Here is a 57671-nt window from a genome sequence, read left to right on the forward strand (position 1 = left end):
CGGCTGAAGCTTCGTTCCCGAAAAAATCGCGTTTGGCGATTGTGGAACCATCGGTGGGCGTAGTCGAAATATAGGCATAGCCGAAATCGGTGTCCTGCTTGCTATAGCGCCCGTTCGCACTGAAACTCAAACCATTGCCGAAATCATGATCGAACATGGCACTGACGGTATTTCTGTCTGTGCCCCGATAGTTGAAATCAGGCTCGCCGAAAAAGCGGCTTCTGTTGAAATCCGTACCAACCGGATGACCGCCGCTTCCCGGAACGCCATTGCGGTGAAGATGATCGAAAATCACCGTCAGATTGGTCGCGTCGCTCGGACGCCATGTCAGCCCGCCCATGATGAACTTTTCATCGTCGCGCGAATAATCGTATTCGGCGTCGGCATCCTTGAACTTGCCGGTAAAGCGATAGGACAGCATGTCGTCGCCGGTGAGATTATCGCCAAAGTCGAAGCCGACTTCCTTGTGGTTGAAGGAGCCGCCGGTGACATAGGCTTCGCCAAAGCGCTCCCTCTTCGGTCGCTTGGTCACATAATTGACCAGACCGCCGGGATCGGAAACGCCGAAGGCCGTGGAGCTGGCGCCTTTCAGGACTTCGATACGTTCGAACGCATAGGGTTCTTCCCGTATGCCACCGAAGGGACGACCAAGGGAAAGCCCGTCGCGATAGGTGTTGGCGTCGAAACCGCGAATCTGGAAGAAATCGAACCGATCATCCGATCCATAGAAATTGGTGGAAACGCCAGCCGTATATTGCAGCGCCTGTTCGACGGTCTGCGCGTTGCGCTCCTGCATTTCCTTGGCGGTGATCACTGATACGGAAGCTGCCGTATCCATAATGTCCGTCGCCATCTTGCCGCCGCCAGTGGTTCTTGTTGCGACAATTGACTTTGAATCGTCATCGCTTCCACCTGTGCCGTCGACCGTAATGGTTTTCAGCACTGTGGGCGCTTCCATCGTCGTTGCCTGCTGCGCTGAAGCCAGGCTTGGCAAGGACACAACGAGCGCCGTGCATCCCAGAAGAATTGCTCTGCGATAGCGGACCCGGTTGGTTTTCTTCGTCTCGACGGTCTTTGAAATAGTCATGGTCAGGTCCGATATGCCGTTTGCGGTGGTCGCTTTTTTGCGACGGCGTTTCAAATCGTGGAGACACTGACCAGCGCTTCGATCAACGGCGGGATGAGCCCGGCGATCGATACGATGAAGAAACTGAAACTGTCCCCGCACCGCCACTAACTTGAGAACGTTTGTCCAGTATTGTAGAAAACTGCTTTTTTGTACGAAATCACGGTTAATTCGCACCAGCTTTATCGTGGTGCACGCTTCGGCCTTGACGCAATGGGTTTAACTTGAGAGTGAAAGGCCACTTTACATACAAGGAGAATGCGCCGGATGACGTGGTCCATTCGCTCTCTATTTTTCGTGGCTCTGTCCTGCATTGCAATCATCATGCCGCACGCTGCGCAGGCTGGTGAAAAGACTGCCTATCCGATTGTCATCAAACATGCTTTTGGGACAACCACGATAGAGAAAAAGCCCGAGCGGATTGTCACTGTTGCCTGGGCGAACCATGAAGTTCCTCTTGCGCTCGGCGTGGTGCCGGTCGGCTTTGCGCGCGCCAATTTCGGCGATGACGACAATGATGGTCTCCTGCCGTGGGTGGCGGCGAAGTTGAAGGAACTCGGCGCAGATGCGCCTGTCCTTTTCGATGAAGGCGACGGAATCGATTTCGAGGCAGTGGCCGAAACACGGCCCGATGTCATCCTTGCATCCTATTCCGGCTTGAGCCGGTCCGATTATGATACGCTGAGCCAGATTGCCCCGGTGGTTGCTTATCCCGAAGCGGCCTGGTCCACGGATTGGCGGGATATGATCCGCCTCAACAGCGCTGGCATGGGCATGGCGGCGGAAGGCGAAGCGCTGATCGCCAAGATTGAAGCCGAAATCGCCCAGACGGTCAGCCAATATCCGCACTTGAAGGACAAGTCGGCCATGTTCGTCACGCATCTCGACGCGACGGACCTCAGTACAGTCAATTTCTACACCACCAACGACACACGGGTGAAGTTCTTCAAAGACCTCGGCCTGAACTCGCCCAAGAGCGTCGTCGACGCCTCCAGACCGGGCCAGTTCTCCGGTTCCATCAGCGCCGAACGCGTAGACATGTTCGACGACGTCGACATCGTCGTGACCTATGGCAGTCAGGAATTGCTGGATGCCATGAAGGGCAACCCTCTTCTCGCCAGAATGCCGGTCGTCGAAAACAACGCGGTGGTTATGCTGGGCAGAAATCCGCTTGGAACAGCCGCCAATCCGACACCGCTTTCGATTTCTTGGGTGCTGAAGGACTATGTAGCCCTTCTTGCCGGTGCGGCCGATAAAACGAAATGACCGTCACCCGCCATACCCGGCATTCGAGCCCGCCGATCAGCACATATCGGTCCAGCAGAACCAAAACAGGCTGGCTTGGCACTGCTGTTTTTATTCTCCTGATCCTCTGCGTTCTGTCTGTATCGCTCGGCACGCGCGAAGTTCCCTGGTCGGATATTGTCGCAGCATTGCGCGGCCATCTAGACACGGTCGGACAAGCCGCTGTCGCCATGCGTATTCCACGCACCTTGCTGGCGCTTCTCGCCGGGGCAGCACTTGGACTGGCGGGTGCCATCATGCAGGGCATTACACGTAATCCGCTGGCGGACCCCGGCATTCTGGGTGTCAACATGGGCGCATCGCTCGCCGTCGTCATCGGCGTCGCCTGGTTCGGTATCGTCTCGGCACCCGCCTATATCTGGACAGCCATATTCGGCGCAGGTTGTGCCGCCGTTTTCGTCTATACGATCGGATCGCTTGGTCGCGGCGGCGCGACACCGCTCAAGCTTGCTCTTGCAGGTGCAGCCACATCCGTCGCATTTTCCTCACTGGTCATTGCCGTAGTCCTGCCGCGCAACGATATTGCCGGTGGCATCCGTGCATGGCAGATCGGCGGCGTCGGGGGAGCGACTTTCGATCGCCTCAACTATGTGCTGCCGTTTCTCGTTGTCGGCTTCGTCATCAGTCTCTTGTCAGCCCGCAAACTGAACTCGCTTGCGCTTGGCGACGAACTTGCCGCCGGTCTGGGTGAACGGGTTGCCATCGCGCGCGCCGTCGCGGCGCTCGGCGCAATTCTCCTTTGTGGTGCAACCACCGCCATCTGCGGCCCCATCGGATTTGTCGGGCTGGTCGTGCCGCATCTCTGTCGCCTGCTGGTCGGGGTCGACCATCGCTGGCTGTTACCATTCTCGGCGCTCAGCGGAGCTTGTCTCCTGCTTGCCGCCGATATTGTCGGACGGCTCATTGCGCGCCCGGCCGAACTTGACGTCGGGATCGTGACGGCCCTGATCGGAGCGCCGTTTTTCATCTGGATCGTCAGACACCAACGGATTGGCGAGTTGTGACAATGCTGCTTCCCGCCGCCGATCTCATCGCCCGAAACCGCCACAGTCGCACCCGCAAGCGCAATCTTGTCATCGGCCTACTTCTGGTCATTCTTGCCGCATTCTTCCTCCTCACTTTGATGCTCGGGCAATCCTTTACTCCGCCGAAAGATGTCATCCGGGTGCTTCTGGGTGAAGAGGTTCACGGAGCAAGCTTCACGGTCGGCAAACTGCGCCTGCCGCGTGCCGTTCTGTCCGTACTGGCAGGGCTGAGCTTTGGCCTCGGCGGTGTTGCATTCCAGCTTATGCTTCGCAATGCGCTGGCAAGCCCTGACATTATCGGCATCAGTTCGGGCGCAAGCGCTGCCGCCGTTTTTGCAATCGTCGTGCTCTCAATGAGTGGGCCGGTTGTTTCCGTCTTCGCTGTTGTCGCCGGACTTGCCGTGGCGCTCGCTGTCTATGGCCTTTCCTTCAGGAACGGGATTGCCGGAACCCGACTTATTCTGGTCGGCATCGGTGTTTCGGCAATGCTCGAAAGCTTCATCGCCTATATTCTTTCTATCGCGCCCGCCTGGAGCTTGCAGGAAGCCATGCGGTGGCTGACCGGCAGCGTCAACGGTGCTCGGCTGGACCAGATGCTTCCGCTTCTGGTCGCTCTGATCGTCTTTGGCGGGCTGCTGCTGAGCCGGTCGCGCGATCTCGAAGCATTGCGACTTGGTGACGACAGTGCTGCAGCGCTGGGAACCCAGGTCGGGCGAACCCGGATCGTCATCATTATCGCTGCCGTCGGCATGATTGCCTTTGCCACATCCGTCGCCGGACCTATTGCTTTCGTCGCCTTCCTGTCCGGGCCTATTGCCGCGCGCATCATCGGCAATAACGGTTCCCTTCTCATCCCGTCTGCGCTGGTCGGAGCCATACTCGTTCTCGTCGGCGATTATTGCGGACAGTTCCTGCTGCCGGGTCGCTACCCGGTCGGCGTCATTACCGGGGCTCTCGGCGCTCCCTATCTCATCTATCTCATCATACGCGCCAACCGCAGCGGGGCATCCCTATGACCGACCACACGCTTATCGTTCGCCAATTGACCACCGGCTATGGCGACAGGCTTGTGCTGGACGGTCTCGATCTTGAGATACCGTCCGGCAAGGTGACCGCAATAGTCGGAGCAAATGCGTGCGGAAAGTCCACACTTCTGCGAACAATATCGCGACTTCTGACGCCGCGCCGCGGACAGGTACTGCTTGACGGCAAGTCGATCCACACGCTTCCATCCCGGCAACTGGCACAGAAACTCGGCCTGCTGCCACAGTCGCCAATAGCACCGGAAGGCATATTGGTTGCCGATCTCGTCAGCCGGGGACGGAACCCCTATCATGGCGTTTTCTCGCGTTGGACGCGGGCAGACGACGAAGCAATCGCATCAGCTCTTGAGGCCACCCGGACAACCGAACTGGCCGATAGACCAGTAGATGAACTTTCAGGCGGTCAGCGCCAGCGTGTATGGATCGCCATGGCGCTGGCGCAGCAGACCGATATTCTCCTGCTGGACGAACCCACGACTTTTCTGGATATCAGCCATCAGGTCGAAGTGCTGGATCTGCTCACCGATCTCAACCAGGAACGGGGAACCACAATCGTCATGGTCTTGCACGATCTCAATCTTGCCGCCCGCTATGCAGATTTTCTGGTCGCAATGGCCGACGGGCGGCTGCATGTGACCGGGGCGCCCGACGGGGTGCTGACGGAACAGAATATCCGCGACGTCTTTCACCTGGAAAGCCGCATCATGACCGACCCGACCTCCGGTCGCCCCATCATGCTGCCCTTGGGACGGCATCGCCTCAAGGAAGAACCTTACAAAGATCAGGACGTGATTTCGACCGTGTAAGTTTAGACTTCCTCGCAGGCAGGCTGGCATCAACCTACCAGATTAGCCCGCATTTCAGGCAGTGCGCTCGATCACCCCTCATGCCGCGATCCGCAGATCGCGGCTTTTTCCGTGCTGACCGCACTTCACATGCAGAACTGGAGCTCAGGCCAGTTAGCCTTTTGCGCAGCGCCCCCAAATTATCTATAATAATTTCACTTGCGTCACGTTCTCGCTCCGCAATAATCTATATTTCATAGATTCTTTCCAATTTTATAGATAAAATGGAGCGCGCATGTTGAATACGGTGAAAGCGGCGTCGAAAAACAACGAAGAACCAGCGTTCAAATCGGAAGAAAGCGAATGGACGCTCGCTAGAGCCCGCATCCTCTATGATCTTCCGTTCAACGATCTTCTGTTCGATGCACAGAGCATTCACCGCGCGAACTTCAACCCCAACCGCGTCCAGCTCAGCAAATTGCTCAACATCAAAACGGGTGGCTGCCCGGAAGATTGCGGCTATTGCAGCCAGTCGGCGCATCATGCATCGGGCCTGAAAGCCTCTAAACTGATGAGCCTGGACACAGTTCTCGAAGAAGCACAGAAGGCAAAGGATAGCGGCGCGACCCGCTATTGCATGGGCGCGGCCTGGCGCAGCCCGAAGCCGCGTGATGAACCGGCCATCGTGGAAATGGTCAAGCAGGTGAAGGCGCTCGGTCTGGAAACCTGCATGACGCTCGGCATGTTGAATCCGGATCAGGCACAGACCTTTGCGGAAGCCGGCCTTGACTACTACAACCACAATATCGATACGTCGGAACGATTTTACCCACAGATCATCACGACGCGCAGTTTCGATGATCGTCTGGAAACGCTCGCCCATGTCCGGGAAGCCGGGATCAAGGTTTGCAGCGGCGGCATCCTCGGCCTTGGAGAAACCGAAGACGACCGCATCGACATGCTGGTGACACTGGCAAATCTGCCGACACCTCCAGAAAGCGTGCCGATCAACATGCTGATCCCGATGCCCGGATCACGACTGGAAAAAGCCTCTCCCGTTGATCCCATCGCCTTTATTCGGATCATCGCACTTGCGCGTCTGATGATGCCGCAATCGCATGTGCGCCTGACAGCCGGACGCAATTCGATGAGCGACGAAATGCAGGCTCTTTGCTTCTTCGCCGGCGCAAACTCGATCTTTATCGGTGACACGCTGTTGACCGCCGCCAATCCGGGCGAAGACCGCGACACAAGCCTCATGCGGCGGCTCGGCCTGACTGCCGATTCACTGGACACCCATGCATGAATGCCGATCCATTGGCCCGCTATGCCGCGAAGTTGAAAAACTTGCAGCGGCGCGGACGTCTGCGCACCCTTTCAGATAAGGGCGGGGCGGATTTCAGTTCGAACGACTATCTGGGCCTTGCCGCCGCGCCTGCTATCCGCGAGGCATTGATTGCCCAACTGGAAAACGGCCTTGTCAACGGGGCTGGCGGCTCACGATTATTGCGCGGCAATCACCGGGAACACGAACTTCTGGAAGCCGAAGCCGCCGCCTATTTCCGTTCGCCGTCGATGCTTTATTTCAGCAATGGCTATGCGGCAAATCTCGCGGTTCTCGCTACATTGCCGCAGCGCGGCGACCTGATCGCCTATGATGCGCTCATCCATGCCAGCGCACATGAAGGCATGAGAGCCGGAAAGGCCGAAGCCGTTTCGATCCCGCACAACGATGCGAACGCATTCGACAGGGCAATCCACGCCTGGCGCGCGAAGGGCGGAAACGGCACTCCCTGGATTGTGGTGGAAAGCCTCTATTCGATGGATGGCGACTGTGCACCGCTAACCGACCTCGTTGAAATTGCTGACCGGCACGATGCCTTTATCTTCATCGACGAAGCTCATGCCACGGGCGTGCACGGCCCAGATGGGCGGGGCTTTACTGCCGGGTTGGAAGGCCGACGAAATGTGATTGTGCTTCACACCTGCGGCAAGGCCATGGGCAATGCCGGTGGGCTGGTTGGAGCCGATCCAGTTCTTCGTGATTTTCTCGTCAACCGTGCACGACCTTTCATCTATTCGACTGCCCCCTCGCCCTTGCAAGTATCCGCAACGCGGCTTGCACTGAAGACCATGGCCGCCGAAGGCCATCGTCGGCACGAATTGCACCGGCTTATCAAGTTCGCCAATGAACAGTTCGCCAACCGTTTCGGAAAACGCGGCAGCGGAACGCAGATATTACCGCACATCATCGGCGATGCCGACCGCACATCGCGCATTGCGCATCGCATGCAGGCCGAGGGCTTCGACATACGTGCCATCCGCCCGCCGACAGTGCCTGCGGGCACGGCGCGGCTGCGTATCACCATCACGCTCAATGTCGATGAACCCACGATAGAACGCATGTTCGAGCATCTTGCAGCCGTCATGGCAGAGGAAATGATATGAGCCACATTTTCGTCATTACCGGCACTGATACGAACATTGGCAAGACCATCTTTTCCGCAGCCCTCGTGGATGCGCTCAACGCTTATTACTGGAAGCCGGTGCAGTCAGGACTGGAGGAGGCAACCGACAGCGAAACCGTGATCCAGCTTGCCGGACTTCCATCCCGGAAAATCATCCCGGAAACATGGCGCCTGAAAACACCGGCCTCGCCGCATCTCTCGGCACAGATCGACGGGGTGGAGATCGATACGGATGCGCTCGAAGTGCCGTCGGTCGATGCTCCTCTGGTGATCGAAGGCGCAGGTGGATTGCATGTACCGCTGACGCGCCGCACGACATTCATCGACGTTTTTGCGCGGTGGCAAAAGCCGGTCATTCTTTGTGCCAGAACCGGTCTAGGCACGATCAATCACACATTGCTTTCGCTTGAGGTATTGAACCGGCGCAATATTCCCGTGCACGGCATTGCCTTCATCGGCGATCCACAACCGGACACCGAACAGATCATCCCGGAACTGAGCGGCGTGCGTAAACTGGGCCGACTGCCGCGCCTTGCAACGCTCGATCCGGAAACGCTCCGCAGCGCTTTTCAGGCGCACTTCGACCTGAATATTTTTAGTGAGGCTTCCAAATGACCGGGCATTTGTCTCCTGTCTGGCATCCCTTCACGCAGCACGCTACGGAACCGGCTTTTCGCAAAATCGTCAGAACTGACGGCGCCTATCTGCAGGATGAAACCGGCCGTTCCGTGCTGGACGCCATATCGTCCTGGTGGGTGATCACCCACGGGCATCGCCATCCGACAATCATGACGGCAGTCCGGGACGCACTGGAACGCTTCGACCAGATTATTTTTGCCGAGTTCACCCACGAACCGGCAGAAAAGCTGGCGGAAGAACTGGTCAAGCTCGCTCCGCAGGGCCTCGCCCATGTGTTTTATTCCGACAGCGGTTCCACCTCGGTCGAAGTCGCGCTCAAAATGGCGCTTGGCTTCTATCACAATAGAAACGAACGGCGCTCGCGCATCGTGGTGATGGAGCATAGCTATCATGGCGATACGATCGGCACTATGTCCACCGGCGCGCGCGGCGTGTTCAATGCGGCTTATGAAGCCCTGCTGTTTCAGGTCAATACGATCCCGTTTCCCACAGCGGAGCGGGAGCAGGAAACACTCGATGCACTGGAGCAGTTCTGCCGCAGTGGCGAGATTGCCGCCCTATTAATTGAGCCGCTGGTTCTGGGTGCAGGCGGAATGAAAACCTACTCCGCACATCTTTTGGCTGCATTTCGACAGATTACGCAGCGTTACGGAACCCTCCTGATCGCCGACGAAGTGATGACGGGGTGGGGACGCACTGGCACCATGTTCGCCTGCGAACAGGCAGGCATCGCGCCAGACATTCTGTGCCTTTCCAAAGGCATTACCGGAGGGGCTCTTCCGCTGGCTGCAACTCTCAGCACGGCGGAAATCTTCGAGGCACATTTCTCGAAGGACCGCAGCCGCACATTCTTTCATTCAAGCTCCTATACGGCCAATCCGATAGCCTGTGCGGCTGCATGCGCCAATATCGAAGTCTGGCAAACGGAGCCCGTTTTGGACCGTATCGAAACACTGGGACGCTGGCATTCGGAAAGACTGGCGCAATTCCGGAACGACCCTCGTTTCACCAATATCCGCCAGCAAGGAACCATTGCGGCTCTCGATCTTGCAGCAGAACAAACCGGTTATCTTTCCGATGCAGGACCGAGAATAAAAGCCTTCTTCCGTGACAGAGGTGTGCTTTTGCGTCCGCTTGGCAATGTGATCTATCTGATGCCGCCCTATTGCGTAACACCCGCCGATCTCGACCTCGCCTATGAAGCGATTGATGCGGCAGCAGACATGATAAAGGTCGCTGCGCGATGAGCATTTCGAGCCGAATGGCAGGCTTCGGCCATTATGTGCCCGACCGCCGAATCGAAAATGCCGAACTGGAACAGCGTTTCGGGCTTGATGCAGGCTGGATCGAAAAGCGCACCGGCATTCGGGAAAGGCGCTGGGCAGAACCGGATGAAACGCTGACCGATATGGCGATGAAGGCCGGAGCAATGGCGCTCGACGATTCCGGTCTGCCGCACAACTCCGTGGCACTCGTCATTCTTGCCACATCGACACCCGATCATCTTCTGCCACCCTCCGCCCCGCTTCTCGCCCTCAAGCTCGGCCTGAAAAATTGCGGTGGCGTCGATCTGGCGGGTGCCTGTTCGGGGTTCCTTTATGCGCTTGTGCTGGCCGACAGCTTTGTCAAAAACTTCCGAAAACCGGTTCTTGTCGTGGCGGCCAATATATTGAGCCGCCGCATCAATATGGCGGAACTCAACACGGCAATTCTCTTTGCCGATGCTGCCGGGGCCATCCTGCTGGCACCGTCCAGCGACCCGCGCGAAGGACTTGCTGGAGCAGCACTGACGTCTGATGGCGACAGTTATGGCCTGATAACCATTCCGGCTGGCGATACAAGAATGACCATGCCGGACGGAAAAGCCGTCTTCGCACAAGCCGTTCGCATGATGACAAGTTGCGCAACAAATGCCCTTGAACAAGCGAGCCTTACCGCCGCCGATGTGGGCCGGTTTTTTCCTCATCAGGCAAATGCGCGGATCATCGACACAGTCTGCGACCAGTTGCAGCTGCCTGCTTCCATCGCCGCCAGAACGATTGAAACATTCGGTAATTCGTCGGCAGCCACGATTCCGCTGTCGCTGTCGCTGGCATCGCGTTCGCGCCCCTTCCAACCCGGCGAACCGCTGCTTTTAACGGCAGCTGGCGCTGGAATGCTTGCAGGCGCTGCCGTCTGGAGAATTGGCAGCGGCTGAAACTCGATCACGCCTCGTGCTGGTTACGATATAGCTCGTAGGCAAAACGTGCGCGAACGCCGATATCGAGAAACGGCCTTGGCGGAACAGCCGACGGCGTTCCAAGGCTCAACATATCGGATATCAGCCCGTTATCCTCACCCAGTGCCATTTCGGCAGCGAGCCTTCCGCTGATCGTGCCCTTGGCGACGCCAACAGCGTTCTGGCAAACGGCACTCCAGACATTCGCTGCAACCTTCCCGAAACCCGGCGCACCATTGCGAGACAGACAGATATAGCCAGTCCATGTGTGTTCGACATCGACGCCGTGGAGCATCGGGAACCGCTCGTCGAAAAGGCGCTGATGATCCTGACGGATCGAAGCGCGGCGCATATCCGACTGACGCATACCAGGACAGAAATGGATATTCTGCCGGATGAGAATGCGACGATCGTTGGTATAGCGCATCGTGATGCCTGCAAAGGCGTTGGCAGGTGTGGATCCCCAAGACCCTATATTGCCAAGAACGGCTTGTTCCTTTTCGGTCAGGGGCCTGGTGAAGCTGGCATGAGCCGCAAAGTTCAAGAGTCGACCCTTCCAAAAGCCGAAACGCATCGCGAAGCCGTTAACCGCCACAATCGCCTTTGGGGCCGTTACGGTTCCGTCAGCGGTCCGCAGAACGACTTTTGCACCGAAATCCGCCTCCAGCACCGGCGACGATTCATAAAGCGTCACATTCTCCGGCAAAGTGTCACCCAATCCGCGATTGAGCGCAGCCGGATTAATCAGAACCGTACCTGGCGTATAGATGGAGGCGGCGAAATGCGGTGTGCCGAGACGCTTCGCCGTTTCCTTGCCGTCCAGCCATTCATAAGGCTCGTTCAGCGTCTTCAGCATCTCCAGCGTCGGCTGTAAAATCTCTTCCGCACCGCGCTCCGATGAAGCTGTGTGATATTTTCCGTCTTCACTCCAGTCGCAATCAATACCATGCGTTTTAACGCTATCGCGCAAGGAACCTATACCTGCACGAGCCAACCGCAGATAGGCGTGGCCTTTTGCCAGCTCCTCCAGAGACGACCCTACATTGTGCGGGAGATCGATGGCAAAACCGGAGTTGCGCCCCGACGATCCTTCACCAAGCTGCTGCCCATCCAGCACGACGATCTTAGCATCCGGCCGCAGCTCTGCGAGACGACGGGCAGCACCAAGTCCGGCAAAACCGGCACCGATCACAACGAAATCCGCAACGACATCACCACGCAAGGTCGGCTTTGGTGCACGCGCTGGCAGAAGTGCACTCCAGCCATTTGTCTTGTCATCCTGCGGGAGTAGTCCGATCTTCTTCATGGTCTGCTCTCAAGCTGCTGCGCCCAGTTGGACGGATAAAGGCTGTAAAATACCAGTGCATTTTCAGCGAAATAGGTGAGTTCTGTTCCAGAAGGCAGCCAGATCGTGTCAAACTGGCCAGCTTGCAGCGTCTCCCGCTCGGTTTCAATCGAGAGCTGTCCGTCAAGCACAAGGACGAGCTCGTCGTACTTTACCTGCCAGGGAATACGAGCATTGTTGAAACGAGCGAAGCCACCCGCAAGCTTGCTTCCGTCCTCGACGCCTGCCACTTCAACGACATTCGCCATTTCAGGAAAAGCAAAACGAGGCTGAAATTCCAAGGATGAAAACTGCATCACCCGGGGTGGTGTTTTAAGATTGTCCGCCAATGTCTTCTCACATGTCAGGCTAACGATTTTGCCTGAACCGCTCGCATAAAGTACATAAGTGTCCACAATATGCAATCTTTATGATCAAAGATTCTGCGCTCTGATCTTCAATCCGATAAATTCAACTGTGCCACGCCATCGGCAACTACCAATTTTCTTTTATTATCAATTAATTAGAACAGCGAAGCTTTCTACGACGACTTTTCGTCAACGAAGAAAGAGCTGGCTCGGGAAATTTGAACAGGGGGGATAAGTGGAATTTCTGCCTGACTTCGGCTTAGATGCCGTGAACAGGAGATACCATGACGAGACGACCGCGCCGGAACCATAGCCCGGCTTTCAAGGCAAAAGTGGCGCTCGCCGCCATTCGAGGCGAGCAGACGCTGGTGGAACTGTCCCAACAGTTTGACGTGCACGCCAACCAGATCAAGCAATGGAAAGACCAGCTCCTTGAGGGGGCGACAGGCGTTTTCGGCGATGAAGCGAAGGCGGAACCGACGGGTCCAACCGTCGATGTCAAAACGCTGCACGCCAAGATCGGGGAGCTGACGCTGGAGAATGATTTTTTAGCCGGAGCGCTCGGCAAGGCGGGATTGCTGAGCGGAAAGAAATGATCGACCGCGAGCACAAGCTGTCCGTCGTGCGTCAGGCGAAGCTTCTCGGCTTCAGCCGTGGCAGTGTCTATTATTCGCCGCGTCCGGTGTCTGACGGCGATCTGGCTCTGATGCGCCGGATCGACGAGTTGCATCTCGAATACCCGTTTGCCGGAAGCCGGATGTTGCAAGGGCTCTTGAGGGGAGAAGGGTTACAAACCGGTCGACTGCACGTCGCCACGCTGATGAAGAAGATGGGCATCGAGGCGATCTACCGTCGCCCGAACACGTCGAAACCGGCACCTGGGCACAAAATCTATCCCTACCTCCTGCGCAAGCTGGCGGTTACCAGACCCAATCAGGTTTGGGCGATGGACCTGACCTATGTTCCGATGGCTCGCGGATTTGTCTATCTCTGCGCCGTTGTGGACTGGTTCAGCCGGAAGGTTCTGTCGTGGCGACTGTCGATCACGATGGAGGCAGCCTTCTGCATCGAAGCAGTCGAGGAAGCGCTGGCCCGTTATGGCAGACCCGACATATTCAATACCGATCAGGGCTCGCAGTTCACCTCGATGGACTTCACGACGGTGCTGAAGAAGGCGGAAATCGCCATCTCGATGGATGGCAAGGGTGCGTGGCGAGACAACGTCTTCGTCGAGCGGCTCTGGCGTTCGATCAAATACGAGGAAGTCTACCTCCACGCCTATAAAACAGTGTCCGAGGCCCGCGCTGGCATCGGCCGCTATCTGACCTTTTACAATAGCCGACGCCCACATTCATCCCTTGACCGGCAGACACCGGATCAGGCCTACTTCAACGCGCTGGCACCAATGATGGTGGCGGCATAATCGAGGCGGAAATCCACTTAGCGAAACGCCCGAAACTGTTCAGACAAACCGAGCCACCTCTGAAAGCGTATTCATTTCTGTCTATAAATGGGATATCAAGACACGACGTCGGGATGATCATCCTGACGCTTTGCCGCCGCCTTCTCAAGAACAGCCATGTCATCCGGCGTTGGCTCAATCCCGGAAAAGGTTTTGAGATAGTCTTTTACCCTGCCCATTCGCATGGGAAGCGTCTCCTTCATCTGCAGCGTAAAGTGGCCGATCTGCGTGAAGTAAAGCACCCTGGCGCGCGTGCTCGCCTCATCTTCCGGATAGCCGAAACGCGCAAACATGCGTGTGAGAGCCTCCATGCGCTGGCGGTCTGACTCTTCAACGACCGAACGAATACGTGGCTCGTGACGCCCCCAGAAACGCACGGCAACATCAAGATCGGGCTCGAAGAGATTGTCATCAATCCAGCATTCGAACACATTGCAGACCGCCTTGTTGATCGTTGGCGCGGGCCGCATGGCGCGCTCGATAATTGGCCCGGTATTCTTGCTCAACCAGTGATCCAGCAACTGATCCTGCAAGTCCTGAATGCTTTCGAAAAACCAATAGAAGCTTGAGCGAGAAACACGTAGTTTTTTCGCCATCACCTGGATTTTGACTTGATCGATGCCTTCGCCGATCAACGTTTCCTTGGCCAGATTAAGCCAATCTTCCTTGGTGGAGCGACCACCGCCAGCTACCTCCAAGGAATTATCCACGTGGTTCATCGTTTCAACTCTCCACTGCTGGCTGCAACTGTTCGTTTTAACGCGCACCCTGTTCCGAACAACCATACTTTTCGGGATGCGCTCCCAAATATCGTACGCACATTTCTTGCACTATACGAGAAACAGTAAATGGTTTCACACGCCTGTCTTATATTTTTCATTTCCATATTTCCGAAGCAAGCCGCATGTAGTTTTCACCCATAACGTCTCTTACAATGCCTTCGGGATGGCCGCGTCGCAAAAGTATTTCAGCGATTTGGATCATACTGGACGGTGGCGCATATTCTGTTTTCATGGAGCCGTAATTGGCACTCTTGGGCCAATATTCAGGATGAGCGGCGCGAATGATTTCGACATTTGGTATATTTGTATCGGGAAAGAAATAGTCGAGACCAATACCTACATGGCGGGGCCCGACGAGGTCTATGACATAGTCTATATGGTCCGCAATACGTTCTGGCGACGCATGATCACCTCCCAGAAAACGGTTCAAACCAACAATGCTGACAATGCCACCCGTGCGTGCGCAAGCGCGAATCTGATCATCGTTGATGTTCCGCTCATGATCGCACAAGACGCGAGGATTGGAATGAGAGAAGATAACCGGCTTGTCCGTATAGGCCATTACATCCATTGTCGTTTGGTAGCCTGTATGGGAGAGATCAACGAAAATGCCGAGCCGGTTCATTTCGTCGATCGCTGCCCGACCAAAAGCAGTCAGCCCACAAGGCTCATCATGGCAGCCACCGCCAGCCAGATTGTTCCTGTTATAAGCGAAAAGCATCTGCCGTACACCGAGCGCGTGATAGAATTCGATCATATCAAGCCGCCCGTTGAGTGCATTCATACCCTCAATGTCAAAGGTGATTGCCATCCGTCCCTGGCGTTTTGCGTCACGGATATGCTCTGCAGATGTTGCGAGCAGATAGTGTTCAGGGCGCGCCAGAAACCATTTACGGAAGGAGGAGAGGGTTTTGACCGTGTCATACCATGACATCACATCGAAACCCACATTAACGGACAGGTAACTAATACCCGCGCGACGCCAAAGGTCGAGATTATTGAGTGTTGCATCGGCATCCGGCATAAATCCGGAATGCGAATCCCACACGATCATATCAGCGTAGAGGAGTCCGACCTCTCCACAGACCTGCGCCTCGTTTGCTTTCAATTTACCCTCCCTAAGCCAGATCTGATGATAATTTCATTTAACGTATGGGGCATACTGCGTCCATACATAAATGTATGCAATCCCCTTCGCTTGAACAGCAGAGGATTCTGCGAGACCCCCTTTGCTGGAAAATCTAGGTATTACTTATTAACATCATGAAATTGTTATATTTATTTTTGTTTGCATTAGCGCATGAAAATGATGCGCCAGATCCAACCCTAATAGAAGCAGAGCTTCTTTCCACATTATGCTGGTTCTCAACTGGACATAAGTGAACATATGTGTTTAGGTCAATCAACGACCATCAAGAAAATGGGAACAGCAATTCCGCCAGAAATCGAGCTTTCCAAAATCCGGCCTCGCACCTTCGGGCGGGTCTCGATATGGCAGTTCGTGATCTGGTTTGTTGCACGGGGAGAAGGCAATGGACGACAATTTTGACAACCGCTCGCTGCTATCAGGTGGCTTCAGCCGACGTAAATTTCTGAAGGCCTCGGTAACGGCGGGCGTCGGATTGACGTTCGGGCAATGGCAAGCTGGAACAGCTTTGGCGGATGAAACGCCTAAGCGCGGCGGACACCTTAAGATCGGACTGAGCGGCGGAGCATCAACAGACTCGCTCGATCCTGCGACATACATCAGTTCGTTCGCTCTCTGTCTCTCGCGCAGCTGGGGGGATACGCTCGTTCAGACAGATCCGAAAACGGGTGCAGCACTGCCCAATCTCGCCGAAAGCTGGGTATCTTCGCCGGATTCCCAAACCTGGACATTCAAAATCCGCAAGAATGTAAAATTTCATGACGGATCGCTCCTGACTGCCGAGGATGCCGCGCAAACTTTGCGCCGTCATAGTGATAAAAAGTCGCGTTCCGGTGCTCTCGGCTTTCTATCATCGCTGGAGAACATCAGCGTAAAGGACGGAGATCTGGTTCTCAAGCTGAATGAGCCTAACATCGATCTGCCGCTGATCCTCAATGCCTATCATCTCGTTGTGCAGCCTGGTGGTGGCATCGATAACCCGGCAGCAGGCATCGGCACCGGTCCTTACAGGATCGCGAGTTTCCAACCGGGTGTCCGCGTTCTTCTGGAGCGCAACAAGGACGGCTGGCGCGATGACCGCGGCTATGTCGACAGTGTTGAATTGCTGGTCATCAATGATGTGACCGCGCGAACGGCTGCCCTTACTTCCGGGCAGGTTCATCTTATAAATCAATTAAGTGCGAAGACCGTTCCGCTTTTAAAGCGGGTACCAAACGTTGAAATCGTGAATGTGCCGGGACGCGGTCATGTCACCTTTCCAATGCGCTGCGACACCGGACCGTTTACCAATCCTGACCTTCGCATGGCGATGAAATATGCCATTGATCGCGAGCAGATGCTGCGCAACGCGTTTGGCGGCTTCGGCACGATCGGCAATGATTTCCCGATCAATACTACCTATCCGAATTTTCCTGCTGATATCGAGCAGCGCGCCTACGATCCGGACAAGGCCGCTTTCCATTTCAAGAAGGCCAATTATGACGGCCCTATCGTTCTGCAGGCTTCAAATGCCGTCTTTGCCGGTGCCGTCGATGCGGCAATTCTGTTGCAGGCGAGCGCTAAAGCTGCCGGTATTCAGGTCGACGTCAAGCGCGAACCGGAGGACGGCTACTGGACGAATGTGTGGCGTGTCGCGCCTTTCTGTATGTCGTATTACGGCAGCCGCCTGACACAGGACTTGATGTATTCGACCGAAAATCTTTCAACGGCCGCAACGAATGAGACCTATTTCAACAGTCCTCAACTCGACGGGATTTTGAAGAGCGCTCGCGCTGAAAAGGACGAAGACAAGCGTAAGACGCTTTATCAGGACGCCGCCGTGATCGTCCGCGACCAGGGTGGCTCGCTGATCCCTATCTTCAACAACTATATCAGCGCGAAGCTCAACTCTGTGAAAGGATATGTCGAAGATGTCGGCAATGACCTTTCAAACGGTTACGTCACCTCACGCGTCTGGCTAGAGTCCTGATTGCAAGGGAGCGGACGCAGCAATGAGCGTGTTGGCAAACAAGACAAACATCATAGGAAGATGGCTTAGCGGCAGCTCGATCGGAACACTGATCGCGCGCCGTCTCGGTCTGAGCGTCGTGCTTCTATTCTGCACGACGCTGCTGATCTTCGCAGGCGTCGAGGCCTTGCCCGGCGATTTTGCCTCCACCTATCTGGGGCAATCTGCGACACCACAGGCCGTCGCCAATATCCGCCACGATCTCGGCCTCGACCGTTCGGCTGGCGAGCGTTATGTCGCCTGGCTCTCGGGCATCACACATGGCGATCTTGGCACATCATGGGCAAACCGCAATTCGGTCGCCGAGCAACTGGGCAAGCGCTTAGCGAACTCCCTATTCCTTGCCGGGGTCGCCGGCGCCATCGCCATACCACTTGCCATTTTGCTCGGCATGATCTGCGTCCTTCATCGCAATCGCCTGACAGACCGTCTTATCGGCGTTGGGGCACTCGCCGCAATCTCGTTACCGGAATTCTTCGTCGGCTATCTGATGATCCAGTATTTTGCCGTGCAACTCGGTTGGGCAATCTTTCCGGCCACAGTCTATGACGGCATGCCGTTTCTGCAACGCCTGTCGGTCGTCGCCCTTCCGGTTGCAACACTGGTGATCGTCGTCCTCGCCCATATGATGCGCATGACACGTTCGGCAATTCTCAACGTGATGTCCGCACCCTATATCGAAACGGCTGAACTGAAAGGGCTCTCGGCATTGCGTGTCATCGCATCACATGCCGCTCCCAATGCCGTCGCCCCTATCGTCACGGTGGTCGCCCTCAATCTGGCCGCGCTCATTGTTGGCGTTGTGGTTGTGGAGGTCGTGTTCGTTTATCCCGGCATCGGGCAGTATATGGTCGATGCCGTTACGGTGCGCGACATGCCTGTCGTTCAGGCTTGCGGCCTCGTTTTTGCAGCGATCTATATCGTGCTCAATACGATTGCCGATATTGTTTCTCTGCTGGCCAATCCTCGCCTGAGGCATCCGCGATGAATTTTCAATCTGCTCCACTCAGCGCATGGATCGGCCTGGTAGGCCTTGTCACGATATTGCTATGTGCTCTCCTTGCACCCTGGATCGCGCCTTATGACAGCAACGCGATTGTTGGCGAAGTTTGGGCACCGTCGGGGGCTGAATTTCTGCTCGGTACCGATAATCTTGGGCGCGATCTCCTGTCACGTCTGCTTTTCGGCGCGCGGGCGACCGTATTCGTAGCGCTTGCGGCAAGCATCATTGCCTTTTCGCTTGGTGTTACACTCAGCTTCATTGCAGTCACCGTCGGCGGCACGACGGACCAGCTTATGTCGCGGATCAACGATCTCTTCATGTCGATCCCCGCGCTCATTCTGGCACTGATCGTTCTTGCTGCCCTACCATCTGGAACCTGGACCCTGATTGCAGTCATGGGACTGATCGAAGCGACCCGTGTCTATCGCATCGGACGTTCCGTAGCGCTCGACATCAGTGTCATGGATTATATCGAAGGTGCCCGTCTGCGCGGTGAGAGCACGCTGTGGATCGTCTTTCGTGAAATCCTCCCGAATGTGGCAGCACCCTTGCTGGGCGAATTCGGATTGCGGTTTGCCTTCTCCGTTCTTTATCTTTCCGCGCTCTCTTTCCTTGGTTTGGGCATTCAGCCGCCAGTTGCGGATTGGGGCGGCATGGTGAAGGACAACAAGGACGGTATCGTCTTTGGCATCTCGGCAGCACTCGTCCCCGGTGCCGCAATTGCCCTACTCGCGATCTGCGTCAACCTTGTGGTCGACTGGCTCATCAACAAGAGCGCTTCTACGCGGAGGAGCCGATAATGTCTGGCGGCCAGCACAATACGCTTCGCATTCACAACCTGCGGATAGAAGTTCCGGCAGCATCACCAATAGTTCTGGTCAACGACATATCATTCGAGGTCGGCAGCGGGCAGGTACTCGGTCTGATCGGCGAATCCGGAGCTGGGAAATCCACCATCGGCCTGTCCGCCCTCGCCCATACACGTGGCGGAGCCCGGATTACCGGCGGTGAAATCTGGCTCAACGAACAGAATATTTTGCAACTGCCCGGCAAGGCAGTACGCGGCATCCGCGGCACGGAAGTCTGCTATGTTGCGCAATCCGCTGCGAGCGCCTTTAACCCGGCTAAACAACTTGGCGATCAAGTTATAGAGGCGTCGGTTCACCACGGCGTTTTTACGCGGCAGAATGCACAAAAGCGTGCCGTCGAGCTTTTCCGTATTCTCGGTTTGCCGGAACCGGAACAGTTTGGAAAACGTTATCCGCATCAGGTATCCGGTGGCCAGCTTCAACGCGCAATGACGGCCATGGCCCTTTGTCCCAGCCCGAGCCTCGTCGTCTTCGACGAACCGACGACCGCGCTCGATGTGACAACCCAGATCGGTGTTCTTGCCGCCATCAAGGACGCGATAAGACAAACTGGAACGGCCGCTCTTTATATCAGCCACGATCTTGCAGTGGTGGCGCAGATTGCCGATGAAATCATGGTGCTGCGCCACGGCTCGATGGTCGAACACGGAACCGCAAGCCAGATCATCGAAAAGCCGGTTGAACCATACACGAAAGCATTGGTGAGCGCCAAGAACCCGGTACCCAAGAAGGCACCCCTCGACGGCCTGCCACTCCTTGTCGTAGACAAGGTCAGCGCTGGCTATGGTGCTGCGACTAACATACTGGAGGACATCAGCTTTAAGCTGCGGCGCGGAACCACACTTGCGGTCGTCGGTGAATCCGGTTCGGGCAAGTCAACGCTTGGACGCGTGATTACGGGACTGCTAGCACCGTCAGCCGGAACGATCCAATTTGATGGAACGGCACTCCCCGCTTCTTTCAACAAGAGACCCCGCGAATTATTGCGCCGTATTCAGCTGATCCATCAGATGGCGGATACGGCACTCAATCCCAGACACAGCGTCAGAGAGCTGATCGGTAGACCACTGTCGCTCTATTTCGGCATGAAAAAGACCGACCGGGAACAGCGTGTGCGCGAACTGCTCGACCAGATTGAACTCGGACCGCAATTTCTGGATCGCCTGCCATCGGAACTTTCCGGCGGACAAAAGCAGCGCGTCGCAATTGCCCGCGCGCTCGCTGCCAAACCAGAGCTTATCGTCTGCGATGAACCGACATCGGCGCTCGACCCGCTGGTTGCCGAAGGCATTCTCGAATTGTTGTGCCGCCTCCAGGCCGAAACAGCGATCAGCTATCTGTTCATTACCCACGATATCGAGATCGTGCGGGCTATCGCCGATAGTGTTGCCGTCATGCATCACGGTCGGATCATACGCTATGGCGACAAGACATCTGTCCTGTCGCCACCCTTCGATGACTACACGAAATTGCTTCTGGACAGCGTTCCCAAGCTCGAAATCGGCTGGCTGGACCGTCTGCAGGCAGAGCGCCGGAACACAGATAACAAGATCGATACAGACGGTTATCGGCAACTGGCACCAAACAGAACAATCAGGCAGGAGAAAGCAACATGAGCTGGCGTGAATACATTGATCGGGAACAGGAACGCTTTGTCGCGGATCTTCTGGACTTCATTCGCATCCCTTCGGTTTCGGCCGTGCCTGAACATGCTCCCGACGTAAAGCGTGCTGCTCAATGGATTGCCGACCGCCTCACCAAATCCGGCCTTGAAAATGTTGTCGTGCTACCAACCGCAGGCCATCCTTGCGTTTATGCCGATTGGCTTCATGCCGGGCCGGATAAACCGACCGTGCTTATTTACGGTCACTTCGATGTACAGCCAGCCGAGCCCTTCGACCTGTGGACGTCACCACCGTTCGAACCTGAAATCCGCGACGAACGTGTCTACGGTCGAGGGGCATCGGATGACAAGGGCAGCCTGCTGACATCGGTTTTTGGCGTAGAAGCGCTTTTGGCCACCGAAAAAGCCTTACCGGTCAATGTGAAGTTTATCTTCGAGGGGCAAGAAGAGATCGGCTCGCCTGATCTGCCGCCCTTTGTTGAAGAAAATCGCGAGCGGCTTGCTGCAGACATGATTTTCTCAGCCGATGGACTACAGTGGAGTGCAGATACACCGCAGCTAGTCATGGGACTGAAAGGTATTGTCGGGCTGGATATCGTTGTCACCGGCCCGCACTCCGATCAGCATTCGGGCCTGCATGGCGGCGGCATAGCAAACCCGGCAACTGCACTTGCCCAGATCCTGGCCTCCTTGAAGTCTGTCGACGGTCGCATCACTGTCGATAATTTCTATGACGATGTGTTGCCCCTGACCGATGATGACCGAGCTGCGATGGCGCGTATTCCGTATGACGAAGCCGACTATCTAGCCCAGTCTGGCGCACCGGCGACAGCCGGCGAACCGGGATATACAACCTATGAACGCCTCTGGGCACGTCCGACACTGGACGTGAACGGCGTATATAGCGGCTGGCAGGGAAGTGGTGTAAAAACCGTTCTGCCAGCCCAGGCGACCGCCAAGATCACCTGTCGCCTTGTTGCGGGTCAAACACCCCGACGCGTGGTGGAGCTTATCACCAAGCATGTCGAACGGCATCTTCCATCAGGTGTAACGGCGAAGGTCGTTCATCTGCCCGGCGACGCCGACCCGTTCATCGTTCCCTATGGGCATAATTCCAGCCAGATCGCAGCAAATGTTCTGGAGGAAGTCTATAACCGCAAGCCTTACATTGCCCGGCTCGGTGGTTCGATACCTGTCATGCAGACCTTGCTCGACGTTCTCGGTGTTCACGCCACAATGTTCGGCTTCTCGCATGGCGATGAAAATCTTCATGCGCCAGACGAGTTTTTCCGCCTTCCGGTCTTTCGCCAGGGGCAGATAGCCTATGCCCGTCTCTTGCTCGAGCTGGGGCGCACGAACGGCTGAAACTACGGCGAAACGCATGGCATGAAAGCTTCACCCGGTGTTTCGATAGCGTTTCAGAACCCCATTTCTGAAACGCTATCGACACCAAACAGGTAACGCAACCCGACAAGTTCCAGATGATCAGATCTTGAAGATGGATTGGTTTCAAATGTCGACAGCAACGCAGGCATTGGACACGATTGCAGAGCTGCAATTTCTGGAGAGCCGGATAAATACAGTTGGCTTTTCTCGAAGCAATCCTCGTCTTTATAATTCAATCAACGAGGCCGGTCGCGGTAAAATCCCATCGTCACCGGGCATTGGGAACGAGCCTTCGCCAGCTATCCGATGCTATCGGGTGGACACCATTACGATTGCCAAGGCAGAACTTGAAGAGCAAAGCCTTTATCTCACTCTCACGCGTTCATCTGTGGAATTCCAGAACAAGTATATTGTTCAGGCAGTCCTTACAGGCGATGCTACGTTCCAACACAATGGCTTCGATGTTTTCGTCGGGCCGGGCGACATGATTGTTATCGATACGTCGAAACCTTTAGCGGTGAAGTCCACCATTGGTAGCACACATACGGTCGCGATCTTGCCACGTGAGCTTCTTGAACGGTCGCTTTCAACTTCAGATCCGCACGGTATGGTTTTCAGTCAAGCGAAACCGACCACACGTCTTTTGATGGAATTTCTAGCCAGTCTTGTTGAAAATTCCAGCAACCTCACCAATCGCGAGGCCATGGCGGCACAGGACGCGTTGATATCGCTTCTGGTTGCCTGCTTAAACAGCGCAACAGAATGCACTGAAGAATCTACCGCGATCAATCTTTCGCTGCGTCGCCGGGTCTTGATCTATATCGACGCCAATCTGCTGAACCCCGCACTGAACCCTGATATGGTGCGCCGCGAACTCAATATATCACGCTCACATCTTTATCGCTGTTTCGAACGGGATGGAGGTGTGATGACGCTGATCCGGAACAAACGGCTCGCATTCGCGCATCGATTGATCGTTACAAACCAAGGCAAACGATTTACGTCGAAAGAACTCGCTTACATGTGCGGTTTCAACGATGGGAACCAGTTCACCAAAGCATTCAAGAGCTTCTTCAATATACATCCGAAAGATGCCATGGTTCTAGCGGACTAAATTTGATGTTTGATATCCGTTCGACATGGCCCTCGCGGAAGCATGGCTCGTCCTGACGCAGATAGAAGCCCAGATTTCTGTAAATGCTTTGCGCCTTGACAATCTCGACCAAATTGCAGTGCGACCATCTGGCATGTTATCCGGAATACTTGCCACTTTTCGTCGTCGAGCAATTGCACCTTGACGGACTTATCGAAATGGCGGCCCTTAGAGCGCGTTTCGATCTGACTGAATCAGATCGATACTCTAGCTATTTGGTCTAACGCGCATCTTTTCCGAAAACCGTTTCACACCTTTCGGGATGCGCTCTAAACATCCAAGCAGTCTCAGCTTCTTAACATTCAAAATGTTACTGCCGCCATCCTAGATGAAACGCTTGTGACGTTTCCAAACTATCTGCGCTTCACAACACATTCATAACTGCCAAATGAACACGGGAGGCACTGCCCACCTTTTTCGTCGCAGAAGACTCTGCATGTCCAGTAAGACCCATAATCGCAAAAGTCAGGCTTCATCTTTTTTGTCATAGCTGCAAATTTTAAAGTCGGAAGCGCGTTAGGGATTGTTGACACGCTCATCGGGCCCGAACTGGGTGCCGCATATACACCTACGGTGCCGAGCAAAATAAAACCGACAGCAAGAAAGGATAGGTGCGATTTCATGACGACCTCCTATAACAAGGTCCTGCTATCATGAGCCTGTTTTCAAATCGGTGCACACCCAATCCAGCTGGTGCAAGAATGTATTGGCAAAAAGGCATTGCGAAGTTGTCTTGATAAAACCGAACAGTAATAATCCGCCGATGATCTGGCGCTCGTCACAAAGGTCCGGTCAGCGATGACGTTCATAGAGCAATCGTGGAATGCTGTGTAGTCAGTGTAACTGCGTTCAAAAATAAGCCATCTCGTGCAATGGAAATTCTTGCAACGAAACCGTTATTCCTGTTCTGAAATATGCCCCCGGTATGGACCGGGGGCTTGAGTTCGCGGGAGGTTAAATCGTGTTGCCTACCAGTTGACCTTGAAGCCGATATTACCCTTGATGGCATAGCTGTCGGCGAAATGATTGAGCGACGTGTTGAGCGAGCCTTCGCCGTAGAACGCATATTTGTTGTCGGCCCAGGCGTAGGTGCCACCGGCACCGATGCCACCCCAAGTGCCATCATCATCGGTGAGCAGCGCAAGATCGAGAGGCAGAGAAGGTGTAGCTTGCCGCAAGACGGCAGTGATCGTCCGGCCATCATGCCGAATATTCTGAATCGCCAGTTTGCGGCGGATAGACCGAAACAGAAGTGGGTGGCCGATTTTACCAATCTATGAACGGCTGAAGGTTGGCTCTATGTGGCAGCTATCATCGAGCTGTTCTCTCGCCGTGTCGTCGACTGGTCGATGAATAACACTATGACCTCCCAGCTCGTGACCGACGCGCTGATCATCTGGCACGCAGGAAAGCCGGATGCGCGACTACATCACTCGGACCAGAGTAGCCGGTATATCAGCGAGCAGTCCAGCACTTCATGGCCTGACACGGCATCACCGGCTTAACTCGGCGCCCGAAAAACCAGCAGCAGGCCATGGTTTCAAATCTTATGTCCCTGTCGATCGGATGTTCAGTTCGAGAGATTTGGAGTTTGATTCGCGAGAGGTTAGTGACGCCGTCATACGCGCTAGATTATAAACCAATTCGCACCCAGTCGCAAAGCAAGCCAATCCCTAAATCATACCGCCAACCCGAACCTGTTGCAGTATCCGCGCCACATATCAGTTTCCGGCCAGCATCTTTGCAAGCATGAAGCCCGAGCCGGCACCGGTGCCAGCACCGGGCCAGTTGGAAGCACCGCACATATAAAGCGAGCGGATGGGCGTCTTGTAGCGCGAATAGCCTGCAATGGGGCGGAACAGGAAGTTTTGGTCAAGGTGATGTGAGCCGCTTAGATTATCACCACCGATAAGATTGGCGTTCTCACGCTCAAGGTCTGCGGGAGAAAAGACCGAGCGCGCCCGGATCATGCCGCCAATCCCGGGCGCATAGCGCTCGAGGATGCTTATGACCCGATCGGCATAGGCATCCTTCACACTGTTCCAATCTCCACCGGCGATCTCACCGATCGCGTCGCCCTTGATCTCTGCCGGGAGAACACGCACCTGTACCCACAGAACATGCTTGCCTTCCGGAGCACGCGATGGATCAATGGCCGTGGGCTGGCCAACCACAAGGGCCGGTTCTCCAGGCAGCAATCCATCCATAGCTTCCGCGTAAACGCGCGCCATCATGGCGAGGTCAGGGGCAATATGGACATAAGCGAAACGCTTGAGTTCAGCGCCCGCAGTCCAGTTTGGCAGCTCGTCCATGGCAAGATGGATCATCATCGTGCCGGGGCCGGCACGAAAAGCATTCGTCGCCTTGTGAACTTTTTGCGGAACAGCCGACTGGGGCAGCATGTCACTGCCAAACAGCACTTTGGGATTGAGATTGGCGATCACCGCTCGTTTCCCATTCAACGCGCGTCCGTCGGACAGAACCACACCCGTGGCCCTTCCGGCCTTGTCGAGACTGATCTTTTCAACACGCTGTCCAAGAATGAGTTGTCCACCCTTCTCCTGCAGGAGTCCCACCATCGCGCGAATGATCGTGTCGACTCCTCCTTTGCCGATGACCATGCCGAACGCCTGATTGGCCATTGACTCGAGATAGGGAAACAGCGCTCCGCCTGCGACGTCAGGTGCGAAGTCAAGATGCAGACCCCAAGCAGCCATCATGGCTTTGAGTTTGGGACTTTCAAAATTTGCGTCAAGAAAATCACGTGGCGTCGCCAGCAAAAGCTGTGCGACGCGCCAGAGATTATCCATACCGAGTGACCTGTAGGCCTTCCAGACTGTTCTTGCGGCGGCCAGAGACGGCATCGGCGAGCCGAGCAAGCCGAAAATATGCGGCGCATTGCGCTCAAAATCAGAGAGCATCGCCGCCCACGCCTCGGCATCAACGGGCGACAGCTCCGCAATCCGGGCATTCGTTACGGTCACATCGCTGGACACGCCAAGTTGGGTGCCATCGCGAAAGACACTGGCAAAGCAATCTTGTGCAGGTACGAACTCGAGACCGTGTGCTGCAAGATCTGCGGCGTAGGTTGCATGAAAAGCTGAGCCCGCGAACATCGACAGGTTCATGGCAGCCCAGTCATGACGGAAGCCCGACTCAGTCAGTTCCAAGGTCTTCACCGCCCCGCCAGGAGAAGCCGCTGCTTCGACAACAGCAACCCGCCAACCTTTTGACGCCAGATGCACCGCCGCAGCGAGGCCATTATGCCCTGCGCCGACGACGACCGCATCGAATTCCATGTCTTGTCCACCCATTTAGGCCCCCATTATTTTCAAATGCATATAATTGCGCAACTCTATGTCAGCAGAGCTTCTGACGTCTCAGATCTAGATCAAGAGGCTACCGGGTGTATACCGGGTGTATTGAAGGATCGAGAAGGTGGATACGTCGAAAAGTTCAACTTTGAGAGCAGGCATTTCATTGCATTCACATATGATATCTTTTAAGCTTCAAGGAAATTCATATCAAGCTTTTTCAAGAAGCGAATAAGGGGAAGTACATGTCGCAAAATTCTCTGTTGGACTTGAGGGAACGGGCTCGCCGATACGCGCGCTCGCACTGGTGACGAAGTAATCGATACAGGGCCAGCTTAGCAGGGCCTACCGGCCATTTTCTGGGGAGCGACGGCACAATGACGACACATGACTATATCGTGGTCGGCAGCGGCATCAACGCATTAGTAGCGGCCGCCATGCTTGGCAAAAAGGGCAAGAAGGTACTGCTGCTCGAGCGCAACGACCAGCTCGGCGGCTGCCTGCGTACCGAAGAGATCACTGTACCGGGCTTCCGCCACGACGTGATGGCAACAACCATGGTGCTGTTCCTGACCTCGCCCGCCTATGGCGTGCTTGGCAAGGATCTTGAAGCTCGCGGCCTCGAATTCGCCCATGCAGATCTGCCCACCGGCGTCATACTCGCCGACGGCAGACATGCGATCCTCTCCAAAGACCGCAAAGCCAACATCGCAACCTTCGATGCGCTGGCCGACGGCGACGGCAAGGCTTTTGCCCGCGAGATGGACCGGATGGGTGCCGATGCGCCTTTCATGTTCTCTCTGCTTGGCGGCTCGCTCTGGTCCGGTGGCATCTTCAAGACCATGCTGAAGGAGGCGTGGAAGCGCGGGGCCCGTAATCTCGCCGCGTGGTTCGGCGAGGCGCTCGTCAATGGCCGCCATCATCTCGAAACCACTTATCGGTCGGATGTGATGCGCGGGCTCCTTGCGCCTTGGGTGCTCCATTGCGGGCTCAATCCCGAAAGCACCTATTCTGCGGCAATGCTCCGGGTCATCGGCTTTGCCATCGAACTGGCGGGCTGCCCGATTGTCAAAGGCGGCGCCGACAATCTCGTCAAGGCGTTCGCGCAGCTCATCACGGACCAGGGCGGCACCATCCGTACCGGCGCGGATGTGGAGACAATAGTCGAAGGCCACAATGGCCAGGCGACGGGTGTCCGGCTTGCCAGTGGCGAGGTTCTGCAGGCGAAAAAAGGCGTCATTACCTCTGTCACGCCCAGCCAACTCTATGGCCGCCTTCTGAAGAACTCCGGCAAACCGCTGCCCTCAGCCGTTGCGGATGGGCTACAAACCTATCGCTATGGCAAAGGCAATATGCAGATTCACTACGCGCTCAAGTCGCAGCCACGCTGGAAGAGCAGCGAGGACCTGTCGAAAGTAGCACTTTTGCATCTTACGCCCGGTCTCAACGGCGTGTCCCGCGCGGCCAATGAATGTGACCGTGGCATGCTGCCTGCGGTGCCAACCATTTGTGTCGGCCAGCCGACCGCGCTTGACCCGTCTCGCGCGCCCGAAGGCCAGGCAATCCTCTGGTTGCAGTTACCGGAAGCTCCGCGACACATCGAAGGCGATGCTGCGGGAAAACTGAACACGCCTGCCGATGGCCGCTGGACCGACGAACTGCGCGAACAATATGCCGACCGTGTCGAGCGTATTCTCACCCAGCACACAGAAGGCTTTGCCGAGATGGTCATTGCCCGCAAGGCTTATTCACCAGCCGATCTTGAAGCGATGAATATGAACCTCGTGGGTGGCGACCCCTATGGCGGCTTCTGCGGCGTCGATCAGTTTTTCATCTGGCGTCCGTTCAAGTCGTCGGTGAATCACCGCACCCACGTGCCCGGTCTTTATCATATCGGCGCGTCGACCCACCCCGGCCCGGGATTGGGAGGCGGCTCCGGCATGCTGCTCGCGTCCTCGCTGAAATAGAATTGCAATATGACGAATGGCGAGTTGGGGCATGTGATACACCCCATCTGCAACTGAACTACTGAACACATGCAGAATCATATTTCTTTGCCTGCATATTCGAGAAACTGTGAGTACGAGCACTTCAAGCCCGCACTCGCAGCGATCTACGGGCGAAGCCGATAAAGAAGTAATATGCAAAAGCATATAGCTCGACCTGAAATTGCTCTCAGATTGTACAATTCGCTTGCCAGCTAATCGGAGCTATTTTAAGATTAAAGTATTCCGAACAATAAATATCCTGGCGAGTGGGGGAACACTCAAAAAAAGCCGGGACCAGGGGAACGCGGAGCAAAACATGACTGAATTCACCCGTCGCCAGACGCTGGGTATGGGCGCTGCTGTCTTTTTTTCAAGCATCCTGGCAGGACGCGCGCCGGTGCAGGCAGCCAAAGCCGACACGCTTACCATCGCTTTTAACGTCAATCTCCCGTCTTTCGACCCCACTGTCGGTCCGTCGGCGGTCAATCCGACGATCCAGGCAATTTACCGCTCGATCTTCGACCAGTATATCGGCCAGGATCCCGACCTCAAATTTGTCCCGGGACTACTGACTGCCTGGGGCTGGAACGATGACAAAACCAAGGTCTGGATGGATGTTCGCGAAGGCGTGACCTGGCATGATGGCTCGCCGTTCACCCCGGAAGACGTGGTGTGGGCACTGGAACGCGCTGCCAACGACAAGACCGGCAACCCGATCCAGTTCATCTGGTCCACAGCCGGCAACTACAAGATCGAAGGCAACAAGATCACTGGCGACGTGCTGCGGTTCGAACCCACCTATTTCATGTGGATGGCTTTCCTCACCGGTTACATCCTGCCCAAAGCCTATTACGAGAAGGTCGGTGCGGAAGGTTTTGAGAAGAAGCCCATTGGTACCGGCCCCTACATGGTTGACGCCTATGAAGGCAACGCCTTCCTGCGCCTCAAGGCTAATCCCAACTATTGGGGCGGCAAGCCAGCTTTCGAGACAGTCATCTTCAAGTTCGTGCCCGATGGTACCAGCCGGGTTGCCGAGATCGAGTCCGGCTCGTCCGATGTCACGCTGGAAATCCCCTATGAGGAATTCGATCGCCTGAAGGAAAAGAATGGTCTCGCAGGCGTCGCAACCCCGATCTCCGATATCGGCATGATCTTCCTTAACAATATCGAAGTCATGAACGACAAGAGCGTGCGCCTGGCCGCCTGTCACGCCGTCGACAAGCAAGCCATCGTCAAGCGCCTGCTGCGCGGCTATGGCGTACCGATCGATACGCTCGAAGCGCCGGAATATTCGGCCTACGATCCGTCTATCAAGGTTCCCTACGATCCCGAGCTTGCCAAGAAGCTGCTGGCCGAGTCCGGCTATTCGACCGACAAACCAGTAAAGTTCAAGATCCAGACCACGCGGGGCCTAAAGCCGAAGGACTACGAAATGGTTCAGGCCATCGTGGGCATGTGGCGCAAGGTCGGCATCGAAGCTGAGATCGAGGTCTACGAGATCGCCAAGCATTATGAGCTGCGCGCCGCCGACCAACTCGCGCCCGCTGCCTTCTACAACTGGGGCAATGCAATCGGTGATCCGACCACCTCAACAGGATTTGCTATGTTTGGCCCTTCCCCGCACTCGGTGTGGAACACGGATGACCTTGATGGCATGATCGCGCCACTATGGGGCGAGAAAGACGAGGCCAAGCGCATCGCCGGCTGGAAAGCCGTCTGCAAATATATTGCAGAGCAGGGTTACGTGCTGCCGTTGCTGCAATACGCACAGCCGATTGTTTACAAATCAACGCTGAAGGTCACCCCGAACGTTTCGGGCGCGCTGCAGCCGACCCTGATATCGAAGGCCTGATAGCATGTTGGCCCGGCACGCACTGTGCCAGCCTTCCATTGCTTGATTGATGTCCGGCCTGTTTGGCCGGACACACTCGTATAGTGTCTATGTCTGCCTGCGCGAGACTCCATAGCCATGCAATTGCTTGCTCTTTCTATCCTGAACCGTCTGGTTCTCGCGGCGGTGACCCTGTTTGGGGTCGCGGTCGTGGTTTTTGTTCTATTGCGCGTCGTTCCCGGCGACCCTATCGCCATGATGATTTCGCCGGGCTCTACACCCGAACAGATTGCGCAGCTTCGCGCGAACTACGGACTCGATGGCAGTATCTTCAGCCAGTTCACTATCTGGCTGACGTCACTGCTTTCAGGTGATTTCGGCACATCCATCTCGCTGCGCCGCAATGTTCTGGAACTACTGGCCGAGCGCCTACCAGCAACCCTTGAGCTCGCCTTCATCGCACTGGTCTTCGCTATTCTGCTCGGCGCCATCGTCGCCGTTGTCGGCACCCTCGTGCGTCGAACGCCGGTCGAGCCCGTCATTGATACAGTCAACGGCGTGGTGCTGGCTGTGCCCGACTTCGTCTGGGCACTGGCGCTTGTGCTATTGCTGGGTGTGTTCTTCCCCATATTGCCTTTGTCCGGGCGCATCGATCCAAGCGTGCAGAGCAATTTTGCTACCCCCTTCTATCTGTTCGAAAGCCTGCTACGCCTGCGCTTCGCGCAGTTCGCCGACATCGCTGCCCACATGACCATGCCCGTCCTGGCACTCGGTTTGCCGCTCGCGGCGATTATCGCCCGCGTCCTCAAAGAGGCGCTGCTCGAAGCCATGGTGCAGGACTATGTCCTGCTCGCCAAACTCAAGGGCATGTCCTCACTCCGGCTGGTGTTGCAGGAGGCGCTACGCAATGCCGTTGGCCCGACCATCGCACTGACCGGAGTGCAGTTCACCTTCCTGATCGGCGGCACAGTCATCGTCGAGCGCATCTTCGCCTATCCCGGCATCGGCAATATGGCAATCGACGCTGTCATCAACCGCGACCTGCCACTCATTCAGGGCCTTGTCCTCGTCTTTGGCGCCCTGTTCATCCTTATCAATATTCTGGTTGACGTCCTCGTCGCCGCATTCAATCCGAGGCTGCGCCATGGTTAAGTCACTGCGCGCGGCGCTTTCTGAACGCAAGGTAATCCTCGGCGGCGGCTTTATCCTCTGCCTGATACTGGTCGCCATCTTCGCGCCCTGGCTCGCCCCGAAGGATCCGCTCGAACAGGACCTGATGCTCGCCACACTGCCCCCCGCAGGTTATGCTGGTGCAGAACCCGGCTACTGGTTCGGCACCGACGATCTTGGTCGCGACGTGCTTTCGCGCCTGATCCACGGCACGCGCATCGCCCTGCTTGTCGCCTTCATCGCCGCAGGTCTTGCGGCACTGGTCGGCACCGCGCTCGGACTGCTCGCCGGGTGGTATCGCGGCTGGGTGGATGCTGTCATCTCACGTCTCGTCGACATCTGGATGGCATTCCCTCCGGTGCTGCTATCGATCCTGCTGGTCGCAGTCTTCGGCGCGGGCGTGCATTCGGTCATCGCGGCCATCGTCATCATCGACTGGACACGTTTCTGTCGCGTCGTCCGTTCGGAAACCATGGCACAGGCGCAAATGGACTACGTGACGGCAGCGAAGGTTCTCGGCTTCTCCCGTTTCAAGATCCTGATCGGCCAGATCCTGCCGAATGTCGGCCCGGTCCTGATTGCGCTTATCAGCCTGGAAATGGGCATCGCGGTGATCGTCGAAGCCATTCTTTCCTTTGTCGGCCTTTCCGTCTCCTCCGACACGCCTACCTGGGGCGGTATGATCGCGCAGGGCCGCCAGATCATCTATCAGGGATGGTGGGTGCTGGTGGCACCTCTCATAATGCTTTTCCTGACCGTTCTTGCTTTCAACCAGCTCGGCGACGGCCTGCGCCGCGCCCTCGACCCGATGATGCGCCGATGACCAAGCCCCTTCTCTCCATCAATAGCCTGTCGGCGGTCTCGGATCGGGACGGCGGCGCGCCCGTTCTTCGCGACGTCACATTGGCGCTCGGGCGCGGCGAGGTCCGCGGCCTCGTCGGTGAGAGCGGCGCTGGCAAGTCGACCATCGCCAAGGCACTGCTTGGCATCCTGCCACGTACGGTCCGCATTACCGGCGGCATCATCGATTTCGATGGCCGCGACCTGCTGACCATGCCGGCACCGCAATTGCGCCAGATCATGGGCAGCGAGATATCGCTGATCCCACAGGATCCCCAGACGGCGCTCAATCCGGGCCGTCGCATCGAGGCACAGCTAACCGATGGCTTGCGCCTCAAGCGCGGCCTGTCGCGCAAGGCCGCCCGCGAACGCGCGCTGACCTTGCTGGAGGAAGTGCATATCCGCGATCCGGAGCGGGTTCTGCGCGCTTATCCGCACGAGCTATCGGGCGGCATGCGCCAGCGCGTGTTGATTGCCTCGGCCTTTGCGCTCGAACCCAAGCTCGTGGTTGCCGACGAACCGACAACCGCGCTCGACGTGACCGTGCAAAAGCAGATCCTGCGCCTCATTCGCAGCATGCAGCGCGCTCATGGCACGGGCGTAATATTCGTTACGCACGATCTGGGCGTCGTCGCCCAAATCTGTGACAGCGTAACGCTACTCTACTCCGGCAAGGTGATCGAGCAGGGCAGCACCGCCGATGTCTTGCAGCGACCCAAACACATTTACACCAAGGCGCTGATGGCGGCTGGCCCGCGCTACGACCGCCCCGATAGTGGTCTGGAGCCGGTGCCGCAGTCGGTGTTCGAGCAACTGCGCGCCGAGATCGGAATAAGCTGATGACCAACATGCTTCTCACAGCTCGCGGCATCGAGGTCGCTTATGGTGCCGGCGGTATTTTCGGCAAGTCTGCTGGCCACAAGGTGCTGCATGGCATCGATATCGACATCGAACGTGGCGAAACGATCGGCATCGTCGGCGAATCGGGCTCTGGGAAAACGACGCTTGGCCGGGCGCTGCTGCGCCTCGTCGATACCTCCGCCGGCGAAATCCGGTTCGACGGTCAGGATATCACCCACCTACCCGATAGCAGGATGCGACCGCTGCGTCGGCGCATGCAGATGATTTTCCAGGATCCGATGGCGTCGCTCAATCCACGCCATTCCATTCGCCGTATCCTGGTGGAGCCGATGCTGCTGCACGGTTTGGCTACCAACGCCGCGGAGGCCGAGGCGAAGGTTCTCAAAATTCTCGACCGCTTCACTCTGCCCAAGGTCGTACTTGGCCGCAACGCCCACGAACTTTCGGGCGGCCAGCGCCAGCGAGTGGGCATCGCCCGCGCCGCCCTTCTCGAACCGGACTTCGTTCTGGCTGATGAGATCGTCTCCGGCCTTGACGTCTCGACGCAGGCACAGGTTCTCAACCTGATGAAGGACCTGTCGCGTGATATGGGCCTTTCCATGGCCTTCATCAGTCACGATCTCAGTGTCATCCGGGCTATCTGCGACCGCGTCTATGTGCTTCGTTTCGGCAAGGTAGTTGAGGCGGGGGCTTGCGAACAAGTCTTCGCTAATCCGAAGTCAGCCTATACGCGCGCTCTGCTCGACGCGATTCCGCTGCCGGAAATAGACCCGGAATGGCTCGAGCGAGAGGCACAACCTGAGACCCAGTAAAGTTTTCGCCATGACTTGGACTTGTTCGATGATCGTTCAGCGAAGACCGTGAACGGGGCCCGGATTTCATTAGAGAACTGGTTCTTGCCAATCATGCACGCGACCTTGATGCTCGCGAGATCCGCCGAAGCCGAATGAAACGCCGCGTTGTAAACGACAGCGAGGAATTCCAAACCGGTTTTTGCTGGTTACATATGCGCTTGTCTGAGATCGAGTGGAAACCTGACTGGCGGGTTTTGGCGACAAAGCCCGGATGGCAGATATCCCCGCCCCGTGATCTGACGCACTGCGTCACGCTTAAACTCTTCGCTGAAATTCGATATGCTCATGATGCTCTTCTCGCCTCAAAATTAGGAAGGGAGGCTTCTACAAATCTAGGAATTATTCAGGCCGAGTAGATACAACGACCTCTTGTAGCGCCAAACACATCGATGTATTGCAATGCAATTCTTTTTTAAAAGTGGATTTGCACCATGGATGACCCTGCCATTGAGGAGCGTAGTCGACTGTTCGTTGGCTCAGTAGAAAAATGCTTCAGAATAATCGAGGCTTTTTCCGGTGCCCGCTATTTTACCCTCGCCGAACTATGTGTACGCTCCGGCTTTGATAAAAGCACGGTTCAAAGGATGACCCACACCCTTGCCGAACTAGGCTATCTTGAACAATGCCCGACAACGCGTCGTTTTGCGCTTTCGAACCGGACGCTTGATCTGTCCTATCATTTCCTCCGCAACCATCCTCTTATTGAACGAGCAACACCAATGCTCATCGAGTTGCGGAGAGAATTCGATGAGCGCGTAGATTTGAGCCTATTTGACGGCAGTACCCTGGTTTATGCCCAACGCCTTCAAAGCCAGCGTGAGCATTACTACACCACGTTGGCGGGGCGGCGAATTCCCCTCTATTGTACGGCTGGTGGTCGAGCGGTGCTCTCTTGTCTCCCTGCCGACAAAGCAGAGGACATCGTGACCTCGGCAGAGAAACAATCCTTCACTCGTTTCACTCGCGTGAAGGATGATGATATCCTTGCTGAGATTGAAGCAACGCGGAAGCGCGGTTATGGCCTTGCGCGAAATGAGCTCATTGAAAATGAACTGGTGATCGCTACGGCGATTACCGACGAAAGTAATACCCCCATAGCTGCGGTGCATGTGGCCGCGAACTCTGCTCGTTGGACGGATAAGGAATTCGCGGACAAAGTCGTGCCCGGTATGCTCAGAGCAGTTTCATTCCTCAGATAGTGAAATCAGTACCGGATCGATCGGATGTTCTTTTGGGAAGCGACCGATCATCCACCCGCCATCGACCGCCAATGTATGTCCGGTTATGTAGGCAGCTTCATCGGACGCGAGAAACCGTATTGCTCGCGCCACGTCTTCGGGTTGCCCTAGCCTTCTGATAGGCGCTTGATCCACCAATATCTTGGTACGCCACGGCTGTGTATGAATTCGCTCCTGAACGAGCGGCGTTTCAATCAACCCCGGCGCGACAGCATTCACGCGTATTCCCGAGGGGCCCAGATCGTTGGCCATCTGCCGGGTCAATCCGATCAGAGCTGCCTTCGAAGTTGAGTACCCAGCACAGTTTTCAGCGCCTACAACACCAAAGACAGATGCAACGTTTACAATTGCTCCGCTCCGCCGTTGAGCAACAAAGCGCTTTGAGGCCCACCGAGACAGCCGAAACGCTGAAACAAGATTGACATCGAGATAGCGGTGCATCTCCTCATCGGTGGTATCCAAAGCATGATGACCTTTTCCGATGCCTGCATTATTGACCAGAACATCGATATCACCTTGCAGCTTTGCAAGAACATCGTCCAACTGCTCTGGCAATTCGGGATCAGATACATCCGCTATATGAGGCCATATGTTGTCTTCGCGCTCGCAAAGACGTTGAAGATCCTCAGCAAGCACGTCGACCGCAACAACGCGGGCACCAGCACGCACCAGGGCACGACATGTTGCCGCCCCTATGCCCCGTGCGCCACCGGTTACAACTGCCCATTTCCCTTGCAGCGACATATAGTCGACCTTCATGTCATCCTCCTTGATCAAAATGTCGGCGCCCCACCTACAGAGCGACCTCCATCCACGACGAGGACTTGCCCCGTAATAAAACTCGCACGTTCATCTGCAAAAAAGGCTACGGCATTGGCAATGTCTTCGGGGGTCCCCACCCGGTTGATTGGTTGTTCTGCAACCATGTCTTTCCACGCCTCGCCCCTGCTTAACAGCATGTCCGTAAGGATTGCTCCAGGCGCAACAGCGTTAACGCATATTGACCGATGAGCCAGTTCCAGGGCCAAAGACTTCGTCATGCTTATGACCGCTCCCTTTGACGCACTATAGTGGGCGGTGCCCCGGCCACCGAACGCGGCTCTCGAAGTCAGATTGATTATGCGACCACCATCAGGCATCGCCAGCAGAACATTTTTCGTGAAACGAAAAGTAGCCGAGACGTTGACGTTGTACTGTCGATCAAAGTCGTCACCGCTGATTTCGTTGAAGGGCTTCACGGAAAAGATGGCTGCATTATTGACAAGAACAACCGGGCTGATCCCAAGCTTACGCAGAAAATCCTGATGCGCACCCTCGTTTGTCAGATCGAAAGAAGCTCCAAAGGCATCACACCCGTCTTTCTGGACAAGCGCTACGGTTTTCTCAACAGACTCCGCGTCGAGATCACAACAAGCGACCTGAAAACCATCTAAGGCAAGCCTTCGGGCTGTAGCGCGACCAATCCCGCCGCCAGCTCCTGTCACGATTGCGAGTGCCATCTAAGACCCTTCCTCTTAACGTTGAACGACTTTTCCATCCAGCGGTCAATTCACCGGCTTTCGATCAGCAGGTAACAGCTTTATCGTGGCTGTCGTATGTGCCTCAATCTTGTCTCGGGAATAAATGAGCGGCTTGAGTTCGCAGTCTTGCCAGCTTTTACCAAGGTCCGCGAAGTGTACTGATCCGGGTACACCGCTTTGCCCCGGATTGTTGATAAAAAGACTGTTATCCCAACCGCCTACATCAATAACCATTCGCACCGAAGGCCCGCCTACGACGCTAAAATCGCTCCAACGATACGTTGCATAGTTGAGGGTAGAGCCGCTGCCACCGAGGGCGACCGGATCAAGCGACCAGTTATGATCGGTGAGTCTCTGAAGGGGATGACAAAGGTGCAACTTATGCAGTTGCCCCCATGACCATTCTGATGGCTTTTGGCCCAGCAGTTGGAAACACTCCATCAAAGCTGCCGCTAGGCTTTGCTTTAAAGCACCCTGTGTCTCGCCGTCGAGCGTAGCTCTTTCCACCCACTCCGCGACACTTGGTGGATCGAGAGGCATAAGAAGCGGGATCACCTTGTCGTCTGCACCTTCAAGCTTAGCAATGAGCGGGCCGAGATGTTTAGTAAGCCATACTTCGAAGAGCGCTGCTGATGAGGAACTAGCCTCCAGATCGCCATTCCATAGATCTAGCAACTGCCAGGAAGGCTCATCGCAAAGATAACCACGCACTTCTCTGAGTTTGCTCAGGATTCGTATGGCGATTGGAGAAACGGTCGAAGCCTGGAGGCGAATGCTGTCTTGCAACGTCAGTAATTGCTCTGACGCCAGTTTCTGATGCAAGGTATCGTGACGGCTGCTATCCAGCCACTCATACCCGATAGGAGCATTACTTCTCGTCCATTCGTCGGGAATATTCATTGCGTTCGCCGTAGCGATAAAGCCCCGTTCAGGGTTGATTTCCGCCGGTGTGTCGCTCGGCGATAAGTATCCTTCCCACTCATAGCGGCCATCTCCGGGAACGGGCATCAATCCATCCCAGTTCTTTCTGATCGGCGCAGCTCCTGAAGGTTTCCACGCTATCGTATTAGAAGTATCCGCATAAATGTGATTGACAGATGGACAGCCCCACCCTTCCAGTGCCGCCGTATAGTCAAGATAGTTGCGCGCCCGCATCACGGCGAGGCTCGCCATGTAGGGAGCCATGCCTGCATCCATCCATACCGTCCGCAGGCTGAAAGCTCTGTTATTCGCACGGTCTTCAAATATGACGGGACCATGCCTGGTGAACTTCAACTCGACCTTCTGATCGTCATGGCCCTTTACTGGAATCTGCTCCTCGACGATCCTAAAGCTCTCCCATTCCCCATTATAGAAATAGCACGATGGGTCATCCTCGCATGTCTCGTAGAAGTATATGTCTTCCTGATCGGCACCGAAGATTGTGAGGCCAAATGCAGCTGTTCCGTTATGTCCCATTGATATGCCCGGAACCATCGGCTCACCAGCACCAACAGCATCGAATCCGGGCATGGAAAGATGCACGACATAACGGATCGACGGCAGCACATGTGTGCGGTGTGGATCGAGCGCGAGAATTGGGCGACCTGTGACGGTCTTGTCTCCAGAAATGGCCCAGTTGTTGGAGCCTTCTTCAAACGAGGCTCTGACGATTTCGCCGGATGGTGTTACCGACGTCCATCTTTGGGCTTCGTCAAGACTTGCGATCAAGCGTTCGTTTGAAAACGTCGCCGGGCTCACAGCCAGCTGAAAGTCGCGTAGAATCCGATCGGAAATGATCGCCGGATCAAAACCATCTACTAGTTCTGGAACCTTACTGTGAGAGAGTTTTTTGCGAAGTCCGTCCAGTTTCGCTGCCTGTTCGCCGCCGACCAATGCAAATATCTTCGAGCGAAGCGCCTCTGACGAGGCATTTCTCGTCAGCGAATGTGTCCTGACGCGAACAACATCTTCCGGTTTCCAGCGATCTGGTCGGTTCCCGAGCAGCTCAAACTCCGGCGGAAAACAGAAATCACCTGCGTCACAGCCATCGATATAAGCATTGATGCCATGGGTAAACGCAGTGCATATTTCTTCTGAATTCTGTCCATATGCCTTCCACTCTGCTCCCATCTCACCGCGATAGAGAAACAATCGCGATGCCCGGTCCTGCTCAAGATATCCTGGCCCGAAATCTCGAGCGAGCAACCCGAGCCCCCTCTTCCGTGCGATATCAATCTGCCACAAACGATCCCGCGCAGCATTCCATCCCTGCGCAAAAAAAAGATCATACAGGTTGGCCGCTTCGATATGGGCAACACCCCATTGGTCGACTTTAATGCTGATAGTCGAACCGATGCCCGCGATCTTGTATTCGTTGGATATGTGCTGAGAGTTCATTACCGCCTACAGAATAAGTCATTCATCGGGATGATTGGACACGCACAATCGGACGTGTTCAAAGGCGGCGAAGACGCTGATCGCGCCTCACCGACTTTGACTAAAGGAATACGGATTAAATAGCTTGAGCAACGTGCTCTGCTATTTGCCGATGCGTTGCGAACCACACATCGCCTTTGCTCTGAGCAGCCCGAATAAGCTCCTCAACGATCCATATGCGAGAGCGATATCCGATGATGTGAGGATGCATCGTGAGCTGGAAAAGCTCGCCTTCCTCGTAGGCCTGATCAAATTCTCTCATAAATATGGCAAGGACGTCTTCCGGTCCTATGTGCGGACGCAAAGACTCAAACCTGCTCATCATGAAGTACGGAGCGTCATCCCTGATCCATTCCACAGGTATTTCGACAACCCCAGTCGGCTCCCCGTTTTCCATCAACTCATAGCAATTGTCGTCAGCCATCAGAGACGAGTCGTAGCGTAATCCCATCTCGCGAATGATGGAAAGTGTACTGTCGGAAAAATCCCATGATGGTGTGCGGATCCCCACAGGGCGAATACCGGTGATCTTTTCCAGCATATCCGCGCTCCGCAGCATAAGATCACGTTCATTTTCAGCGGGGAGGATGGAATTCAATTCATGAATCCAGCCATGCATCCCAATCTCGTGTCCGGCGTCGATGACCGCCTTCTGTTCTTCCGGATATAGCTGGGCAACAACAGCGGGAACATAGAAACTCGCTTTGATAGCGTATTTGTTCAGGAGGGAAAGGACACGAGGCATTCCTCGACGATTGCCGTATTGTCCCCATGACAAACGCCCGAGAGATTTACCTCCATCCCTCAGCTCGTTAGTTTCATGATCCACGTCAAACGAGAGGGCGATAGCGCAACGTTTGCCATCCGGCCACGGTGGAGTCAGTGACTTTCCCGCGCGAACCTTGTTGACGCGATTGCGCCAGACGTCATCCGGCCACTGCCATGGTTTCAAGGTTTCAAAATCTGTCATGAAAATCCTCCTTTACTTCAGTTCTAACTTTGCCGTTTCGGGCAAACGGGAAAGAACCAACATCGTAATCAGTGCGGCCGGGATAAGATAAAAGTAAGTCGGTGATAGCGGAGATCCCGTTACCTTGATCAGCCACGTTGCCATGAAGGGAGCAAAGCCACCGAAGATCGCCGCCGCCATCGTATATCCTATCGACATCCATGTTGACCGCATATGAGTGGGGAATATCTCGGAGATGGCGGCAGGCCCTGGCCCGGAATAAAGAGCCATGACTACTCCCAACACGATCTGGACTGCCAGTATCGTTGCAAATGACGCGCCATCTGCGATAAGCGAGAAAAGAGGATAGACCAACACGATCGCAGCCAGGGTGCTTCCGATCAAAAGAGGCTTGCGGCCAATCTTGTCCGAGACATGACCAAGAAGCGGTACAGCTAGAATCATGGCGATAAGTCCACCCGTATTTGCCCAAAGCGCTTGTGAAGCTGAGAGGCCGCCGTATTTCTGCGTAAATGTGGGCATGTAGGCCAGCAATGTATAATAGGCGACGGTCCAGAAGATTGTGAAACCAAAGGCGCGCAGACCTAAACGTGGACCGCTGATCTCGGGCTCGGGCAGCGGATCGGTCGCCGACTGTGCTTCTTCAAATGCAGGCGTTTCATCGACACTCCTCCGAATGAACACCCCAACCACGAGTAGCGCGGCCCCCAGCAGAAATGGAATTCGCCATCCCCAGGAGATCATATCCTCCGTGGAAATGAGGGATGTTAGGACCGCAGCGACGGCGGAGCCAAGCAGAGTCCCCCCCGCAGTACTTACCTGTTGGAAAGAGCCGAAGAAACCGCGACGATCTTTGGGTGCCCATTCGATAATGAAAGCAGTAGAAGCACCCCATTCACCACCGCCGGCAACACCTTGGACAATTCTCAAAGCTACCAGCAAAACTGGGGCCAGAAGACCAATTTGCTCATAGGATGGCAATATACCTATACCAATGGTGCCAATTGCCATCATTATCAGGGTTAGCACCAAAGCGAACTTGCGGCCTTTCGTGTCCCCGAGACGACCAATTATCACACCGCCGAACGGTCGCGCGAGAAAACCAACGCCGAAGGCCGCAAAGGTTGCGAGCAACGATGCTGTGGGGTCGTCCGAAGGAAAGAACTTGACCGAAATCATGGTGGCCAGGAAGGCGTAGACGCCAAAGTCATACCATTCCAGCATATTCCCTATTGAAGCGGCCCAAATGGCCTTTTTCGCGTTTCGATCCATTTTGGACCGAACGGAAACGGTATCCGCAGCGAAAGTCATGGCATGATCCCCATTCTGTTTGTATTGCAATGCAATATTATGTATTGCATTTATAGTGACCAGAGTTCTTCGTTTCGTCAACTGATATGTTTTGAATGGTGATTAGTTCAGCCCTGCGTTTCAGAGCTTCAAAATTGCCCAAAAGGGAAGGCCTGAATCGAATGTTGTAAACTTAAAAAATGACTCGCACTCTGAAAAATCCTTAGCATTACGACAGTTTAAACAAGATTTATATGTAATTTCGTTTTGAATAAATCCACTCCAATTGAATTCAAATTTGGAACAACTGAAAAATAACTAAAAAGATCCACCTATTTTTCTTCATTTAATCCAGATAGAGAAAATACCACATGCTGCGTGTGCGATTCTCAGACTCTTTAACCGATCTATGGCACCGTCTGGACCAGGCGAAGGTTCGTTCGACAACCCAACATCTGATGGTCTGATTCCGACATTTGCATCCCTCGGATTTGGATGCCGAGCAAGTGTCAAAATCAAACCATTCGGCAAGACCTCGAAGCTCTCGGCACGTGGGCAGATTGCTTGGCATTTTTATGATTTAGATTACCGCCGCTCGACGGCGCGTCGTCAGCAGGATATAACCGCCGTGGCGACAGAGGACGATTTAAAGGCTCTCAGAGAGCTAGGACTGGTGGGATCAGACTTCGTTCTGATCCCGTTGAATGGCTTTTTGAGCTTTTGAATAAACAGCGCCAGTTGGTCGAACATCAGGCGTCATCCTATGGCAGACATGCTGAAGAAATGTCGCCGTAGATTCGGAGCGGCAAAAACGTTTCTCTCGCTGCCGCATATTCCGTTGGGATAGGGCGCGCGAGGCGCATAAAACGGGCCAGACCGTGGACAAATAATCGGGGCTGATCTACCCCTGATTAACACAAGCGCTACCCACTTCATCGCGGTCGTCAGAACGGCTCGAAACGACAATCAAAGTGTTGCCATTTGTTTTCGCAGTTCCTGCCATTTTTTACCTGCTGAATTTGCGCGCTTCAAGATTACGCTTATCGAGGGTGATTGCTAATGGATTGAATTTGACGTTTGATATCAGTCCGACATAGATCCCGTTTCAAACGTCGAATTCAAAAAATCTACGAGAACATAAACCTAATAGTGGTCCTCTCGATTCCGACATTTGTTCGACATCCAAATCCGAGGGATGCAAATGTCGGAATCAGATCACTAGCGTCGATACGGCAAAAATGAAAAACATCTAACTCATTGAATTTACTGGTGTCTCTTGCGTGAATCGAACACAACTCTATCGCTACGAAAGATATGGTATAAAAATAGCAAGATGGTACATCCGAAACCTTCGCCACTCAGCCCGGACAAACAGTGCCCAGATGCACGATCAGTTTCTAACGCTTATGAAATCCATCCTACTGCGGTCGTCGCACAAGATTGCATAACGGATTGGGCGTATCTTTGCGGAATGAGCCTGCTCAGATATCCGGTAAACGACGCCATATCGGAGCAACTCGCCTTGATGGGCAACGCATCGAATGCCGACAGAGCCTGGATGATCGAATATCGCCCGGATTTGCTACGGTTCTGCAATACCCATGAATGGTGTCGGGGCCAGACAAAAGCCTATATTTCGGAACTTCAGGAAACGCCGACCACCCTCATCGCCTGGCTGCACAAATATCTGGTACTGGGGCACGCCGTGGCAGTCCACGATGTTACCGATTTACCCCGGACTGCGCGGACAATTCAGGTTGAGTTCCTTCGCCAAAGCAATAAAAGCGTTCTCAGCGTACCGGTCTTCTACGACAACAAACTGCGCGGCATCATCGGCTTCGATACGACCGTTGCCAAAAAGATTTGGTCGGCAAACGAAGTGACCGCGCTGTTCCAGTGCGCCAATCTCATCGGTCAGGCAAAATATGCGATCAGCCATGGCCCCGAAAAGGCTTTCGCGCAAGAAAACTCGGCGCCCCTTGTCTATCTCAGCAATCGCGGCGTCGTGCGTGGCGTTCAGCCCGAAATCATTGTCGGCGTAAGATCGGCTGGAAACTACAGCGAGATCTGGCTCGAAGACGGTTCGATGTTGCTCGATTCTCGCTCGCTCGGCATGTGGTCCAGCCTGCTTCCGACGAAAATCTTCCTCCGGATACACAGAACCGCCTTCGTGAATACGCTGCATGTCGTTGATGTGGACCGCAGAAAAATCGATAAATGGCAGATCAAGATGCGGTCCGTAGATCAGGCATGGCCCGTATCACGCTCCTACCGGAAGCAACTGCGCGAACGCATGGGAATATAATCGCTTAGGCTATTGGGACCGTTGCGCTTTTGACGTCATGTCATTCGTCAAACCGGTACGTCGTTTCGTCCTTGGATTATTGTTATTCCCGCAGTTTCTTGGATGGTGCTTGCATCGGGATATCCTCCCCAACAGTTCTTTGAGGGGCCTCACATGTCGTCTCGGACGCTAGCGCATTTTACTGCTGTCTCGCTGGTCGCCTCCAGCATTCTCCTCGCCAATAACAGCCAGACAAAAGCGGAAGACCTTGCCTTGAAGGATGCCGTATCCATGGCAGGCATGCAGCTTTTCCTGAACTCTGGCGCACCGGGTCTGATCATTGCCGTCGTGCAAGGCGATAACAGTGTCATTCAGGCCTACGGGCAGACGGCTCCCGGGAGCAATGTCGAGCCGGACGAGCATTCCATTTTCCGGATCGCATCCGTTTCCAAGGTTTTTGCTGGCGACGTGCTTGCCGCGCTCGCTGCGAAGGGCAACCTCAAGCTGACGGATCCACTGGCAAAATATGCGCCGGAAGGGGCGAAAATCGAGAGCAACGGCCGCCCCATCACCCTGCTTGATCTGGCCACGCATTCGGCAGGTCTGCCGCGCGAACTGCCGAATCCTGATACGAAAATCACCGACAACCCGTTTGCCGCCTTCGACCGCGACTATTACTGGAAGTGGATAGCCAGCAATAAGCCCGCCTATGTGCCCGGCACGACAACAATTTACTCCAACCTCGGCTACGGCCTTCTGGGTGATGCTCTGGCCAAGGCTGGCGGCGCTGATTATTCCACGGTCCTCGCCAATGAAGTGCTGAAACCGGCCGGTCTCGCCGACACGACGAATGTGTTGAACGAAGGCCAGAAAAAGCGGCTGATGACCGGACTGGACCCTTTCGACAAACCGGATTCTAACAGTCCCGTTCCTGACATCATGTATGCCAGCGCCGGTGTTTACACGACAGCGGAAGACATGGCCCGCTGGATGCGCTGGCATCTCGATGGCGCAAGCCAGCTTCGGGAAGATACCCTGCTCGATCACACACTTTGGCTGCCTTATGACGGCCTTAAGCATGTCGTGGGAACCGAAGTGACGGCAGGCGATGGCATGGGGCTTGGCTGGGTTGTCACGCTGCCTCGTGATGAAACTCCGCTTCTGCTGGGCAAAAGCGGCGGTCTCGGCGGCTTCATGAGTTACGTGGTTCTGTCGCCCAATCGCAAGCTCGGCATTTTCGTCGTCGCCAGCCGGGTGAACTTCGGTATGTTTGAAAATATCCATTCCCAAGTGCGCGAACTGGCGGCTGAACTGGCCCGTTAATCATGCAGCCGTTCACGCCCCTATCGTTACAATCAATCGCCAGACGAGGGAAAACCACCTTCCGTCTCCTGACTTGCAATACCCTGCTGGGTGCCGCGCTCCTTCTTGCGTCGGGCGTGCCAGGCGTATTCGCGCAGGAAAAGCGCGACATTTTCAAAACCGAAATATTCCTGACGCCCTACAGCAAGCTCGGCGATGCGGAAAACTATCCACGGCTGAATGGTCAGCTCTTGTTCATGACCAGCTATACCGGCTATTTCGGCATCGAGGACAGCAACGGCGAGATTCCACGTTCGCATTGGAACAGCGTGCAGCCGACTGCGGAAGCTGCGCTTGTCTGGCAACTGTCGCAGCAGTTTGCGATTCTGTCGAAAGTGACGCTTGATTCCACCGTCGAAGCGACGGAGGACAACGCTTTTTCCGATCTCGGCTTCAATTTGAAAAACCTGTTCGCTTCCTACACCAACGACAATTTTGCGCTCTATGGCGGCAAAATGGATCTCGGCTTCGGCGATGGCTGGCATGCTATTGACGGTCTCTACAGCGGCTTCACGGACGATTTTCAATATATCGGCTCCATCGGTCTTGGTGGCCGCTATACGTTCAACACCGAAAATATGGGCGCGCATTCCTTCGCCGGACTGGTATTCAAGCGCGATGATACGGCACTCGGCCGTAGGCTCAGCTTCGATGACGGTTTCATCTCGCCCACCAGAGGGCAGCCGCCCGCCTTCAGCAAGGACCTGAACTCTTTCATCCTGTCCTATGATTTCCGTATTATGCCCGGCCTGAAGAACATATCAGGCGGCGTGGATGTCGGCCGGCTGGAGGCGGAACCCGGTTACGGTGACAGCGCCGACACGATTTCCGCCAGGCTGCGTTACGACACGGCGCTGACCGACAAGTGGAACCTGAGCTGGTTCAACGAAGCCACCTTTTCCAGCGCCTCTCGCGGCATGCCCGTTTCCAACGGCAATGGCGTGACATCCGTGTCGCTTTCCCATGACCGGTGGCAGTTCAACGCGACAACCGCGATACGCAAATTGTCCGGCGACGAGGAAAAGCTGGCGCAATACGGGCTCCAGTCCGACTGGGACTGGGGCGTGGCAGGCACCGTCACCTATGTCACACCCGTCGGTATCATTGTGCAAACAGGACTTGTCCATCAACGGGACCAGACCCTGAATATCAATCAGGGTGTTTTCCGCATCGCTTATCAAACGGGGTTTTAAGGCAGCCATGAACACCAGCATGAGAACGAGAACGCCTTCCATCGTCATTACCTGTCTTTTCGCGCTCGGCTGGTCGACATCTGCCATGTCGCAGCCCATTTCCATTGAGAGCCGGCCTAATCCGGCCGCCGATGCGGTTCAGATTCCGAAAGGGAGCACCGGAAAGGCGCTCAAGGCCCTGCCGCAGATCGTCACCGGCATAATGAAACGCAGCCTTGTGCCGGGCATGGCGGTTGCTGTGGTCAGCAGCGGCAAGACCGTTTTTGCAGAGGGCTTTGGCAAGAGAGAGGTCGGCAAGGACGCCGCTGTGAATGCTGAAACGGTGTTCCAGATCGCTTCGATTTCAAAGTCGCTTTCTGCGACCATTGCTTCCATTGAAGTGACGAAGGGCGCGGTTGAGTGGAACGATCCGGTTGTAAAACATCTGCCCGGTTTCAAACTGAATGATGCCTATGTGTCGGAATATGGCACGATCGGAGATTTCTTCGCGCATCGTAGCGGCTTGCCGGGCACGGCAGGTGACGATCTCGAAGACCTCGGCTTCAAGCGCAACGACGTCATCGCACATTTACAGCAATTGCCGCTCGATCCGTTCCGCATCTCCTATCATTACGCGAATTTCAGCACGACCATCGGCGCAGAGGCGGTTGCAGCGGCAGCGCATGAGCCTTGGGACAAGCTGGCCGACGAACAGCTTCTCAAACCGCTGGGCATGAAATCGACCAGCTATCGCTACGCCGATTTCACAGCTCGAGACAATCGCGCTGCATTGCATGCCTATCAGAATGGTACTTTCAAGCCGCTCGGACAACGCAATGCAGACGAGCAGGCCCCTGCAGGCGGTGTTTCGTCCAACCTCATCGATCTGGCGGAATGGCTGAAACTGCTGCTCGCCAATGGTGAATACAAGGGCAAGCAAATGATAGCCGAGGACGCGCTTGTGCCAGCACTTTCGCCACAATCCTTCAGCGCTCGCGCGCACGATACCGGTGCACGCTCCGGTTTCTACGGCTATGGCTTCAACGTCAACACGGAACTCGGCGGCCGCCCGTCCATGGGCCATTCCGGCGCGTTCCTGCTCGGCGCGGGCACGGCATTCAAGATCGTGCCGTCGGCCGATATAGGCATTATCGTTCTGACAAATGGAGCGCCGGTCGGAGCAGCGGAATCCGTCGTCGCGCAGTTCACAGACATGGCCCTTTACGGCAAATCAACACGTGACTGGTTTGCAGCTTATAACGGAGTGATGAAAGGCTTCTTCGAGCCGCAAGGCGACCTGTCGTTCAAGGAAAGGCCCGGCAAACCAGAGCCAGCTAAAGCCTTGCAGGAATACACCGGCAGCTTCGACAACTCCTATTACGGTAAGGCTGACATCAAGGAGATCAACGGAGCGCTGACGCTCGTGCTGGGGCCGAAAGAGTTGCAGTTCCCGTTGCAACATTGGGACGGTGACACGTTCGCATTCGTGCCAATCGGTGAAGCAGAGCTTGTTGGCTCTCTGGCATCTATCGCTTTCAAAGTTGATCAGGGGCAGGTGCGGGGCTTCAATATCGACTTCTACAACGCAAGCGGCTTTGGCCTCTGGAAGAAGGCCCAACAATCCGTGACAGGCAATTGAATATTTGTTCCAAGGGCGCTCTCGCAGCTTGCAACACAGCCAGGGTGTGAAAGACAACCCAAGCTCCTGTTTTCACCATGTGTAGCGAAGCACGCCCTTGCCAGCGTAATTGGTGCTGACGCCGGAGAACTCGGCGTCAAACGCTGCGCCCAGCGACAGGCCATTGTTCCAGACCATCTCGGCCGAGACACTTGCAAGGCCGACATCCTTGGGCTGGGAAGCACCATTGACCACAAAGCCCGCTCCCGGCAATGCATTGATCGCGGCAAAGACGCTACGATCATTATTGAAGTTGCGAGCCCAGGCAACACGCCCGCGTGTCGTTAATGCGCCGTCCGAGAGTGTAAGAGATTTTTCGAGGCTCAGACCAAGTTCGCTGCGCCCGACAGTTTCGCGCTGAGATGAATAGCTGAGCGCATAAATATCGCTGCCTGCATAGGCTTTTTCTGAATAGGATGGCAGATCAAAGCTTACAAACTGCCCTGCCGCATAAGGGGTTATGCCCAGCCAAGGCGTGTCAAAACGATAGCCCGCCTCAAGCCGCCCCGACCATGAATTTGCACGATAGCTGCCATTGAGCTGATCCGTTTCGTAAAACGAAACCGTGCGCTCGGTATCGACGCTTTGCCAGCCATAGGCAAGTGCACCGGTAATATAGGCATTGCCGATATTTTGCTTGCCATAGATACCCATCTGAAACAGATCGGAGTCGCCGCTGCCCATACCATCAGCAAGACTGAACTTGGTGCCTCCACCAGCAACGGCAAAGCCAAGGATCGTATCGGCCGACACGAGATAGTCCGCGCCGACAGCAACGCCATAAACACGTCCACGCGCGTCATGCGATCCAATGATCGCATCACCATCTGTTGTACGTGAGCTGCCGTAACCCGCGCCCCACACGCTCCAGCGGTTCTCAAACAGATCTGCGTCAGATGCTTGCGCTTCTGTGATACGTCCTGCCCGGCCTGTCACCAGAGGATCTGCGAGCGTGTTCATGAACTGGTTCATAGCATCGACGGTGGTTTGTTGTGCCGCCGTTGCCAACTCGCCTGAAGCTGCAGTCAGCCCGTTGGCATCCAACGCGCCAAATGCGAATGGGATTTGCCCGTTCTCATCGAAGTAGGTGACCAGCGCCGCAGACACATTCTGCTGGTTCACATTTAAGCCACCAATATTCATTTCAAGATCAAGGAAGGCATTGTTGGCGTCGTATCGCAAGAGCGAGACGAAATTCTCCGGCAGATTTGTCGTCACCTCGTCGCCAAATGTGCTTCCAGTCAAACCACCCCCTGCATTTAGAATGTTATAGCGTTTCATCACATAGGCACCCGGATCGAAAGACGCATGCACCGTCGCGCCACCCAAATCAGCCTGCCCGGTAACATTCACGCGGTCAGAACCTGAAGGAGAGACTTCAACCTCATAGAGAGAGGACGCTGTTAATCGCAAATCTCCAGCCACATTGAGTGTGCCTATTGAATTGCCCGGTGCCAGCGTGCCGCCATTGATGAATGTTTGCCCCACCGTACCGGTGCCGCCGAGTTCGGCACCCTCATAGACCGTTGTGAGCATCGAGGACCCAATGGAGCCGTTGACTGCAAGCCGCCCCGACAGAACATCGGTGGTACCTGTATAGCTGCTGTCGCCCGTCAGAACGACAGTGCCCTTCCCCTTCTGTTGAAAGCCCCCTGATCCGCTGATCTTGCCGGAAAACTCAAACGCATCCGAGCGATTGAAGGCCAGTGTTCCGGTGTTGGCGACATCGCCTGTGATCCAGCCCGACGTGCCGCCGCTACCGATCTGAAGTGCCCCATTCTCAATGCGTGTGCCGCTCGTATAATAGTTGTCAGCATCCAAGATAAGAGTGCCCGAGCCTGCCTGAACCAGCGCACCGGTACCAACAATCAAACCTGAGAAAGTGTATTCATCGCTGCGGTTGAATGCGAGCGTGCCGTTGTTAAGCACAGAACCGGCAATCGATCCCGTTATATCGCCATTCCCGATCTGCAATGTGCCATCCGTGATGAATGTATTGCCCGTATAGCTGTGATTGCCAGTCAGAACAGTCGTCCCGATTCCAGCCTGAAGCAATGCACCTGCACCGGATATCGAACCATCATAACTAAAAGCATTAGAGCGGTTGAACGCCAGCAAACTGTCATTGGTGATGTTACCGATAATGGAGCCAGTTGTTCCGCCATCACCGATCTGCAGAATACCACCCGCAATCGTCGTGCCACCTGCATAGGTTCCATTTCCGGAAATGATGAGCCGTCCTGCGCCATCCTTATGCAACGTTCCCGCAGGTCCGGAAATTGCACCGCTCAGTTCAAGCGTCGTTCCAAACAGCGTATTGATTGTTCCTGTTCCAACCAGATCCACACGACGATTGAGATCAATATCGCCGAGTGTTACGAGCGCTGCATTGCTAATTTCGAGCGATGCGGTGCTTGAATTGATTCCGAGATTTGCCGCATCGAAAATAGCCAGCGATCCACCATTGATGGTGGTGTTCCCCCAGTGGCTATTGCTCCCGGAAAGCACGAGCATCCCGCTGCCGCTCTTGACCAGGTTACTATTGAAGCCGTTACCCGTTATTCTACCTGCAAAAACAGTGTCGGCGTCCTGCGCAATTGTCAGTGTCGTCCCATCGATTGAGATTTCGCCACCGGTTCCGATCAAAGAGCGCATCTGCAAGGCATTGCCATTCAGATCAAGCTGTCCACCTGTAAGAACATAATCGGAGTTCGAAGCGATCGCCGAGAGATTGTTTGCTTCAAGACGTAACGTGCCATCATTGATCCATGTGCCACCCGACCAGTTATTTGCTCCACTGAGCAGAAGTGTACCGCCGCCATCCTTGAACAGCATTCCGTCGCCGGAAACGCCGCCTGTGAGTTTCATTTCCTGATCGAGAAGAACATTGATTGTCGACACGCCACCCAGAGTTACGGCTTGTGTCAGATCAAAACTATCGGCGGTTCTTAAGGTAGCGTTGTTGATATTCAGCGTGTTGTTTGCCGACCCCAGATTTTGCATGGACGCGATCTGAAGAATGCCGCCGCTGAGATATGTGTTACCGGAATAAGTGTTATCTCCCCAAAGAACCAGCAATCCATCTCCGGTTTTTTCCAGACCCGAGGTGCCGGTAATCGATGCGCTTATCAGTGCCCCTTCGTTATCAAGGACACGTATTTCCGGGACTTCGATATTGATACCAGATCCGCTATAGCCAGTCAGATTGAGCGTTGCGCCGGAATTACCCTCAATTCTGAAATTACCGCCCGCAAACTGCAATCCAACGGCTGACTGCGCACCATCAATCGCGACTGTGCCGCCCAATCCACGGAAAATGGCATAGCCGTGGCCCCATGTGGTGTCAGCGGTACCGCCAACAGGATTTAACCAGTTCTGGTTGGCGCTGTTCCATACACCGTTCTGATTATTGCTACCCGGAGTTCCACCATCCCATAGCTGAAGAATGTTCAAGCCTTGAGGATTGACGAAAAGATCAACGGCCCGCGCCTGTGTTGTATCAACCGTATAGTTGAAGCCGAATGGTGTTGTGTCGGGCGTTGTTCCAACATTCAGTCCGCCATTCATTTGTGTCAGACTGCCTGTATATGAAATGAGGCGGTGATAACCGATCGCAGGTGCACCCGTTACATTCAGCGCCGTCCCGTTAAGCGCAACATCACCATTCACAACAGTCGTTGCCGTCGTCCCTGAACCGCCTGTAGCGAGATTGTAAGTATAAAGCCCGCCGCTGTTGAACGTTGCCTTACCGTTCACAATGAGCGAAGCCGCATCGCTGGGTAAAATGGAACCACCCGCATTAAGGGTAAGCCCCCCATTCAGTGTTAATGAACGCGTGCCCGTTGGTGCGAGAACAGCTCCGGCATTTATGGTCGTTGCACCAACCTGACCCGATCCTTCCAGTCGCCCCCCATGATTGACAGTCCATGTACCATTCAGTTTCGCTCTCTCAGCGACTTTCACAGTGCTATTGGATACGGTCGCATTACCGTCGAAAGACGAGCTGGCTCCTGTCAGCTTCGTGTTTCCTGAAAGAAACTTGAGGTTTGCAGAACCCAATATTGAAGCATCAAAGCTGTAGTCAGTGGCATTGTGATTAAAGACCGTATCGGTAAATGGCGAGAGCATCAGATAGCGACCGGCAAAGATACCTGGAGCAACAGCGCTTTCACCTTCAGCCGCACCAATATTCAGGACGCCATAAGCGCCATTATCGCCGACATCGATCATTCCGCCAGGCGAGCCAACAACCGCACCATCGGCGATGGTCAACGAGCCATGTCCACCATCATTATCCGCATTACCACCACTGACATAGATGTCCCGCGCCGCCCATTTCGTGCCTGCTCCAGTGATAAGAACGGCACCAGTCGAACCAGTGTTTCTACCAATTGCCACTTTACCGGACTGAACTTGCGCGCCATTGGAAACGATCATTGTGCCATTACCGGAATCACCAACAGCCAGCATGCCATCCACCGCCAGGCTTGATTGCGAACCGGCGATATTTACGGTGCCTGACGCTGAGTTCTGGCTACCTATGATCAAATCACCGCCAACCTTAACCGTCCCACCGTTGGAAATCTCCAGGCCGCCTGCTTTGATATTGCCAACGATCAGAGATTGTTCAACGGACCAGTTTGCCGAGGTGGGGGCACCGTTACCAGTTACAATGACCTTACCGCCATCGATAAGACCGGTTTCGGATCGCAGCGCTGTCTGGTCAACACCAAGCGCCAGAACACCACCGGAGACGCTTACATCTTTGAATTTTGCGTTGGCTTTTCCACTCAGGGTCCATGTGCTCTGGCCATCCTTAAGGAAGTGGTTAAACCCTCGAAACTGCGTACCCGCCCAAGAAAGATCGAAAGTGGAATTCTCCATACCAGCCAAGGATAACGTGGCATCAGTGCCAAGATTAACGCCCCCGACAAACTGATATCCATTGAGAAGCTGAAGGACGTTGTTCGTACCATTGATGGAGGCAGCCGCCGAGCGCGTTCCGTCCGTGCCAAGTCCGCCCGATATGGTGCCTGCAGCGTTTACGAACGACTGCGATACAGAGCCCTCAATACCAATCCCGCCGGAGGCCCCATCCCCTCCCTGAATAACTGCGCCGGTCCCCACCTCAACGCGAAGCCGGTTTCCGGAACTCAGCCAGACGCCTTGACCGCCATTTCCTTGGCGACCAGTCATGCCGTTGCTTGGGGACATTGTTCCCTTGTAAACGGATCCGGCACCTCCGCTAAAACCTTTCTCGCCCCCTTGTCCGCCTTTAACGCTGGCACCGTCGCCCAGATAGATTTGGCTTTGGTCTGCGTTCGGTCCACCCAACACAACACCCGTTCCACCCGCCCCGCCATCTCCACCATTACCGCCATTGCCAAGGTTATAGCTGTCGGCATAGTCGCTATTGCCACCCCAGCCACCGTTGCCGCCTTTTCCGCCATTACCACCAGCAATGGCGGTCCCCGGAGTAAGGTAGAATGACGCGACAAAGCCATCCGCCAGAATGCCTGCGCCGCCGTTACCGCCATTGCCGCCAGAACCGCCGTCGCCGCCAACCGCGTTGTGCAAACTCGCTTTTGCTTCACCGGCACCACCGTCGCCGCCGTAACCACCATCGCCACCTGCTCCACCAGTGATGTTGGCATGAATATTGGCTGCGACTTGCCCGGCTGGCATTGGCCCTTGGCTTGAAGAGCTGAAAGCAAGAGCGGCTCCACCACCGCCGCCGCCGCCGCCAGCGCCGCCGCCGCCACCGGTTCCATCCCAAAATGCGGAAAATGGGTACATTGCTGCCGAGTACCCAATCCCACCTATGGCTCCATTGCCACCACCACCGCCTTTACCTCCAGTAATAGAGGTGGAAATGTCGTAAAGCATACGCGAGGAGAGTCTGGCCGTCACGCCACCGCCTCCGCCGCCTCCACCACTTCCACCGTCATGACCGAAGTTACCGGGTGCCCAAATCCAGCCCTTCGCTAAACCGTTAGCTCCTTTGGTGCCGTCGTTACCACGCTCGTTCCAGCGGCCACCTGTTCCGCCGCCCCAAGCCTTTGGACCACTACCGCCACGTCCGCCAATGCCCTCAGAAGCAGAGGTCGAGTTTTTTCCGCCTCCGCCACCGCCACCGCCACCGCCACCTGAATAGGAGATGGCAGCAGAGCCGGAGCCTCCCGCCCGAGGGAGACTGATTGCATGTTGTCCGCCAGCCCCGCCTTGGCCTGACACTTGCTGCGCCAGCACTGGAGTTGTCGAAAAAGCAAGACCAGAAAAAGCAGCCATGGCTGCGATAGTAGCAAGCACACCGGACATCGCTGTCGATGCTTTGAGCGATTGCCGTCTAATTTGAATATTGGGATCTGCTTGCTTGGCAAAATCTGTTTGTCCGCGATGGTGCGGAATAAGGACATAAGCGTTGCCACGTCCCAAACCAAAAACAGTCATTCCTCGCTGCCCCGCAATATATTTAAATCAGCGAGTACTTTCTCGTGTGTTTCTTTAAATCAGCAATAGCTTTCGGACCAATCGACATACGGGTTCAATGAATCGACAATTCCAAAACCCAAAATAACGGCGCTGTAACCTTAACTTTAACGAAGGCTTCAGCCGCGACAAAGAGGAGTGACCGGTCGCCGCGCCTCGCTTTATTAGCGCTATCCCGACCGAAGTGAAACGAGGATCAAAAAAAATTACCCTTTATATACAAACGTTTAGAGCGCCTATCTAGGCCAGCCAAACGGAAACGCTCATTCTTGCGCGACATCACGTATCGAACATCGCCAATGTCCGTAGCAAGTTTGAAAAAGTGGCCGAACGGTTCGTGTCAGGCTGAGTGCCACTGACGCCGTCGTTTCGCGAGAGGGCCTTGCGGACATTGCTCGGGCTGTAGCCGAAATACTGTGTGAAGGCTCGCGTAAAATTGGCCGCTGTCTCGAAGCCCATTAGCTGGGCAATATCGGACACTCTGCGATTGTCGGACACATCCGCGAGCAGTTCGTGGGCCGCAAGCAACCGCCTCTGGCGAATATAGTTCAGCACCCCTCCCGAGCCTTCGAACAGCTGATAAAGATTCGTGCGCGATATCGCGAGTTCCCTGCTCAGGGCATCGGGCGTGAGATCGCGGGACATGAGGTTTTTCTGGATGAAACGTCTGGCCTTCGTCATCAGTCCCAGAGAAGCATTGTGCTCGTTCGGATCACTTTCCTTCACCAGAGGGGCGATCGTGTCGAATACGAGCTGCCGCAAGGCATCACGCAGCTCCGGCAGGTCTTCGCTTGTAATGTGATCCAGACCCGTTTGAATAGTCGATACGAAATCGATCAGCAGCTTGGCGCGATAACCTCCAAGCGTCCCGTTATTGCATGCCTCCGGCATCCCGCCGAGAGCGGAAAACTGGTCGACCGGAATAATCAGCAGCACCGCTTCCGTTGCCAGTGCCCGACCGCGAAACGGATAGCCAAGCGAACGGATATTGATCATGCCCGGCTCATTTTCCGCAACGCGGCCATCCACTGCCGTCCATGTATGACCGCTGCGCAGAAAACTGATCTGCCAGTGATCGACCGGGCTGAAACGAACTTTCTCTGCCGTACGTTCATAACTGAACGGAGGAACCATCTGTTCGATGAGCAGCATACCATGCAGGTCCCAGACTTTCTGGGTCACGGCAAAGCCATCGTGAGCGCTGACGCCATCCGGCATACGCACATCGTAAAGCGGAGCCATGTGCTGTTGCCACGCGGAAAACTGCGCGCAAGGCTCCAGCGTTTCGGTTGTAAAGATCAGCGGAGCCAGGATATTGGCACTTCGTGTATCTTCCCCAAGCAGGGCAAGCGGCACTCGCGCAGATTGGCGGCGCTCCACAAACTCCGGCTTCAGATCTCGCGTGGCCTTGTCGCTTGGGGATGTCACGGCAACTCCCTAAACCAACTCGCAGGCTTAAGGTGCGGAGACCGCAACCCAAGTCCCTGCGTCGATATTAGCATTTGCCGGAGTAAAATCCAAATGAGCCGGAACTCTATCGGCCATGTAACCGTTCAGACCGGTAGCCGATGTTTCCTCTTGCGTGTTGAAACCGCGTATTCCTGGCTCAGTGCCAGATTTGGCCGGATATATCAAAGCCTTCAAAGCAGACCGGATGAAACGGTTTGATTGCATCCCATTTGATGAAAATTTTCTTGAAAATCCGGCCGGAATATTAAACCGCATCCGATAAAACGCAGCAATAACCACCGGAGGCAATCGCATGAACACTATATTCGCATATACTGTGCGCCGTGAAAGCTTGAAATGGGCTGCCGCTGCTGTCGTTGGACTGTCGGTGTCATTGTGCCTGACGGCGGGCGCTCAAGCCAAGGACACCCGCAAGCAGAACAACGCCACGGTTTCCGTTTACCTCGCCAAGTACAAGGCGAATAGTGAAGCCCGCTTCAACAAGCCAGCATCGGCCAGGGTCATCAAGGTATCCGCCTCGCAATATGCGACCGGTACGCCCTATGTGTGCACGCCGAGCGGCTTTGGGCAGAAATCCCGATGCTTCATCCGTGACTAAAACGCATCCCGAAAAGTTTTCGGGATAAAATGCGTGGCAAAAAAAGATAAAGCATAATCCCACCGGAGTGAAATACGCTCCAAGACCTATCGGCTCGCTGATACTCCGTACAAACCAGCGAGCCGACAGGCGCGCCTGAAGCGCGTTTCGATCTGTTTGAATCAGGTCGGCGCTCCAGATATTTGTTCTTACGCGCATCTTTTCCGAAAACCGTTTTCACACTTTTCAGGATGCGATCCAGCGATCATCTCGCTTTGGCTTTCATATGCGCCAGTCCCTTGCTTACAAGGTCACCGCGTATGAGCTTGGCAGCTTCATCGGTCGAGCGTTGCGGATTGTTGCGAAAGACGTACCAATCCCCCCCCACCGAGCGCTTCTGATAGATGACGCCATCTTTCTCGCGGTGAATGAAGCAAGTGATATCGCCGCCGCCGCCCATCTTGTTGACCCAATAGGCCTGCAGGCAGAGCTTGCCGCGGTTGGTGGCATACCAGCGGCCCTGTCCGTAAGACCAGGCCCTGCCCTTTTGTGACCAGGCAATGAAGCGGTGTTTCTCGGCAGAGAAGAAGCCGCCGCCATCCTTCCATTT

43 protein-coding genes and 3 pseudogenes (2 of these 46 only partly in view) are annotated in these 57671 nt (G+C 55.2%); 30 read left to right on the top strand and 16 right to left on the bottom strand.

The window, feature by feature from the left end:
- A protein-coding gene (locus CQZ93_RS23630; protein ID WP_105545282.1) for a TonB-dependent siderophore receptor crosses the window boundary here: on the bottom strand, positions 1 to 1087 show its 5' portion. 1040 nt of this gene lie to the left of the window's left edge; 1087 of the gene's 2127 nt are visible here — the first part of the coding sequence; it begins with the start codon at positions 1085 to 1087; its stop codon lies off the left edge, out of view.
- Between the two features lie 306 nt (positions 1088 to 1393).
- Between CQZ93_RS23630 and CQZ93_RS23635 the strand changes: the two genes are divergently transcribed.
- From CQZ93_RS23635 to CQZ93_RS23675, 9 genes are all read left to right on the top strand, one after another.
- Positions 1394 to 2392 carry an iron-siderophore ABC transporter substrate-binding protein gene (locus tag CQZ93_RS23635; protein ID WP_105544948.1) on the top strand — a complete coding sequence of 333 codons (999 nt, stop codon included), beginning with the start codon at positions 1394 to 1396 and terminating at the stop codon, positions 2390 to 2392.
- Complete coding sequence (locus tag CQZ93_RS23640; protein ID WP_105544949.1) at positions 2389 to 3435, top strand: FecCD family ABC transporter permease; 1047 nt, start codon at positions 2389 to 2391, stop codon at positions 3433 to 3435. Before CQZ93_RS23635 ends, CQZ93_RS23640 begins: the two co-directional genes overlap by 4 nt.
- A gap of 2 nt (positions 3436 to 3437) precedes the next feature.
- Entirely contained in the window at positions 3438 to 4472 is a 1035-nt protein-coding gene (locus CQZ93_RS23645; protein WP_105544950.1) for a FecCD family ABC transporter permease, read from the top strand.
- Positions 4469 to 5305 (top strand): ABC transporter ATP-binding protein, encoded by an 837-nt coding sequence (locus tag CQZ93_RS23650; RefSeq protein ID WP_105544951.1) that lies wholly within the window; start codon positions 4469 to 4471, stop codon positions 5303 to 5305. The genes CQZ93_RS23645 and CQZ93_RS23650 overlap by 4 nt, the downstream gene beginning before the upstream one ends.
- Before the next feature lie 274 nt (positions 5306 to 5579).
- Positions 5580 to 6590: a biotin synthase BioB gene (bioB, locus tag CQZ93_RS23655; protein WP_105544952.1), complete on the top strand. Its 1011-nt coding sequence runs from the start codon at positions 5580 to 5582 to the stop codon at positions 6588 to 6590.
- Entirely contained in the window at positions 6587 to 7732 is a 1146-nt protein-coding gene (locus CQZ93_RS23660) for an 8-amino-7-oxononanoate synthase (RefSeq protein WP_105544953.1), read from the top strand. Before bioB ends, CQZ93_RS23660 begins: the two co-directional genes overlap by 4 nt.
- Positions 7729 to 8367, top strand: a complete 639-nt coding sequence (gene bioD / locus CQZ93_RS23665; RefSeq protein WP_105544954.1) for a dethiobiotin synthase — start codon at positions 7729 to 7731, stop codon at positions 8365 to 8367. Before CQZ93_RS23660 ends, bioD begins: the two co-directional genes overlap by 4 nt.
- Positions 8364 to 9638: an adenosylmethionine--8-amino-7-oxononanoate transaminase gene (locus CQZ93_RS23670; protein WP_105544955.1), complete on the top strand. Its 1275-nt coding sequence runs from the start codon at positions 8364 to 8366 to the stop codon at positions 9636 to 9638. Before bioD ends, CQZ93_RS23670 begins: the two co-directional genes overlap by 4 nt.
- On the top strand, positions 9635 to 10588 hold the full coding sequence (locus CQZ93_RS23675) for a beta-ketoacyl-ACP synthase III (RefSeq protein ID WP_105544956.1): 954 nt from the start codon (positions 9635 to 9637) through the stop codon (positions 10586 to 10588). The genes CQZ93_RS23670 and CQZ93_RS23675 overlap by 4 nt, the downstream gene beginning before the upstream one ends.
- A gap of 7 nt (positions 10589 to 10595) precedes the next feature.
- On the opposite strand, the gene CQZ93_RS23680 is transcribed toward CQZ93_RS23675, so the two are convergent.
- Together CQZ93_RS23680 and CQZ93_RS23685 are read right to left on the bottom strand one after the other, a co-directional pair.
- Entirely contained in the window at positions 10596 to 11915 is a 1320-nt protein-coding gene (locus CQZ93_RS23680; RefSeq protein WP_105544957.1) for an NAD(P)/FAD-dependent oxidoreductase, read from the bottom strand.
- Positions 11912 to 12235 carry a hypothetical protein gene (locus CQZ93_RS23685; RefSeq protein ID WP_210201115.1) on the bottom strand — a complete coding sequence of 108 codons (324 nt, stop codon included), beginning with the start codon at positions 12233 to 12235 and terminating at the stop codon, positions 11912 to 11914. The genes CQZ93_RS23680 and CQZ93_RS23685 overlap by 4 nt, the downstream gene beginning before the upstream one ends.
- Before the next feature lie 350 nt (positions 12236 to 12585).
- On the opposite strand from CQZ93_RS23685, the gene CQZ93_RS23690 reads away from it, so the two are divergent.
- Positions 12586 to 13724, top strand: a protein-coding gene (locus tag CQZ93_RS23690; RefSeq protein ID WP_105541261.1) for an IS3 family transposase whose coding sequence is annotated in 2 segments (ribosomal slippage) — positions 12586 to 12853 and positions 12853 to 13724 — 1140 coding nt in all. Because the reading frame shifts where the segments join, the coding sequence is not laid out codon by codon here.
- Positions 13725 to 13819: 95 nt separating this feature from the next.
- On the opposite strand, the gene CQZ93_RS23700 is transcribed toward CQZ93_RS23690, so the two are convergent.
- Positions 13820 to 14482, bottom strand: a complete 663-nt coding sequence (locus tag CQZ93_RS23700; protein ID WP_105544958.1) for a TetR/AcrR family transcriptional regulator — start codon at positions 14480 to 14482, stop codon at positions 13820 to 13822.
- A 157-nt stretch (positions 14483 to 14639) separates the two neighbouring features.
- Positions 14640 to 15653: a dipeptidase gene (locus tag CQZ93_RS23705; RefSeq protein WP_181153460.1), complete on the bottom strand. Its 1014-nt coding sequence runs from the start codon at positions 15651 to 15653 to the stop codon at positions 14640 to 14642.
- Between the two features lie 424 nt (positions 15654 to 16077).
- On the opposite strand from CQZ93_RS23705, the gene CQZ93_RS23710 reads away from it, so the two are divergent.
- The 6 genes from CQZ93_RS23710 (at position 16078) to CQZ93_RS23735 (ending at position 23696) form a co-directional block, all read left to right on the top strand.
- Positions 16078 to 17661 carry an ABC transporter substrate-binding protein gene (locus tag CQZ93_RS23710; RefSeq protein WP_105544959.1) on the top strand — a complete coding sequence of 528 codons (1584 nt, stop codon included), beginning with the start codon at positions 16078 to 16080 and terminating at the stop codon, positions 17659 to 17661.
- Positions 17662 to 17683: 22 nt separating this feature from the next.
- Positions 17684 to 18688 (top strand): ABC transporter permease, encoded by a 1005-nt coding sequence (locus CQZ93_RS23715; RefSeq protein WP_105544960.1) that lies wholly within the window; start codon positions 17684 to 17686, stop codon positions 18686 to 18688.
- Complete coding sequence (locus tag CQZ93_RS23720; RefSeq protein WP_105544961.1) at positions 18685 to 19503, top strand: ABC transporter permease; 819 nt, start codon at positions 18685 to 18687, stop codon at positions 19501 to 19503. Before CQZ93_RS23715 ends, CQZ93_RS23720 begins: the two co-directional genes overlap by 4 nt.
- Positions 19503 to 21188, top strand: coding sequence for an ABC transporter ATP-binding protein (locus CQZ93_RS23725; protein WP_105544962.1), 1686 nt, complete (start codon positions 19503 to 19505; stop codon positions 21186 to 21188). The genes CQZ93_RS23720 and CQZ93_RS23725 overlap by 1 nt, the downstream gene beginning before the upstream one ends.
- Positions 21185 to 22561 (top strand): dipeptidase, encoded by a 1377-nt coding sequence (locus CQZ93_RS23730; protein WP_105544963.1) that lies wholly within the window; start codon positions 21185 to 21187, stop codon positions 22559 to 22561. The genes CQZ93_RS23725 and CQZ93_RS23730 overlap by 4 nt, the downstream gene beginning before the upstream one ends.
- A 148-nt stretch (positions 22562 to 22709) precedes the next feature.
- Positions 22710 to 23696 (top strand): AraC-like ligand-binding domain-containing protein, encoded by a 987-nt coding sequence (locus tag CQZ93_RS23735; protein WP_181153461.1) that lies wholly within the window; start codon positions 22710 to 22712, stop codon positions 23694 to 23696.
- 1007 nt (positions 23697 to 24703) lie between these two features.
- Here the strand turns inward: CQZ93_RS23735 and CQZ93_RS23740 are convergent.
- Positions 24704 to 24868: pseudogene (locus CQZ93_RS23740) on the bottom strand (autotransporter outer membrane beta-barrel domain-containing protein); the annotation flags it as partial.
- An 18-nt stretch (positions 24869 to 24886) separates the two neighbouring features.
- Between CQZ93_RS23740 and CQZ93_RS23745 the strand changes: the two are divergent.
- Positions 24887 to 25198 (top strand): annotated as a pseudogene (locus CQZ93_RS23745) (DDE-type integrase/transposase/recombinase); the annotation flags it as partial.
- 258 nt (positions 25199 to 25456) lie between these two features.
- Here the strand turns inward: CQZ93_RS23745 and CQZ93_RS23750 are convergent.
- Positions 25457 to 27049 (bottom strand): phytoene desaturase family protein, encoded by a 1593-nt coding sequence (locus tag CQZ93_RS23750; protein WP_286154244.1) that lies wholly within the window; start codon positions 27047 to 27049, stop codon positions 25457 to 25459.
- A gap of 377 nt (positions 27050 to 27426) precedes the next feature.
- On the opposite strand from CQZ93_RS23750, the gene CQZ93_RS23755 reads away from it, so the two are divergent.
- The 7 genes from CQZ93_RS23755 to CQZ93_RS23785 all read left to right on the top strand — a co-directional run bounded on the left by CQZ93_RS23755 (position 27427) and on the right by CQZ93_RS23785 (position 35792).
- Positions 27427 to 29016, top strand: a complete 1590-nt coding sequence (locus tag CQZ93_RS23755) for a phytoene desaturase family protein (RefSeq protein WP_105544966.1) — start codon at positions 27427 to 27429, stop codon at positions 29014 to 29016.
- Positions 29017 to 29353: 337 nt separating this feature from the next.
- Positions 29354 to 30889, top strand: a complete 1536-nt coding sequence (locus CQZ93_RS23760; RefSeq protein ID WP_105544967.1) for an ABC transporter substrate-binding protein — start codon at positions 29354 to 29356, stop codon at positions 30887 to 30889.
- 123 nt (positions 30890 to 31012) lie between these two features.
- A complete protein-coding gene (locus CQZ93_RS23765) occupies positions 31013 to 32020 on the top strand; it encodes an ABC transporter permease (RefSeq protein ID WP_422616115.1) in 1008 nt (335 codons plus the stop codon).
- The gene (locus CQZ93_RS23770; protein WP_105544969.1) at positions 32013 to 32861 is read left to right on the top strand and encodes an ABC transporter permease; all 849 of its coding nucleotides are present in this window, start codon (positions 32013 to 32015) and stop codon (positions 32859 to 32861) included. The genes CQZ93_RS23765 and CQZ93_RS23770 overlap by 8 nt, the downstream gene beginning before the upstream one ends.
- Positions 32858 to 33718 carry an ABC transporter ATP-binding protein gene (locus CQZ93_RS23775; protein ID WP_105544970.1) on the top strand — a complete coding sequence of 287 codons (861 nt, stop codon included), beginning with the start codon at positions 32858 to 32860 and terminating at the stop codon, positions 33716 to 33718. Before CQZ93_RS23770 ends, CQZ93_RS23775 begins: the two co-directional genes overlap by 4 nt.
- Positions 33718 to 34551, top strand: coding sequence for an ATP-binding cassette domain-containing protein (locus CQZ93_RS23780; RefSeq protein ID WP_105544971.1), 834 nt, complete (start codon positions 33718 to 33720; stop codon positions 34549 to 34551). Before CQZ93_RS23775 ends, CQZ93_RS23780 begins: the two co-directional genes overlap by 1 nt.
- A 473-nt stretch (positions 34552 to 35024) precedes the next feature.
- A complete protein-coding gene (locus CQZ93_RS23785) occupies positions 35025 to 35792 on the top strand; it encodes an IclR family transcriptional regulator (protein WP_105544972.1) in 768 nt (255 codons plus the stop codon).
- Here CQZ93_RS23785 and CQZ93_RS23790 read toward each other — a convergent pair.
- The 6 genes and pseudogenes from CQZ93_RS23790 to CQZ93_RS27430 form a co-directional block, all read right to left on the bottom strand.
- On the bottom strand, positions 35778 to 36590 hold the full coding sequence (locus CQZ93_RS23790; RefSeq protein WP_105544973.1) for an SDR family NAD(P)-dependent oxidoreductase: 813 nt from the start codon (positions 36588 to 36590) through the stop codon (positions 35778 to 35780). The two genes, CQZ93_RS23785 and CQZ93_RS23790, sit on opposite strands and share 15 nt — an antisense overlap.
- A gap of 14 nt (positions 36591 to 36604) precedes the next feature.
- Positions 36605 to 37330 (bottom strand): SDR family NAD(P)-dependent oxidoreductase, encoded by a 726-nt coding sequence (locus CQZ93_RS23795; RefSeq protein WP_105544974.1) that lies wholly within the window; start codon positions 37328 to 37330, stop codon positions 36605 to 36607.
- Positions 37331 to 37375: 45 nt separating this feature from the next.
- Positions 37376 to 39730: a penicillin acylase family protein gene (locus CQZ93_RS23800; protein WP_105544975.1), complete on the bottom strand. Its 2355-nt coding sequence runs from the start codon at positions 39728 to 39730 to the stop codon at positions 37376 to 37378.
- Between the two features lie 115 nt (positions 39731 to 39845).
- A complete protein-coding gene (locus CQZ93_RS23805; RefSeq protein ID WP_105544976.1) occupies positions 39846 to 40739 on the bottom strand; it encodes a polysaccharide deacetylase family protein in 894 nt (297 codons plus the stop codon).
- Positions 40740 to 40751: 12 nt separating this feature from the next.
- The gene (locus CQZ93_RS23810; protein WP_210201116.1) at positions 40752 to 42050 is read right to left on the bottom strand and encodes an MFS transporter; all 1299 of its coding nucleotides are present in this window, start codon (positions 42048 to 42050) and stop codon (positions 40752 to 40754) included.
- A gap of 325 nt (positions 42051 to 42375) precedes the next feature.
- Positions 42376 to 42486, bottom strand: a pseudogene (locus tag CQZ93_RS27430) (IS5/IS1182 family transposase); the annotation flags it as partial.
- Here CQZ93_RS27430 and CQZ93_RS23815 point away from each other — a divergent pair.
- The 5 genes from CQZ93_RS23815 to CQZ93_RS23835 all read left to right on the top strand — a co-directional run bounded on the left by CQZ93_RS23815 (position 42439) and on the right by CQZ93_RS23835 (position 48486).
- The gene (locus CQZ93_RS23815) at positions 42439 to 42753 is read left to right on the top strand and encodes a hypothetical protein (protein ID WP_105544977.1); all 315 of its coding nucleotides are present in this window, start codon (positions 42439 to 42441) and stop codon (positions 42751 to 42753) included. The pseudogene CQZ93_RS27430 and the gene CQZ93_RS23815 overlap by 48 nt on opposite strands.
- A 747-nt stretch (positions 42754 to 43500) precedes the next feature.
- Positions 43501 to 44334, top strand: coding sequence for a LytTR family transcriptional regulator DNA-binding domain-containing protein (locus tag CQZ93_RS23820; protein ID WP_105544978.1), 834 nt, complete (start codon positions 43501 to 43503; stop codon positions 44332 to 44334).
- Positions 44335 to 44487: 153 nt separating this feature from the next.
- Positions 44488 to 45636: a D-alanyl-D-alanine-carboxypeptidase/endopeptidase AmpH gene (gene ampH, locus CQZ93_RS23825; RefSeq protein WP_105544979.1), complete on the top strand. Its 1149-nt coding sequence runs from the start codon at positions 44488 to 44490 to the stop codon at positions 45634 to 45636.
- 2 nt (positions 45637 to 45638) lie between these two features.
- Positions 45639 to 46868 carry a hypothetical protein gene (locus CQZ93_RS23830; RefSeq protein ID WP_286154245.1) on the top strand — a complete coding sequence of 410 codons (1230 nt, stop codon included), beginning with the start codon at positions 45639 to 45641 and terminating at the stop codon, positions 46866 to 46868.
- Positions 46869 to 46887: 19 nt separating this feature from the next.
- A complete protein-coding gene (locus CQZ93_RS23835) occupies positions 46888 to 48486 on the top strand; it encodes a serine hydrolase (RefSeq protein WP_105544980.1) in 1599 nt (532 codons plus the stop codon).
- Positions 48487 to 48558: 72 nt separating this feature from the next.
- Here the strand turns inward: CQZ93_RS23835 and CQZ93_RS26735 are convergent, their stop codons facing one another.
- Positions 48559 to 54975, bottom strand: a complete 6417-nt coding sequence (locus CQZ93_RS26735) for an autotransporter-associated beta strand repeat-containing protein (protein WP_181153462.1) — start codon at positions 54973 to 54975, stop codon at positions 48559 to 48561.
- 318 nt (positions 54976 to 55293) lie between these two features.
- Complete coding sequence (locus CQZ93_RS23860; RefSeq protein ID WP_105544984.1) at positions 55294 to 56442, bottom strand: AraC family transcriptional regulator; 1149 nt, start codon at positions 56440 to 56442, stop codon at positions 55294 to 55296.
- Positions 56443 to 56776: 334 nt separating this feature from the next.
- On the opposite strand from CQZ93_RS23860, the gene CQZ93_RS23865 reads away from it, so the two are divergent.
- Positions 56777 to 57082: a hypothetical protein gene (locus tag CQZ93_RS23865; protein ID WP_105544985.1), complete on the top strand. Its 306-nt coding sequence runs from the start codon at positions 56777 to 56779 to the stop codon at positions 57080 to 57082.
- Positions 57083 to 57326: 244 nt separating this feature from the next.
- Here the strand turns inward: CQZ93_RS23865 and CQZ93_RS23870 are convergent, their stop codons facing one another.
- On the bottom strand, positions 57327 to 57671 hold the 3' portion of the coding sequence (locus tag CQZ93_RS23870) for a DUF995 domain-containing protein (RefSeq protein WP_105544986.1). It continues 174 nt past the right edge of the window; only the last 345 of its 519 coding nucleotides appear in the window; its start codon lies beyond the right edge, outside the window; it ends in the stop codon at positions 57327 to 57329.

This window comes from Ochrobactrum vermis (assembly GCF_002975205.1).
Lineage (GTDB): Bacteria > Pseudomonadota > Alphaproteobacteria > Rhizobiales > Rhizobiaceae > Brucella > Brucella vermis.

What these genes read in the sequence shown, in the direction of transcription:
- CQZ93_RS23810 (WP_210201116.1), bottom strand. Translation starts at nt 42,050, where the DNA reads ATGACTTTCGCTGCGGATACCGTTTCCGTTCGGTCCAAAATGGATCGA.
- CQZ93_RS23815 (WP_105544977.1), top strand. Translation starts at nt 42,439, where the DNA reads ATGGCACCGTCTGGACCAGGCGAAGGTTCGTTCGACAACCCAACATCT.
- CQZ93_RS23710 (WP_105544959.1), top strand. Translation starts at nt 16,078, where the DNA reads ATGGACGACAATTTTGACAACCGCTCGCTGCTATCAGGTGGCTTCAGC.
- CQZ93_RS23780 (WP_105544971.1), top strand. Translation starts at nt 33,718, where the DNA reads ATGACCAACATGCTTCTCACAGCTCGCGGCATCGAGGTCGCTTATGGT.
- bioD (WP_105544954.1), top strand. Translation starts at nt 7,729, where the DNA reads ATGAGCCACATTTTCGTCATTACCGGCACTGATACGAACATTGGCAAG.
- CQZ93_RS23735 (WP_181153461.1), top strand. Translation starts at nt 22,710, where the DNA reads ATGTCGACAGCAACGCAGGCATTGGACACGATTGCAGAGCTGCAATTT.
- CQZ93_RS23680 (WP_105544957.1), bottom strand. Translation starts at nt 11,915, where the DNA reads ATGAAGAAGATCGGACTACTCCCGCAGGATGACAAGACAAATGGCTGG.
- CQZ93_RS23645 (WP_105544950.1), top strand. Translation starts at nt 3,438, where the DNA reads ATGCTGCTTCCCGCCGCCGATCTCATCGCCCGAAACCGCCACAGTCGC.
- bioB (WP_105544952.1), top strand. Translation starts at nt 5,580, where the DNA reads ATGTTGAATACGGTGAAAGCGGCGTCGAAAAACAACGAAGAACCAGCG.
- CQZ93_RS23790 (WP_105544973.1), bottom strand. Translation starts at nt 36,590, where the DNA reads ATGAAGGTCGACTATATGTCGCTGCAAGGGAAATGGGCAGTTGTAACC.
- CQZ93_RS23770 (WP_105544969.1), top strand. Translation starts at nt 32,013, where the DNA reads ATGGTTAAGTCACTGCGCGCGGCGCTTTCTGAACGCAAGGTAATCCTC.
- CQZ93_RS23700 (WP_105544958.1), bottom strand. Translation starts at nt 14,482, where the DNA reads ATGAACCACGTGGATAATTCCTTGGAGGTAGCTGGCGGTGGTCGCTCC.
- CQZ93_RS23785 (WP_105544972.1), top strand. Translation starts at nt 35,025, where the DNA reads ATGGATGACCCTGCCATTGAGGAGCGTAGTCGACTGTTCGTTGGCTCA.
- CQZ93_RS23835 (WP_105544980.1), top strand. Translation starts at nt 46,888, where the DNA reads ATGAGAACGAGAACGCCTTCCATCGTCATTACCTGTCTTTTCGCGCTC.
- CQZ93_RS23830 (WP_286154245.1), top strand. Translation starts at nt 45,639, where the DNA reads ATGCAGCCGTTCACGCCCCTATCGTTACAATCAATCGCCAGACGAGGG.
- CQZ93_RS23805 (WP_105544976.1), bottom strand. Translation starts at nt 40,739, where the DNA reads ATGACAGATTTTGAAACCTTGAAACCATGGCAGTGGCCGGATGACGTC.
- CQZ93_RS23800 (WP_105544975.1), bottom strand. Translation starts at nt 39,730, where the DNA reads ATGAACTCTCAGCACATATCCAACGAATACAAGATCGCGGGCATCGGT.
- CQZ93_RS26735 (WP_181153462.1), bottom strand. Translation starts at nt 54,975, where the DNA reads ATGACTGTTTTTGGTTTGGGACGTGGCAACGCTTATGTCCTTATTCCG.
- CQZ93_RS23720 (WP_105544961.1), top strand. Translation starts at nt 18,685, where the DNA reads ATGAATTTTCAATCTGCTCCACTCAGCGCATGGATCGGCCTGGTAGGC.
- CQZ93_RS23795 (WP_105544974.1), bottom strand. Translation starts at nt 37,330, where the DNA reads ATGGCACTCGCAATCGTGACAGGAGCTGGCGGCGGGATTGGTCGCGCT.
- CQZ93_RS23675 (WP_105544956.1), top strand. Translation starts at nt 9,635, where the DNA reads ATGAGCATTTCGAGCCGAATGGCAGGCTTCGGCCATTATGTGCCCGAC.
- CQZ93_RS23730 (WP_105544963.1), top strand. Translation starts at nt 21,185, where the DNA reads ATGAGCTGGCGTGAATACATTGATCGGGAACAGGAACGCTTTGTCGCG.
- CQZ93_RS23755 (WP_105544966.1), top strand. Translation starts at nt 27,427, where the DNA reads ATGACGACACATGACTATATCGTGGTCGGCAGCGGCATCAACGCATTA.
- CQZ93_RS23640 (WP_105544949.1), top strand. Translation starts at nt 2,389, where the DNA reads ATGACCGTCACCCGCCATACCCGGCATTCGAGCCCGCCGATCAGCACA.
- CQZ93_RS23760 (WP_105544967.1), top strand. Translation starts at nt 29,354, where the DNA reads ATGACTGAATTCACCCGTCGCCAGACGCTGGGTATGGGCGCTGCTGTC.
- CQZ93_RS23650 (WP_105544951.1), top strand. Translation starts at nt 4,469, where the DNA reads ATGACCGACCACACGCTTATCGTTCGCCAATTGACCACCGGCTATGGC.
- CQZ93_RS23775 (WP_105544970.1), top strand. Translation starts at nt 32,858, where the DNA reads ATGACCAAGCCCCTTCTCTCCATCAATAGCCTGTCGGCGGTCTCGGAT.
- CQZ93_RS23750 (WP_286154244.1), bottom strand. Translation starts at nt 27,049, where the DNA reads ATGGGTGGACAAGACATGGAATTCGATGCGGTCGTCGTCGGCGCAGGG.
- ampH (WP_105544979.1), top strand. Translation starts at nt 44,488, where the DNA reads ATGTCGTCTCGGACGCTAGCGCATTTTACTGCTGTCTCGCTGGTCGCC.
- CQZ93_RS23670 (WP_105544955.1), top strand. Translation starts at nt 8,364, where the DNA reads ATGACCGGGCATTTGTCTCCTGTCTGGCATCCCTTCACGCAGCACGCT.
- CQZ93_RS23865 (WP_105544985.1), top strand. Translation starts at nt 56,777, where the DNA reads ATGAACACTATATTCGCATATACTGTGCGCCGTGAAAGCTTGAAATGG.
- CQZ93_RS23660 (WP_105544953.1), top strand. Translation starts at nt 6,587, where the DNA reads ATGAATGCCGATCCATTGGCCCGCTATGCCGCGAAGTTGAAAAACTTG.
- CQZ93_RS23715 (WP_105544960.1), top strand. Translation starts at nt 17,684, where the DNA reads ATGAGCGTGTTGGCAAACAAGACAAACATCATAGGAAGATGGCTTAGC.
- CQZ93_RS23820 (WP_105544978.1), top strand. Translation starts at nt 43,501, where the DNA reads ATGAGCCTGCTCAGATATCCGGTAAACGACGCCATATCGGAGCAACTC.
- CQZ93_RS23635 (WP_105544948.1), top strand. Translation starts at nt 1,394, where the DNA reads ATGACGTGGTCCATTCGCTCTCTATTTTTCGTGGCTCTGTCCTGCATT.
- CQZ93_RS23725 (WP_105544962.1), top strand. Translation starts at nt 19,503, where the DNA reads ATGTCTGGCGGCCAGCACAATACGCTTCGCATTCACAACCTGCGGATA.